The organism is Kitasatospora sp. NPDC101157, from assembly GCF_044768255.1.
Taxonomy (GTDB): Bacteria; Actinomycetota; Actinomycetes; order Streptomycetales; family Streptomycetaceae; genus Kitasatospora.
Genome location: NZ_JBIWPL010000006.1, coordinates 112020 through 166415, shown reverse-complemented (window position 1 = coordinate 166415; position 54396 = coordinate 112020). Strand labels below are relative to the sequence as shown.

60 protein-coding genes and 2 tRNA genes (2 of these 62 running past the window's edge) are annotated in these 54396 nt (G+C 72.8%); 32 read left to right on the top strand and 30 right to left on the bottom strand.

The annotated features are described in order from the left end of the window. The 4 genes from ACIRVF_RS15835 to ACIRVF_RS15820 all read right to left on the bottom strand — a co-directional run. Positions 1 to 55, bottom strand: partial view of a hypothetical protein gene (locus tag ACIRVF_RS15835; RefSeq protein WP_188304848.1) — the start only. 110 nt of this gene lie to the left of the window's left edge; the window shows 55 of its 165 coding nt (coding positions 1-55); its start codon is at positions 53 to 55; the stop codon falls past the left edge of the window. A gap of 449 nt (positions 56 to 504) precedes the next feature. Then, positions 505 to 600 (bottom strand) — tRNA-Ser (locus ACIRVF_RS15830). A 660-nt stretch (positions 601 to 1260) separates the two neighbouring features. Then, a complete protein-coding gene (locus ACIRVF_RS15825; protein WP_402817152.1) occupies positions 1261 to 1983 on the bottom strand; it encodes an HAD family hydrolase in 723 nt (240 codons plus the stop codon). Further along, the gene (locus ACIRVF_RS15820) at positions 1980 to 2828 is read right to left on the bottom strand and encodes a GntR family transcriptional regulator (protein ID WP_402817150.1); all 849 of its coding nucleotides are present in this window, start codon (positions 2826 to 2828) and stop codon (positions 1980 to 1982) included. The genes ACIRVF_RS15825 and ACIRVF_RS15820 overlap by 4 nt, the downstream gene beginning before the upstream one ends. Positions 2829 to 3221: 393 nt before the next feature. Between ACIRVF_RS15820 and ACIRVF_RS15815 the strand changes: the two genes are divergently transcribed. From ACIRVF_RS15815 to ACIRVF_RS15740, 16 genes are all read left to right on the top strand, one after another. Further along, positions 3222 to 3500, top strand: coding sequence for a hypothetical protein (locus ACIRVF_RS15815; protein ID WP_402817148.1), 279 nt, complete (start codon positions 3222 to 3224; stop codon positions 3498 to 3500). After that, entirely contained in the window at positions 3497 to 3715 is a 219-nt protein-coding gene (locus ACIRVF_RS15810) for a hypothetical protein (protein ID WP_402817146.1), read from the top strand. The genes ACIRVF_RS15815 and ACIRVF_RS15810 overlap by 4 nt, the downstream gene beginning before the upstream one ends. Continuing rightward, positions 3712 to 4602 carry a DUF2637 domain-containing protein gene (locus ACIRVF_RS15805; RefSeq protein WP_402817144.1) on the top strand — a complete coding sequence of 297 codons (891 nt, stop codon included), beginning with the start codon at positions 3712 to 3714 and terminating at the stop codon, positions 4600 to 4602. The genes ACIRVF_RS15810 and ACIRVF_RS15805 overlap by 4 nt, the downstream gene beginning before the upstream one ends. 49 nt (positions 4603 to 4651) lie before the next feature. Continuing rightward, a complete protein-coding gene (locus tag ACIRVF_RS15800; protein WP_402817142.1) occupies positions 4652 to 5101 on the top strand; it encodes a hypothetical protein in 450 nt (149 codons plus the stop codon). Between the two features lie 24 nt (positions 5102 to 5125). Next, positions 5126 to 5389 (top strand): hypothetical protein, encoded by a 264-nt coding sequence (locus ACIRVF_RS15795; RefSeq protein ID WP_402817140.1) that lies wholly within the window; start codon positions 5126 to 5128, stop codon positions 5387 to 5389. A gap of 110 nt (positions 5390 to 5499) precedes the next feature. Beyond that, complete coding sequence (locus ACIRVF_RS15790; RefSeq protein WP_402817138.1) at positions 5500 to 7758, top strand: FtsK/SpoIIIE domain-containing protein; 2259 nt, start codon at positions 5500 to 5502, stop codon at positions 7756 to 7758. Positions 7759 to 8008: 250 nt separating this feature from the next. Further along, the gene (locus ACIRVF_RS15785; protein WP_402817136.1) at positions 8009 to 8668 is read left to right on the top strand and encodes a hypothetical protein; all 660 of its coding nucleotides are present in this window, start codon (positions 8009 to 8011) and stop codon (positions 8666 to 8668) included. A 4-nt stretch (positions 8669 to 8672) separates the two neighbouring features. Further along, positions 8673 to 9326, top strand: a complete 654-nt coding sequence (locus tag ACIRVF_RS15780) for a hypothetical protein (protein ID WP_402817134.1) — start codon at positions 8673 to 8675, stop codon at positions 9324 to 9326. 109 nt (positions 9327 to 9435) lie between these two features. Then, entirely contained in the window at positions 9436 to 9714 is a 279-nt protein-coding gene (locus ACIRVF_RS15775) for a hypothetical protein (protein ID WP_402817132.1), read from the top strand. 87 nt (positions 9715 to 9801) lie between these two features. Further along, the gene (locus ACIRVF_RS15770) at positions 9802 to 10776 is read left to right on the top strand and encodes a hypothetical protein (RefSeq protein ID WP_402817130.1); all 975 of its coding nucleotides are present in this window, start codon (positions 9802 to 9804) and stop codon (positions 10774 to 10776) included. Beyond that, positions 10773 to 11123: a hypothetical protein gene (locus ACIRVF_RS15765; RefSeq protein WP_402817128.1), complete on the top strand. Its 351-nt coding sequence runs from the start codon at positions 10773 to 10775 to the stop codon at positions 11121 to 11123. The genes ACIRVF_RS15770 and ACIRVF_RS15765 overlap by 4 nt, the downstream gene beginning before the upstream one ends. Positions 11124 to 11196: 73 nt before the next feature. Then, positions 11197 to 12135, top strand: a complete 939-nt coding sequence (locus ACIRVF_RS15760) for a bifunctional DNA primase/polymerase (RefSeq protein ID WP_402817126.1) — start codon at positions 11197 to 11199, stop codon at positions 12133 to 12135. A 70-nt stretch (positions 12136 to 12205) separates the two neighbouring features. Beyond that, positions 12206 to 13771 carry a YfjI family protein gene (locus ACIRVF_RS15755; RefSeq protein ID WP_402817124.1) on the top strand — a complete coding sequence of 522 codons (1566 nt, stop codon included), beginning with the start codon at positions 12206 to 12208 and terminating at the stop codon, positions 13769 to 13771. A gap of 314 nt (positions 13772 to 14085) precedes the next feature. Further along, positions 14086 to 14322, top strand: a complete 237-nt coding sequence (locus ACIRVF_RS15750; RefSeq protein WP_402817122.1) for a helix-turn-helix domain-containing protein — start codon at positions 14086 to 14088, stop codon at positions 14320 to 14322. Positions 14323 to 14335: 13 nt separating this feature from the next. Further along, positions 14336 to 15559 (top strand): tyrosine-type recombinase/integrase, encoded by a 1224-nt coding sequence (locus ACIRVF_RS15745; protein ID WP_402817120.1) that lies wholly within the window; start codon positions 14336 to 14338, stop codon positions 15557 to 15559. 70 nt (positions 15560 to 15629) lie between these two features. Next, positions 15630 to 16028, top strand: coding sequence for a hypothetical protein (locus ACIRVF_RS15740; protein WP_402817118.1), 399 nt, complete (start codon positions 15630 to 15632; stop codon positions 16026 to 16028). Between the two features lie 96 nt (positions 16029 to 16124). Here ACIRVF_RS15740 and ACIRVF_RS15735 read toward each other — a convergent pair. The 4 genes from ACIRVF_RS15735 to ACIRVF_RS15720 form a co-directional block, all read right to left on the bottom strand. Then, positions 16125 to 16211 (bottom strand) — tRNA-Ser (locus ACIRVF_RS15735). Positions 16212 to 16279: 68 nt separating this feature from the next. Next, the gene (gene tadA, locus ACIRVF_RS15730; RefSeq protein WP_402817116.1) at positions 16280 to 16807 is read right to left on the bottom strand and encodes a tRNA adenosine(34) deaminase TadA; all 528 of its coding nucleotides are present in this window, start codon (positions 16805 to 16807) and stop codon (positions 16280 to 16282) included. A 50-nt stretch (positions 16808 to 16857) separates the two neighbouring features. Continuing rightward, complete coding sequence (locus tag ACIRVF_RS15725) at positions 16858 to 17415, bottom strand: tRNA adenosine deaminase-associated protein (protein ID WP_402817114.1); 558 nt, start codon at positions 17413 to 17415, stop codon at positions 16858 to 16860. A 291-nt stretch (positions 17416 to 17706) separates the two neighbouring features. Beyond that, a complete protein-coding gene (locus ACIRVF_RS15720; protein WP_402817112.1) occupies positions 17707 to 17943 on the bottom strand; it encodes a hypothetical protein in 237 nt (78 codons plus the stop codon). A 162-nt stretch (positions 17944 to 18105) separates the two neighbouring features. Here ACIRVF_RS15720 and upp point away from each other — a divergent pair, with 162 nt between their 5' ends. After that, on the top strand, positions 18106 to 18741 hold the full coding sequence (upp, locus tag ACIRVF_RS15715) for a uracil phosphoribosyltransferase (RefSeq protein ID WP_030278500.1): 636 nt from the start codon (positions 18106 to 18108) through the stop codon (positions 18739 to 18741). A gap of 82 nt (positions 18742 to 18823) precedes the next feature. Here the strand turns inward: upp and ACIRVF_RS15710 are convergent, their stop codons facing one another. Both ACIRVF_RS15710 and ACIRVF_RS15705 read right to left on the bottom strand, forming a co-directional pair. Continuing rightward, entirely contained in the window at positions 18824 to 19504 is a 681-nt protein-coding gene (locus ACIRVF_RS15710; RefSeq protein WP_402817521.1) for a LytR C-terminal domain-containing protein, read from the bottom strand. 252 nt (positions 19505 to 19756) lie between these two features. Further along, positions 19757 to 20053: a type II toxin-antitoxin system VapB family antitoxin gene (locus tag ACIRVF_RS15705; RefSeq protein ID WP_014136828.1), complete on the bottom strand. Its 297-nt coding sequence runs from the start codon at positions 20051 to 20053 to the stop codon at positions 19757 to 19759. A gap of 181 nt (positions 20054 to 20234) precedes the next feature. On the opposite strand from ACIRVF_RS15705, the gene ACIRVF_RS15700 reads away from it, so the two are divergent. Continuing rightward, a complete protein-coding gene (locus ACIRVF_RS15700) occupies positions 20235 to 21821 on the top strand; it encodes a helicase HerA-like domain-containing protein (RefSeq protein WP_402817110.1) in 1587 nt (528 codons plus the stop codon). Between the two features lies 1 nt (position 21822). Here ACIRVF_RS15700 and ACIRVF_RS15695 read toward each other — a convergent pair whose 3' ends face one another. Both ACIRVF_RS15695 and ACIRVF_RS15690 read right to left on the bottom strand, forming a co-directional pair. Then, complete coding sequence (locus tag ACIRVF_RS15695; protein WP_402817108.1) at positions 21823 to 22989, bottom strand: hypothetical protein; 1167 nt, start codon at positions 22987 to 22989, stop codon at positions 21823 to 21825. An 86-nt stretch (positions 22990 to 23075) separates the two neighbouring features. After that, positions 23076 to 23750: a rhomboid family intramembrane serine protease gene (locus ACIRVF_RS15690; protein ID WP_402817106.1), complete on the bottom strand. Its 675-nt coding sequence runs from the start codon at positions 23748 to 23750 to the stop codon at positions 23076 to 23078. Positions 23751 to 23833: 83 nt separating this feature from the next. Between ACIRVF_RS15690 and ACIRVF_RS15685 the strand changes: the two genes are divergently transcribed. After that, on the top strand, positions 23834 to 24352 hold the full coding sequence (locus ACIRVF_RS15685) for a YbhB/YbcL family Raf kinase inhibitor-like protein (protein ID WP_402817104.1): 519 nt from the start codon (positions 23834 to 23836) through the stop codon (positions 24350 to 24352). A 115-nt stretch (positions 24353 to 24467) separates the two neighbouring features. Here ACIRVF_RS15685 and ACIRVF_RS15680 read toward each other — a convergent pair whose 3' ends face one another. Then, the gene (locus ACIRVF_RS15680; RefSeq protein WP_402817102.1) at positions 24468 to 25436 is read right to left on the bottom strand and encodes a helix-turn-helix transcriptional regulator; all 969 of its coding nucleotides are present in this window, start codon (positions 25434 to 25436) and stop codon (positions 24468 to 24470) included. Between the two features lie 43 nt (positions 25437 to 25479). Between ACIRVF_RS15680 and ACIRVF_RS15675 the strand changes: the two genes are divergently transcribed. Together ACIRVF_RS15675 and ACIRVF_RS15670 are read left to right on the top strand one after the other, a co-directional pair. Continuing rightward, complete coding sequence (locus ACIRVF_RS15675; protein ID WP_402817519.1) at positions 25480 to 27012, top strand: MFS transporter; 1533 nt, start codon at positions 25480 to 25482, stop codon at positions 27010 to 27012. A gap of 108 nt (positions 27013 to 27120) precedes the next feature. Then, positions 27121 to 27342 (top strand): KTSC domain-containing protein, encoded by a 222-nt coding sequence (locus ACIRVF_RS15670; RefSeq protein WP_402817100.1) that lies wholly within the window; start codon positions 27121 to 27123, stop codon positions 27340 to 27342. A 25-nt stretch (positions 27343 to 27367) separates the two neighbouring features. Here ACIRVF_RS15670 and ACIRVF_RS15665 read toward each other — a convergent pair whose 3' ends face one another. After that, the gene (locus ACIRVF_RS15665) at positions 27368 to 28003 is read right to left on the bottom strand and encodes an HhH-GPD-type base excision DNA repair protein (protein WP_402817098.1); all 636 of its coding nucleotides are present in this window, start codon (positions 28001 to 28003) and stop codon (positions 27368 to 27370) included. Positions 28004 to 28287: 284 nt separating this feature from the next. Between ACIRVF_RS15665 and ACIRVF_RS15660 the strand changes: the two genes are divergently transcribed. The 4 genes from ACIRVF_RS15660 (at position 28288) to ACIRVF_RS15645 (ending at position 32625) form a co-directional block, all read left to right on the top strand. Then, a complete protein-coding gene (locus tag ACIRVF_RS15660; RefSeq protein ID WP_402817097.1) occupies positions 28288 to 28635 on the top strand; it encodes a DoxX family protein in 348 nt (115 codons plus the stop codon). Positions 28636 to 28793: 158 nt separating this feature from the next. Then, on the top strand, positions 28794 to 31199 hold the full coding sequence (locus tag ACIRVF_RS15655; protein ID WP_402817095.1) for a germacradienol/geosmin synthase: 2406 nt from the start codon (positions 28794 to 28796) through the stop codon (positions 31197 to 31199). Between the two features lie 137 nt (positions 31200 to 31336). Continuing rightward, positions 31337 to 32134 (top strand): VOC family protein, encoded by a 798-nt coding sequence (locus tag ACIRVF_RS15650; protein ID WP_402817093.1) that lies wholly within the window; start codon positions 31337 to 31339, stop codon positions 32132 to 32134. Next, positions 32134 to 32625, top strand: a complete 492-nt coding sequence (locus tag ACIRVF_RS15645) for a DinB family protein (protein ID WP_402817091.1) — start codon at positions 32134 to 32136, stop codon at positions 32623 to 32625. Before ACIRVF_RS15650 ends, ACIRVF_RS15645 begins: the two co-directional genes overlap by 1 nt. Before the next feature lie 22 nt (positions 32626 to 32647). On the opposite strand, the gene ACIRVF_RS15640 is transcribed toward ACIRVF_RS15645, so the two are convergent. Further along, positions 32648 to 33412 (bottom strand): ArsR/SmtB family transcription factor, encoded by a 765-nt coding sequence (locus ACIRVF_RS15640; protein WP_402817089.1) that lies wholly within the window; start codon positions 33410 to 33412, stop codon positions 32648 to 32650. Between the two features lie 82 nt (positions 33413 to 33494). Here ACIRVF_RS15640 and ACIRVF_RS15635 point away from each other — a divergent pair, with 82 nt between their 5' ends. Continuing rightward, complete coding sequence (locus ACIRVF_RS15635; RefSeq protein ID WP_402817087.1) at positions 33495 to 34769, top strand: hypothetical protein; 1275 nt, start codon at positions 33495 to 33497, stop codon at positions 34767 to 34769. Further along, entirely contained in the window at positions 34766 to 35557 is a 792-nt protein-coding gene (locus tag ACIRVF_RS15630) for an isocitrate lyase/phosphoenolpyruvate mutase family protein (protein WP_402817085.1), read from the top strand. Before ACIRVF_RS15635 ends, ACIRVF_RS15630 begins: the two co-directional genes overlap by 4 nt. Before the next feature lie 31 nt (positions 35558 to 35588). Here the strand turns inward: ACIRVF_RS15630 and ACIRVF_RS15625 are convergent, their stop codons facing one another. Further along, positions 35589 to 36365, bottom strand: coding sequence for a TetR/AcrR family transcriptional regulator (locus tag ACIRVF_RS15625; protein WP_402817083.1), 777 nt, complete (start codon positions 36363 to 36365; stop codon positions 35589 to 35591). A 244-nt stretch (positions 36366 to 36609) separates the two neighbouring features. On the opposite strand from ACIRVF_RS15625, the gene ACIRVF_RS15620 reads away from it, so the two are divergent. Both ACIRVF_RS15620 and ACIRVF_RS15615 read left to right on the top strand, forming a co-directional pair. Continuing rightward, complete coding sequence (locus ACIRVF_RS15620; protein WP_402817081.1) at positions 36610 to 38139, top strand: MFS transporter; 1530 nt, start codon at positions 36610 to 36612, stop codon at positions 38137 to 38139. 174 nt (positions 38140 to 38313) lie between these two features. After that, entirely contained in the window at positions 38314 to 39012 is a 699-nt protein-coding gene (locus tag ACIRVF_RS15615; protein ID WP_402817079.1) for a helix-turn-helix domain-containing protein, read from the top strand. Between the two features lie 9 nt (positions 39013 to 39021). Here ACIRVF_RS15615 and ACIRVF_RS15610 read toward each other — a convergent pair whose 3' ends face one another. Then, positions 39022 to 39438 (bottom strand): VOC family protein, encoded by a 417-nt coding sequence (locus tag ACIRVF_RS15610; RefSeq protein ID WP_402817077.1) that lies wholly within the window; start codon positions 39436 to 39438, stop codon positions 39022 to 39024. A 193-nt stretch (positions 39439 to 39631) separates the two neighbouring features. On the opposite strand from ACIRVF_RS15610, the gene ACIRVF_RS15605 reads away from it, so the two are divergent. Beyond that, positions 39632 to 40618, top strand: a complete 987-nt coding sequence (locus ACIRVF_RS15605; protein ID WP_402817075.1) for a molybdopterin-dependent oxidoreductase — start codon at positions 39632 to 39634, stop codon at positions 40616 to 40618. Here ACIRVF_RS15605 and ACIRVF_RS15600 read toward each other — a convergent pair. From ACIRVF_RS15600 to ACIRVF_RS15555, 10 genes are all read right to left on the bottom strand, one after another. Continuing rightward, entirely contained in the window at positions 40572 to 40751 is a 180-nt protein-coding gene (locus ACIRVF_RS15600) for a hypothetical protein (protein ID WP_402817073.1), read from the bottom strand. The genes ACIRVF_RS15605 and ACIRVF_RS15600 overlap by 47 nt on opposite strands. A 58-nt stretch (positions 40752 to 40809) precedes the next feature. Beyond that, positions 40810 to 41703 (bottom strand): TauD/TfdA dioxygenase family protein, encoded by an 894-nt coding sequence (locus tag ACIRVF_RS15595; RefSeq protein ID WP_402817071.1) that lies wholly within the window; start codon positions 41701 to 41703, stop codon positions 40810 to 40812. An 85-nt stretch (positions 41704 to 41788) separates the two neighbouring features. Beyond that, on the bottom strand, positions 41789 to 42952 hold the full coding sequence (locus ACIRVF_RS15590; protein ID WP_402817069.1) for a pyridoxal phosphate-dependent aminotransferase: 1164 nt from the start codon (positions 42950 to 42952) through the stop codon (positions 41789 to 41791). Positions 42953 to 43105: 153 nt separating this feature from the next. Then, on the bottom strand, positions 43106 to 43798 hold the full coding sequence (locus ACIRVF_RS15585; RefSeq protein WP_402817067.1) for a TenA family transcriptional regulator: 693 nt from the start codon (positions 43796 to 43798) through the stop codon (positions 43106 to 43108). 297 nt (positions 43799 to 44095) lie between these two features. Beyond that, positions 44096 to 45376 (bottom strand): MFS transporter, encoded by a 1281-nt coding sequence (locus ACIRVF_RS15580; protein ID WP_402817065.1) that lies wholly within the window; start codon positions 45374 to 45376, stop codon positions 44096 to 44098. Next, on the bottom strand, positions 45373 to 46608 hold the full coding sequence (locus ACIRVF_RS15575; RefSeq protein ID WP_402817063.1) for an acetyl-CoA carboxylase biotin carboxylase subunit family protein: 1236 nt from the start codon (positions 46606 to 46608) through the stop codon (positions 45373 to 45375). Before ACIRVF_RS15575 ends, ACIRVF_RS15580 begins: the two co-directional genes overlap by 4 nt. After that, a complete protein-coding gene (locus ACIRVF_RS15570) occupies positions 46601 to 47176 on the bottom strand; it encodes a nitroreductase (protein WP_402817517.1) in 576 nt (191 codons plus the stop codon). Before ACIRVF_RS15570 ends, ACIRVF_RS15575 begins: the two co-directional genes overlap by 8 nt. Next, entirely contained in the window at positions 47176 to 48297 is a 1122-nt protein-coding gene (locus ACIRVF_RS15565) for an acetyl-CoA carboxylase biotin carboxylase subunit family protein (protein ID WP_402817061.1), read from the bottom strand. The genes ACIRVF_RS15570 and ACIRVF_RS15565 overlap by 1 nt, the downstream gene beginning before the upstream one ends. Then, complete coding sequence (locus tag ACIRVF_RS15560) at positions 48294 to 49520, bottom strand: acetyl-CoA carboxylase biotin carboxylase subunit family protein (protein ID WP_402817059.1); 1227 nt, start codon at positions 49518 to 49520, stop codon at positions 48294 to 48296. The genes ACIRVF_RS15565 and ACIRVF_RS15560 overlap by 4 nt, the downstream gene beginning before the upstream one ends. Beyond that, the gene (locus ACIRVF_RS15555; RefSeq protein ID WP_402817057.1) at positions 49517 to 50173 is read right to left on the bottom strand and encodes a hypothetical protein; all 657 of its coding nucleotides are present in this window, start codon (positions 50171 to 50173) and stop codon (positions 49517 to 49519) included. The genes ACIRVF_RS15560 and ACIRVF_RS15555 overlap by 4 nt, the downstream gene beginning before the upstream one ends. 55 nt (positions 50174 to 50228) lie before the next feature. Between ACIRVF_RS15555 and ACIRVF_RS15550 the strand changes: the two genes are divergently transcribed. After that, on the top strand, positions 50229 to 50831 hold the full coding sequence (locus ACIRVF_RS15550) for an HAD family hydrolase (RefSeq protein ID WP_402817055.1): 603 nt from the start codon (positions 50229 to 50231) through the stop codon (positions 50829 to 50831). Here the strand turns inward: ACIRVF_RS15550 and ACIRVF_RS15545 are convergent. Beyond that, a complete protein-coding gene (locus tag ACIRVF_RS15545; protein ID WP_402817053.1) occupies positions 50817 to 51446 on the bottom strand; it encodes a hypothetical protein in 630 nt (209 codons plus the stop codon). The genes ACIRVF_RS15550 and ACIRVF_RS15545 overlap by 15 nt on opposite strands. Before the next feature lie 127 nt (positions 51447 to 51573). Between ACIRVF_RS15545 and ACIRVF_RS15540 the strand changes: the two genes are divergently transcribed. Next, the gene (locus ACIRVF_RS15540; RefSeq protein WP_402817051.1) at positions 51574 to 52239 is read left to right on the top strand and encodes a gamma-glutamyl-gamma-aminobutyrate hydrolase family protein; all 666 of its coding nucleotides are present in this window, start codon (positions 51574 to 51576) and stop codon (positions 52237 to 52239) included. On the opposite strand, the gene ACIRVF_RS15535 is transcribed toward ACIRVF_RS15540, so the two are convergent. Further along, positions 52204 to 53952 (bottom strand): hypothetical protein, encoded by a 1749-nt coding sequence (locus ACIRVF_RS15535; protein WP_402817049.1) that lies wholly within the window; start codon positions 53950 to 53952, stop codon positions 52204 to 52206. The two genes, ACIRVF_RS15540 and ACIRVF_RS15535, sit on opposite strands and share 36 nt — an antisense overlap. A 36-nt stretch (positions 53953 to 53988) precedes the next feature. Beyond that, positions 53989 to 54396, bottom strand: the 3' end of a protein-coding gene (locus tag ACIRVF_RS15530; RefSeq protein ID WP_402817047.1) for a hypothetical protein. Its footprint extends 639 nt past the window's final position; only the last 408 of its 1047 coding nucleotides appear in the window; its start codon lies beyond the right edge, outside the window; the stop codon is at positions 53989 to 53991.

Below are 54396 nucleotides of genomic sequence, written 5' to 3'. Positions count from 1 at the left end.
AGTAGAGCACGAAGATGAGCAGGAGGGCCATGCCGATCTTCTTCGCCTGCGCCATCGTGACCTTCCTCCCTGCGGTGGGCCGCCGTCATCCGGGTCCCCGAGCAGCCCTGCAGGGTAGCTTATCGACCGGACGGGCTATCAAGTGTGCGGCGCGTTGGCCCGGCGGGACGAAGGTCCCCGTGAGTGGGGCCCTTCTCCGGGTGCCCGGCTGCCGGCCGGGCGGCAGGATGGACGGCGTGCCGAGGGTCCGGCAGGAATCCCCGGCACGTGGATCCGGAGATCCCCGCTGTGGGACCGGTCGTCGCGACTCCCCCGACGCGGCACCGGTGGTGGGACTCCGTCGGGGGAGCGGTCAGTCCCCCGAGCCGCTCCCCCCTCCAGGCTCCGTACGAGCCGGGCCGTGGTGGTCACGGGCCCGGAGTGCGGAGCCCTGTCCGCGTCCGAGGGTGCGCGGAAACGCCGAGGGCCCGTCCGGATCGGACGGGCCCTCGGGCTTTCCAGCGGTAGCGGTGGGATTCGAACCCACGGTGGAGTTGCCCCCACACACGCTTTCGAGGTCTGTGCGGCCGTGTCCGGCGGGGTTCGCCGGGGTTCCGGCCCCTGGTGGGACCGGGGTCGTAGGGGTGCCGTGAACACCAGCGAACGGGGGCGAATGAGACCAGAACTGAGACCACCACCCTTGGGAACACCAGCCCTTAGGCAGCATCCCCTACGCACGTTTCATGTGGTGTTGTTGCTCGTGTCGGTCTACAGTCGTCACAAGACCTTGCCTCACGGCGAGGCAAGGTTCGCGACCTTCACGCACACGTGGGGCTCGGCTCCGGTTGCACCCAGAGCCGAGCCCAGTGCGCGGGGTCAAGAGGCCCGGCCGATCACCTACCGGCCGGGCTTCTTGCTGCCCATGCCGTTGTCGTCCGTGCCTTTGCTCATGCCTATCGGATGAGCCGTCCCGCCAACTCGGCGATCGAGACCACTAGCCCGAGCGCGCTGATAGCGACCTGCCACCAATCCGGGCTGTCGATCCGCTTGCCTCGCCTACGTGACCTACCTGCCATGTCAGAACCCCTCCTGCTCGGCCCCGAGGGGTGCTACCCCCACCGGGGTGCAATACGGGCCTTGGTTGACCCGCGACGAGGGAGCTTCGAGGACCTGACGGTCAGAAGCCTAGCGTCCATGCTCTGCCGCCGGGGCTGGGTAGACCACAAGTACTGGGCACAGCCACTACAAGTAGTGGCTGTGTTCTGATCACGCCCGGTACATCTAGGACTCCGCGGGGAGGGTGATCCCAGAGGCCGTCTTGCGGAGCGCGGTGGCAATCGCCTCCATGGAGTCCACGATCACCACAGCGCCGGCGGCGGCCAGCTTGGCATCCTTCCCCGGCTTGTTGGCGTAGCCGATCGTGGGGATGCCGGCCGCTTCCCCGGCCTCGACATCGCGGGCCGCATCACCGATGAAGACGCAGTGCTCCGGCCTGGTGCCCGCCGCTTCCATGGCTTCCAACAGCAGGCGGGGGTTCGGCTTCATGGACGACGGGTCGCCCGGGACCCGCCCGAAGACCCCGGCCACGTAGCTGCTGAGACCGTGCTCGGTGAGGTATGCCTCGATGGCCGAACCCGCGTTGTTGCTGACCACCGAGACCAGCCGGCCGGAGCGGGCACAAGCACGCAGAACCAATTCGCCGCCTGGGGTCGGCCGCCCGACCCGGACAGCCTCGGCTTCCAGCGCGGCCAGCGCGGCATCCGTGCCCTCTGTGAGGTCGGGCCGGGCATCCGAGACCAGCCGGAGAAGAGCGAGAGGATCGCTCTCGTCTTCGGCCCCGGCCGGGGCCTGCTCGCCAGAGGCGAGCAGGCCCTCGCGGAGTCGCCGCGCAACTTCCGGGGCGGGGAGGCCGGCGAAGACCGAGCACACCGGGCCGTCGAAGTCGAGTAGCACGTGCTTCACTGGGCGAAGCGCGTTGGCGAGCCGCTGAGAGGCGGTGGTCATGGCTGCCGCTCGTAGGCGATCGTGCTCCACACGCTGTCGAACCACATCTGGGCCTGCTGGACGTACTGCGAACCGAGCGACGCGTCATCCGGCCCGGCGGCGTGGTGGAACAGGGTGGTGTCCTTGCCCGTCACGTCGTAGAACGTGCGGTCAGTGCCGTCCACCGCGATGGTCCGCTCACGGAGCGGATAGAAGCCGAAGAAGGCTTCCGAGCGGTTCAGGATGTACAGCTTGAACAGGCTGGATGCCCGGTGCACCTTGACCTGGACGTTCGCCGACTGAACCAGTCCCAGCTCTGCCAATACCTCGACCGAGTGGGCGATGCCGCCGGCGTTGGTCAGGGCGATGTTCCGGGCCCGGTCTCGAAGGGCCACGTCGTCCTTGAGCCCGTCGACCAGCACGGGGACGGCCATGGGTTCCGTGGTGTCCGGCAGCAGCAGGCGCACGGTGATGGACTCGGGGGTCAGCCGACCAGAGCGGACCTTGTCCAGCGGCTCCTGTAGCGCGTTGTGCAGCGTCTCGCTGGAGAACCCGGCGAAGTCCAGAGTGACCTGCGGTTGCTCGAAGGCCGCTTCGAGGTGGGGCCGGAGGCCGACTGGCCGAGAGGTGCGCTCGCGGACGAACGAGCCGCTTCCCTGGCGGGTCACGATCAGGCCTTCGGTCCGGAGCAGGTCCAGCGCCTTATCGACGGTGCCGCGCGCCACGCCGAAGTGCTTCGCCAGCTCGGGTCCGGAAGGAAGTTTGTCGCCGGTCTCGAAGCCCGGCTTCTTGGTGAGGATCGAGGCCCGCAGAGAGCTGCTGACCTGCTGATACGGGGGGCGCGAGTCATCCGGGTCTAGGGCCATGCGCCAATGCTAAGGCAGATGCCCAACAGACGCGAGAAACCCAACCCTCTTGACCTGCCTAAGCAGGTTCTCTATGTTGTGAGTGTCGCAACCGAGAGAAACGGCAGCGACACGGAGAGCCTTCTTTGGGCTGCTCTGACCTGGACAAACGTGCCCGGAGGGGTGGGGTGACAGCCCCCCGAAGGAAGCGATCGTTCCTTGAAAACTCAACAGTGTGCTGATCGAGAACGAGTGTCTTTGGTCCCCGATCCGTGCCGCCTACGGCGGGTCGGGGGTCATGGCTACTCGTGACGTGACGAGTGGTCTGGGCCCATGAGTCGGGGCCGCCGCGCCTTCCTTGGCCGGAGCGCGGCAGCCCCTGGGGCCCACCTCCCTACAGGAAGAGGTAGACCCGTGAAGTCGATTGTTGCAGGCCAGTACGCCGTGGGCTCCGAGGAGTTCGCGGAGCTGGCGTTGGGCGTGGACGAGGAGCTGTTCGCCGGCGTGGCCGGTGAGTCGGCGCTCCAGCGTCAGGCCCGGTTGGACGTGGCGTACGAGGTGCTGGCGGACCTGCGCCGGGAGGACCCGGCCCTGGCCGCCTACGCCGAGAAGCTGCTCAAGCGGGCGCCGGTGCCGCTGCACGCCGCGCGGCGCCCGGTCGGCCCGGTGGGCGGGCTGGGGGTGGCGGCGTGAAGCGGGCGGACGTGCTCCTGGTGCTGGTGGCCCGGATGCGGGTGGCGCTGGCGGCGGCCGGGCTGGCCTGGCTGCTCGGGTGGCAGCCCGGTGTCGGCGGCCGGGTGGTGGCGGCGGTGTTCGTGGTCACCGTGCTGGTGATGGACGCCGCCGGCAGCGGGCCGGAGAAGCGGCTGCTGGGCGGCGCGCGCCGCAGGTCGGCGGGTGCGCGATGAAGAAGAGCACGAAGGAGAACGCCCCGAAGGTCCTGCTGGTCGTCGCGCTGGTCGCGGTGGTCGGCATGGGCTTCCGGGTGAGCTGGAACGCTCTGCGCGACATCGCCACCGCGATCGGCGCCGACCACTGGGCCGCGCTGCTCTACCCCTTCGTCGTGGACGGCCTGATGGCCCTGGCCCTTGTCGCCACGCTGGTGCTGACCGACCGGGACCGCAGGTTCGCCCTGTGGGTGCTGGGCGGCTACACCGCCGCCTCTCTGGCGCTCAACTACGTGCACGGCCTGGTGCCGACTCTGCACGGTGGCGGTCGGACCCGACTGGCCGAGTGGGCGCCCGCGCACTGGGCCCTGGTCCTGCTCGCGTCGTCGCTGCCGGTCGGCTCGATCTACTTCGGGTCGGACCTGGTGGCGAAGGTGCTGCACGCCAAGCCCAAAGCAGCAGAAAACGCCCAGAAGACCGCAAATCGGTCGATGGCTGACCAGGGCGAAGGCTCCGAGGAGCGGCCGCTTGAGTCGGTGTACGAGTCGGCCGACCGGACGCCCGAGCAGGCCCCGTCCGAGCCGCCCGCCGAGACCGCGCCGGTCGAGCCGCCCGTCGAGTCGGCCCCGGTCATCAAGTCGGTTGCGGCGGAGGGGAGTCGGCCGCGCCGGGCGACCGGCCGGGTGCCGCAGTCGGCCCGCGCCGCGCGGCCGGTCCGCTCCTTCGAGGAGCTTCTGACCGAAGCGCGTGACAAGACGGCCGACTGGTCGGAGGCCGAGCTGACCGGTGAGGCGATCCGCCTCGCGGTCCGCACCTCCGCCGCCAAGGCCCGCGAGCTGCGGGACGCGCTCAAGGCCGAGCGGAACACCGCGCCGGACGACGGCGAGCCCGAAGCGCTCGCCTCCTGACGCCACCTGAACCCAACTGACCGCCCTTCGGGGCTGTTTGGAGACTTCCGTGAACTCCGTCCGTGCCGCCCGCTTCGCCGCCGCCTACGCCCTGTTCCGCGCCGCCGCCGACGTGGCGGACCACTGGATCCAGACCGACCACCAGGCCTCCACCAAGGGCCAGCACGACCACAACGACGGGCAGTCCAGCAAGGCGGGCCGCAAGGCGTGCGCCGCCCACGTCGCCGCCTACACCGCCACCCAGGCCGGAGTCCTCATCGCCGGGACCCGCCTGCTCGGCATCCGCCTGCGGCCCGCCCCGGTCGCCGCCGCCCTCGCGGTCAGCGCGATCACGCACTACATCGCCGACCGGCGCGAACCGCTGCGCAAGCTCGCCGACGCCACCGGCAAGGGCAACTTCGTGCGCCTGGCCGACCACGGCATGAACGGCGCCTACGCCCTCGACCAGGCCTGGCACCACGCCGCCGAGACCTGCGCCGCCCTCATCGCCTCCGCCTGAACCGACACCCGGGAGACACCCGCCATGTCCGAGCAGATCCTCCACAAGAACCCCGCCACCGGCCTGCCGGTCGGCACCGTCGCCGCGTTCCTCAACCTCAGCTCCGCCCTGGTCGCCCTCTACACCGACGGCACCGACCAGTACGGCGACCCCAAGGCCGCCTGGTTCTGCCTGGGCTGCGGCACGCGCAGCCACATCGCCCGGCAGCTCGCCACCAGCCGCATCGAGGCCAACAACCACTCCGCCGAGTGCCGCGCCATCCCGTGGCCGCAGGCCTCCCTGGTCTGACCCGCTCGACCCGCACCACTGGCACTACCCCGGGACGGCCGCACAGCTTGCCGGCCAGGACGGCCGTCCCGGGCCCCTCTCACCAACTGCGCTGTGAGGAAGGACTCCCAGTGAACCAGCCGCAGAACCTGAACGACCACACGCCCGGCGCGCGAGTGGTGGACCTGAGCAAGGCCCGCGCCGCCCGCTCCGGCGCCACCGCCCCGGAGGCGGACTCGGTGTACGCGACGGAGGCGACCACGGTCACCATCGACCGCGAGGAGCTGGCCCGCCTGATGGAAGCCGCGGCTTCCACCACCGTGCCCGGCGCCCGTGGCACCACGACCGGCACGCTCAAGGAGCCGGCCGCCGGGCCGGAGCTGTGGGAGAAGACCGAGCCGGTCATCCCCGCGTGGGTGCGCGACCGCGCCACCCTGCTGGGCTGGGCCAGGGCCCACCGCCAGCGGATCATCCACACCATCGGCGTGCACACCGTGCGCCGGGGACCCGAGCACGCGGCCCGCGCCGCCGGTCGCGTCGCTCGGGGCTCGAAGAAGGGCCTGGCCGCCCTCTACGGGTACCTGATGGCGACCGAGTACGCGCACCTGTCGAAGCAGGCCCGCGAGGCCGGGCAGTACGACTTGGTTGCCGCGCTGCGGGCCAAGCGCCGCACGGAGATCCCGCTGCGGTTCAAGTCCAAGCGGACCACCGCCAGCGCCGGGGCGGTGCTGGTGCTGCTGTCGGTGGCGGCCTGGTACGGGCTGATGACCGTGACCGTGGTGGGGATGGCGATGGTCGGGATGGCCGCCGCGTTCGCCGCCGGCCGCTCCGACGAGCAGGCGCCGGAGCGGGCGGAGTTCGGGGAGGAGCGGCAGGGCCCGCCGTCCGAGGACCGTCTGAACCGGGCGTTCCGGGACGCCGGGGTGCTGGCCAAGCCCGGCAAGGACGGCACCGGCGGGGAGGTCGTGCGCCTGGTCTCCCCGGTGATCGCGGACGGCAAGAAGGCGTGGGAGGTCGTTCTCGACCTGCCCGCCGGAAAGAAGGCGTCGGCGGCGATCGGCAAGCGCGAGGACATCGCCTCCGCGCTCGGCGTGGACGAGGTCCAGGTCCACATGGAGCGCGTGCGCACGGAGAGCGGGCACGCGGGGCGGCTGTCGCTGTGGGTGGCGAAGGAGAACCCGTTCGGCGGCTCGCCGGTGCGCTCCCCGCTGGTCGGGCGCAAGGCGCTTGATGTGTGGACGGACAAGGTCCCGGTCGGTGTGGACGCCCGGGGCAGGCAGGTCGCTTTGTCGCTGATCTGGGCCGCGCTGCTGGTCGGCGCGATCCCGCGCCAGGGCAAGACGTTCTTCATGCGCACCATGGCGCTGGGCATGGCGCTGGACCCGCACGTGCGGCACATCGTGGCCAACGGCAAGGGCGACCGGTCGTGGAAGCCGTTCGCGAGGATCGCCCACCGCTACATCAACGGTGCCGAGCCCGCCAAGGCCAAGGAGCTGGTCGACGCGCTGCGGGAGGTGCAGGCGGACATGAACCGCCGCAACGCCTTCCTGGACTCGCTGGACGACGAGCAGGTACCGGAGGACAAGCTCACCCGCGAGCTGTCCCACCGTCACAACATGCCGATCACCTGCATCGAGATCGACGAACTCCAGCGCTACCTGGACGACCCCAAGTGGGGCCCGGTCATCCTGGAGCTGCTGATCGACATCGCCAAGGTCGGCCCGTCCACCGGCTACATCCTGCTGCTGGCCACCCAGCGCCCGGACGCCAACACCGTGCCCCCGGCGCTGCGGGACGTGATCGCCTACCGGGCCGCGCTCAAGGTCATGGACTGGCGCTCGTCGGAGGTCATCCTCGGAGCGGGCACCTACGGCAAGGGCTACGACGCCAGCGCCGAGGAGCTGGGGGCGCGCAAGGGCATGGCCCTGCTGGTGCGCGAGGACGGCATCGGAAACCTGATCCGGGGCTACCTGATCGACGCCACCGACGCCAACCGGATCTGCGAGCGCGGCCGCGAGCTGCGCGAGATGGCCGGCACCCTCACCGGCGACGCCGCCGGGCAGAAGACCGGCCTGCTCACCGCCGACCCCACCCGTGAGCCGATCGCCCTGCCGATCTGGCTCCAGGCCGCCATCGACACCATGGACGAGGTCGGGCAGGAGGCCATGACCCCGACCGCCCTGGTCGAGGCGATCCTCACCGCCCACCCCGAGTGGGCGACCGGCGACAAGCCGCTCACCGGCCGCACCTTCGGCATGGCGATGACCCGCTGGGGCTGCGGCCGGGCCAAGAAGGCGGGTGCCTCCGCGCCGATGTACTGGGCCGAGGACATGGCCGCCGTCGCTGACCGGATCACCGCCGGCGGACCCGTCGAGGTCAACGCGCAGTAACCAGCCACGGGGGTGCGAGCCCCTGTTCCCGCTCCGTCTGGCGTCCGTTCCCGGGACGCTTCCATCCGTCCTTGGGACGGATGCCGGAACGGATGCGAAACCGCCCCTGGACTGCGACGACGAACCCCCAGAACGCGAGGACGGATGACCCGCAGGTCACTGCCCGCCGGGCCCAATCCCCGGCGCCCCGCCGCAGCGGCAGTGACCCGCCCCGTCATCCGTCCTGACCCCGGAGAGGTCACACACCGTCATGAACCCCATGCCCCAGTACGCCCCCGTGCCTGGCCAGATGCCCGCCCCGCGCACCGCCGGCACGTGGCTGCGCGACAACGGCCCGCGCCTCGCCCCCGGGCTGACGACCACGACCGTGCTCATCCTCGCCCGCGTCTGGAACGCCAACGGCGCCGAGCACTCCATCGGCAACGCCATCCTCATGGGCGCCCTCTCGCTCGGCAGCGCGGCGGCCGGATACGTCTCCGCCACCAGCGAGCACGGCCACGAGATCATCACCGCCACCGCGTTCACCGGCACGGGCGCCTTCGCCCTCGCCGGGGTCGCCGCCTACAGCGACGAACTCCCGCTCCCGCTGCTGCTGTGGGTCCTGGCCACCGCCGCCGTCTACGCCCTCGCCGCCCGCTACTGGCGCGAGGACAAGCGCGAGACGACCGCGTTCGAGCGCACCTACGCCCTGCGGTCGCTGGAGCGCGGCACCGACCTCCAGATCGCCGCCGTGGACGCCCAGGCCCGCATCGAGGTCGCCCGCGAGGCCACCGCCTACGCCGCCCAGCTCACCGCCGCCATCCTGGAGCGCCACAACCTGGGCCCCGCCACCATCGACACCGGCAAGATCCTCGCCAGCGCCGCCGTCCCGCGGATCGCCCCCGCCCACGACACACCCCGGGCCGCGTGACCCCGTGATCCTGCCGAAGACCGAACTGCGCTTCTCCGGCCCGCTCCTCCTCGACGGCCTCCCGCTCACCTGCCCCACCTGCGCCGCCGACACGAACCTCACCCTGGCCACCGGCCGGCTGCCCTTCCCCGCCCTGGAAGCGTGGGCCAACTGCCCCACCGGCCATGGATGGGACGAGGAGAAGGTCAGCAACCGCTTCCTGTGGGCGATGTACCAGGCCCGCACCACCCGTATGAAGGCCGACGACATCGCCACCACCTCCGGCGTCTTCGACGGCGTCGTCTACTTCGGCGAGCTGGTGCCCGAGTGGTGTCCCGACGACATCCGCGTCGCCGCCGACCAGGCCTGGCGAAAGCTCGTCAAACCCGCCGCCAAGCGCAGGCTCCGCCTCGGCCGCCGCGCCGCCAAGGTTGCCACCCGCGTCGCCGGAGAAGCCGTATGGGACGGCGTGAAGAAGGCCACCGGCCCGGTCACCGCCGCCGCGTTCGTCGCGGACTGGCAGGCCCGCACCGGCACCGCCGACCCCACCCCCATCACCACGGTCCGCAAGTGCCCGAGCTGCAAGGGCAAGGGCCAGCTCACCCTCAAGAGCAACATTCACGGCCTCACCGTGCCGTGCTCCCTGTGCTCCGGCACCGGCGAGCGCGACCGCACCTGACGCCCGGTCCGTCCGCCGCACGTTCGCCCGGAGCGGCCGGCACTCCCGGCCAAGGACAGCCCAGCCGCCCCGGTTCCCCGGCTCATTCGAGATGAGGAGAACCACCAGCATGACCGACTCCACCCCCGGCTCGCAGCCCCGCTGTGAGGCTGCCCACCTCGGCGACGCCAGTCCCTGCGAGGGCCCGCGCGATGCCGTGACCATCCTCGACCGCCACGGCGACTCCGCCCAGGCCTGCGTGCACCACGGCACGCGCCTGTACGCCAGCCTCATCAACCCGCGCGTCCACCCCGGCAGCGTCGCGGGCGCGGCCATCGAGGTCTACTACCGCGCTCAGACCACCTCGGCGTTCGCCTGGCTCGACCACCACGAGCTTCCCGAGGCCTGATCTTCCCGGAGCGGCCGGCACTCCCGGCCAAGGACAGCCCGGCCGCTCCGGTTCCCCTGCTCATTCGAGATGAGGAGAACCACCAGCATGACCGACCCCGTCACCTCGCACCAGCCGCCCGTTCTGCGCGTGCTCTCGCTCGGCGCGGGGGTGCAGTCCACCGCGCTGCTCCTGCTGGCGGCCGAGGGCCGCATCCCCCGCTTCGACGCCGCCGTGTTCGCGGACACCGGATGGGAGCCCGCCACCGTCTACACCCACCTCGACCGCCTGGAACGGGAAGTGGCCAAGCCCGCCGGCATCCCGATCCTGCGGGTGAGGGCGGAGGCCAGTGAGGGCAGCAGCCGCGTCACGGGCAACCTGCGTGAGGACTCCATCGCCCCGGGCTCGTTCGTGCGGATGCCGGTCTTCGTCCCGGACCGCACCGGCGCCAAGGCCGCCGTGGTGCGACGCCAGTGCACGGACGAATACAAGGTCAAGCCCGTCAAGGCCGCCATCCGCAACCTGCTCGGCTACCCGCACCCCAGGCCCGTCCCCGCGGGCGTCGTGGTCGACCAGGCCATCGGCATCAGCCGGGACGAGTTCTGGCGGGCCAAGGACGCCATGGTCCGATACCTGCGCAACAGCTTCCCCCTGCTCGACCTGCCCGCTCCGAGCGGCGCCGGAACCGGCTGGACCCGCACCGACTGCCTGCGCTACCTCCGCAACCGCGGCTGGGAGACCACCCCCAAGAGCGCTTGCATCGGCTGCCCGTTCCACGGCAACGCCGCCTGGCGGGACCTGCGCGACAACCACCCCGCCGAGTGGGCCGACGCCGTCGACTTCGATCGCCAGCTGAGGGAGGCCACCCTGCGCGGCATCAAGGGCGCCCCCTACCTCCACCGCAGCCTCCTGCCCCTCGACCAGGCCCCCATCGACCGCGTGAGCCGCAGCGAGTGGAACGACCGGCAGGGCGACCTCTTCGACGCCCTCAGCGACCAGAACACCGAGGACGACGAGCAGGAACACCCCGGGTGCTCCCCCTGGTCCTGCCGCACCGACGACGAGGGCGAGGCAGCCGCATGAACCCCCGCCCGCCCCTCGCCGGTGCCAAGACCTGGCAGCACGTCATCGACACCGCCGGCGCCCGCTGCCAGTGCACCGGCACCTGCGGCAAGAACCACGCCAAGACCGACGGCAGGTGCGAGCGCGTCCACGGCGGCTACCAGCACCAGCACGGCGGCGGACAAGTCCGCCTCATCGCGGCCCCCGCCGACCCGGCCAACCTGCTGCTGCCCGCGCACCGCATCACCGCCCTGCCCATGCAGGCGCTGGCCGCCTGGTGCCCCGCCTGCCACGACGCCACCCGCACCAAGGCCCGCAAGGCGGAGCAGGACAGCGCTCCGGCCGCCGAGCCGGACGCCCTCTTCTAACCCTCCACTGAGCTGCCCGGGATCGGACGACCTGCCGTCCGGTCCCGGGCCCCGTACGAAGGGATGTGCCGCATTGACCGGTAACCCCCTCCTGGCCGCCGCTCTGACGGCCACCGGACGCAGCTGGCGGGTCTTCCCGCTCACCCCCGGCTCGAAGTACCCCGCGCTGCACGGGGAAAAGGACTGCCCCCGCACCGGCGCCTGCACCGGCGGGCACCTCGGGTGGGAGCGCCGCGCCACCACCGACCCCGACGTGATTCGCCGGGCGTGGCAGGTGGCCCCGTACAACATCGGCCTGGCCTGCGGGCCCTCCGGCCTGGTGGTGGTCGACCTGGACGTGCCCAAGCACCGCCGGGACCTGCCGCCCGCCCGTTGGGCCGGGCAGGGCGTCACGGACGGGCGGGACGTGCTGGCCGCGCTGTGCGAGCAGCACGGCGAGCCGTGGCCGCAGACCTTCGAGGTCCGCACCGGCCGGGGCGGTGCCCACCTGTACTTCGCCGCCCCAGCTGGCGTGGTTCTGCGGAACACCTGCGGGGAGAAGGGGCAGGGTCTCGGCTGGAAGGTCGACACCCGGGCCCACGGCGGCTACGTCGTCGCCCCCGGCAGCGCCGTCAACCACCGCCCCTACACCGTCGTCAACGACACCGCCCCGGTCCCGCTGCCCGCGTGGCTGCTCGGCCTGCTCGCTCCCAAGCGCGTCCCGGCCGCCGTGGTGGTGGACGCGTCGGCGGTGCGGGCCCGGATCGGGCGCCTGGGAGCGTATGTGGATGCGGCTGTGTCCCGGGAGACGGCAAAGGTCCGGGAAACCGGGGAGGGCGGGCGCAACGACCGGCTGTTCGCCTCCGCCGCTGCCCTCGGCCGCCTGGTCGCCTCCGGCGCGCTGCCCGAGGCGGACGCCATCGACGCCCTCCTGGCCGCCGGCCTGCGGGCGGGCCTTGGCGAGGCGGAGTGCAGGCGCACCATCGCCAACGGCCTCGCCCGGGGCGCCGGAGCCATGGGGCGGGCCGCATGAGCAACCGTCACCCGTCCCGTGCCAAGGAGAAGCGCTTCTCCTCGGGGGATCGCCCGAGGCGGTGGGCCGAGTGAACGCCCCCGTCCCGCCGTCCGAGCCGCTGTTCACCGAGGGCTGGGAGGACACCGCCCCGGCCGGGCTCGCCGCCGAGCCGCCCGCGTGGGAGGAGCCGATCCCGCTCGGCCAGGCCCGCGCCCTGCCACCGTTTCCCACGGACGCACTGCCCAAGTGGCTGGGTGCCATGGTCGACGCCGTGGCGGAGGAGACCCAGACCCCCGCCGACCTGGCCGGCGGCATGGCGCTGGCCGCGCTGTCCACAGCCTGTGGAGGAAGGGCGGTCGTCTCCGTGCGCGGGCGCTGGCGCGAGCCGGTGAACCTGTACCTGGTCACCGCCCTGCCGCCCGGCAACCGCAAGTCCGCCGTCGTCGCCCTCATGAGCGCCCCTGTCCTCGCGGTCGAGAAGACCTTGGTGGAGCGGGCGAACGCCCAGATCGCCGAGGCGGAGGTCACGGCCAAGCTCGCCCGCTCCGCCGCCGAGAAGGCCGCCCAGAAGGCCGCCAACGCCGACCCGGACCACCAGGACAAGCTGACCGCCGACGCGATCAGCCTCGCCCAGGCCGCCGAACAGGCCGTCGTCCCGGTCCGCCCGCAGCTCATCGCCCAGGACGTCACCGCCGAGAACGCCGCCACCCTGCTCGCCGAGCAGGGCGGGCGCCTGGCCCTGATGTCCGCCGAGGGCGGCGGCATCTTCGACATCATCGCGGGCCGCTACAGCGGCAAGCCCAACATGGACGTCTTCCTCCAGGGCCACGCCGGCGACATGCTCCGCGTCAACCGGCAGGGCCGCGAAGCCCAGTTCATCGAAGCCCCCGCCCTCACCATGGGCCTGGCCATCCAGCCGTCCGTCCTGGAGGACATCGCCAAGGTGAACGGGTTCGACGGCCGCGGCCTGCTCGCCCGCTTCCTCTACGCCGTCCCCGAATCCCTGGTCGGCTACCGCAACCTCGAACCCGACACCGTCCCGGACGAGGTCGCCGACGCCTACGCGGAGAAGATCCGCACGCTCACCCTGGCCATGGCCGAGTGGACCGACCCCGCCGTCCTCACCCTCAGCCCCGAGGCTGCCGCCGTCATGCTGCAGCACCGCACCCAGGTCGAGCACAAGCTCCGCAAGGGCGGGCCCCTGCGGCCCATCGCCGAATGGGCCAGCAAGCTCGACGGCGCCGTCGCCCGCATCGCCGGCCTGCTCCACCTGGCCGACCACCCCCACGACGGCTACGCCACCCCCATCAGCGCCGACACCCTCACCGCCGCCGCCCGCATCGGCGCCTACTACACCGCCCACGCCCTGACCGTCTTCGACGCCATGGGCGCCGACCCCGCCCTCGCCAAGGCCCGCACCGTCCTGGCCTGGCTCCAGGCCAACCCCGCCGACAGCCACACCAAACGCGAGATCTTCCGCGCCATGCCCAGCGGCGCCTTTCCGGCCGTCACGGACCTCGACCCGGCCCTCGCCCTCCTCGAAGACCACGGCTGGATTCGGCAGGAACCGCAGCCCCTGCGTACCTCCCGGGGTGGACGTCCGCCGTCCCCCCGCTACCAGACCCACCCCCAGCTCACCCGACTCACCACCTGACCCGCCGACACAACCGACAGAACCGACACAACCCCACCCCACCCGCTCCTACCTGCGAGAACACCCGATCCGCCCCGGGTGACGGAACCGGACACAAACCCCGACACAACCCACTTGCCCGACCAGGCAGGGGTTTCTGTCGGAGTTTCCGACCGGTTCCGTCACCCACCCCGCCAACCACAAAGCCCCAGCTCAAAGCCCCAGAGAAGAGGTTCTGTCAGTTCTGGCGGTTCTGTCAGCCCTCAAAGGGCACCCACCAGTGCCCCGCGTGCCCGCAATGTGCCGCTCACCCCCTCCGCCAAGGAGTAGCCGTAGTGACCGTCACCGCCCTCGGGGACCACCCCGACTACGACCCCACGCTCGTTGCCCTCACCGTCGAAGAGGCCGCCCGCCGACTCATGATCGGCCGCACCACGATGTACGCCCTGATCCGCGACGGCGAGATCGAGACGATCCCCATCGGCCGGGCCCGGCGTGTGCCGGCCGAGGCCGTTGTCGAGTTCACCCGCAGCCGCATGCGGAAGCACACCACCAACCCCATCGCAGCCTGAGGAGGCAGCACCCTTGGCGACCCGTCAGCCCAACGGCGGTTCCAGCATCTACCAGGACAAGGACGGCAAGTGGCACGGCCGCGTGACCGTTGGCGTCAAGGACGACGGCACGCCGGACCGGCGCCACGTTCGTGGGAAGACCCGGGCGGAGGTGACCAAGAAGGTCCGGGAACTGGAGAGGAAGCGGGACGACGGCAACGTCCCGAAGGCCGGGAAGAAGTGGACCGTGGCGGAGTGGCTCACTCACTGGGTGGAGAACATCGCCGCGCTGCACGTCCGGCCGAACACCCTCGCCGGGTACCGGGTGGCGGTGAACGTTCACCTGATTCCCGGGGTCGGCGCCCATCGGCTGGAGAAGCTGGAGCCGGAGCATCTGGAACGGCTCTACAAGAAGATGCAGGCCAACGGCAGTAAGCCCGCCACCGCGCACCAGGCGCACCGGACCATCCGGACGGCGCTCAACCAGGCGATCCGGCGCGGGCACCTCACCCGCAACGTCGCCTCGCTGGCCGTCGCCCCCAAGGTCGAGGAAGAGGAGGTTGAGCCGTACGAGGTGGAGGAGGTGCAGGCGCTCCTCCTGGAAGCCGGGAAGAACCGGAACAGCGGCCGGTGGGCCATCGCGCTGGCACTCGGCCTGCGGCAGGGGGAAGCGCTCGGGCTCCAGTGGCGGGACGTCGACCTGGAGGCGGGCACTCTGCGCGTCCGGCAGGCCCGGCAGCGACCGAAGTACGAGCACGGGTGCTCGGAGCCGTGCGGGCGGAAGCACGCCGGCCGGTGCCCGGAGCGGGTCCGGATGAACGCGGATGCGGCGCTCACAAAGTCTCGGGCAGGTAAGCGGCTGATCGGCCTTCCGGATCAGCTCGTGAAGCTGTTGAAGCTCCACAAGGAGGAGCAGGACCGGGAGCGGCTGGCCGCCCGTCAGGAGTGGGTGGAGGGCGGATGGGTCTTCGCCTCGGAGACCGGCCACCCGCTCATCCCGCGCACCGACTGGGACCGATGGAAGCAGCTGCTCGCCGCCGCCGGCATCCGGGACGGGCGCCTGCATGACGCTCGTCACACCGCCGGGACCATCCTGCTCCTGCTCGGCGTCCCCGAGCGGATCGTGATGCAGATCATGGGGTGGTCCAGCACCGCCATGACCCACCGGTACCAGCACGTGACGGCCCGAATCCGGCGCGACGTGGCGAAGCAGATCGGCGGCCTCATCTGGGAGGTGGCCAAGGACTCGACCGATTGAGTGAATCGCTCCCGCCAGGCCGACAGGCTCCGCGAGACTGTGCCGACCAACAACAGGCACAGGGGCGGGCATGACGAAGTACATCATCCGAGGGACCTTCGACCGCGTGGCCGCTTGCGATGAGTGTCAGACGCAGGTTGAGCGGCCAGTGGTCCTGGAAACGGTGGGTTGGGACGGCAAGCCGCTTGGGCACCGCTCACTCGTCGGTTTGGACTGCGCAGCCACGCTTACCCGAAAGGATCGCGGCGTGGTCGAGCGGGAGGCTGGTTGGGCGGACGACAAGCGGCGGGAAGAAGAGCGCCGTACCGCCGCGCGGGAGGCGGAGCGCCAGCGGCGTGAACCGCTTGAGCGGCAGTGGCTGCTGGAGCGGTACGGCGTGGATGACGTCTTTGAGGCCGCCGAGAAGAGCGGGATCGAGGTCTCCGTCCTCTGGGAGGAGCAAGATGCCTGGGTGGACAGTCAGCTGTAGCCGACCAAAACCAGGCAAGTGAGACCGAAACTGAGACCGGCATGACGAAGGGCCCCGACTGTCACCAGTCGGGGCCCTTCGTTTTCCTGCTCAAAGCGGTAGCGGTGGGATTCGAACCCACGGTGGAGTTGCCCCCACACACGCTTTCGAGGCGTGCTCCTTTGGCCGCTCGGACACGCTACCGAGGGGAACTCTACCGGACGGGTGGCGCGGTCACGAAATCCGTGTCCGCGGGCGGACCCGGGGCGGGGTCAGCGGTGGGTGTCGAAGAAGGCGCGCAGCTGCTCGCCGCACTCCTCGGCGAGCACGCCCCAGATCACCTCGGGCCGGTGGTTGAGCCGGCGGTCGCGCATCACGTCGAAGAGCGAGCCGGCCGCGCCGGCCTTCTCGTCGAGGGCGCCGTAGACCACTCGGTCGATCCGGGACAGCACGATGGCGCCGGCGCACATCGTGCAGGGCTCCAGGGTCACCACCAGGGTGCAGCCGCTGAGCCGCCACTCCCCGGTCCTGCCGGCGGCCTGCCGGATCGCGACCACCTCGGCGTGCGCGGTCGGGTCGCCGACCGCCTCGCGCTCGTTGTGGCCGCGTCCGAGCACCTCGCCGTCCGGGCCCAGGACGAGCGCCCCGACCGGGACGTCCCCGGTGGCCGGCGCCAGGGCGGCCTCGGCGATGGCGAGGCGCATCGGCGCCGCCCAGCGGTCGCGGACCGGGTCGGGGCGGACGGGAGCCGGCAGCGGGGGGACGTGCGGGACGGTCGGCGGAGCGGAGGCGGGCTGCATGGCATCCAGTGTCGGGCATCCGGTGGTGGACACCGGCCTGACCGGTGCCGCTACCGGACCGCCTCCAGTACCTCGCCGCAGCCCAGGGCCTCGGCGATCTCCTCCAGGGCGTCGCCCGGCACCGCGCCCTCGCCGCTGAGGGCGAGCAGCTCGTCGGCGGCCAGGCCGAACTCGGTGAGCAGGTGGGCGTCGCCCAGCGGGCCGACCGGGACGCCGCCGCGGCCGTCCGCGTCCTCGTCGTCCTGCTCCTCGGCCTCGGCCTCCTCGTCCAGCAGGTGGTCCAGGTCGCCGAACTCGCTCTCGCCGGCCTGGTCGACCAGCTCGTCGGTGAGGACGGAGCCGTAGGAGCTGCGGGCGGCGGCGGCGCCGTCCGACACGAAGATCCGCGGGTCCTCCTCACCGTCCACCCGGACGATGGCGAACCAGGCGTCCTCCTGTTCGATGAAGATCAGGACGCTGTCGTCGTCCTGCGCGGAGTCGCGGGCCAGATCGGTCAGATCGGCCAGGGTTTCGACGTCGTCGAGCTCCGTCTCGCTCACATCCCACCCGTCCTCGGTGCGAGCAAGCACTGCAGCGAAGTACGCCACCAGGGACACTCCCAAGATCATCGGTCTCGGCTGTCGGCGCGCTCGGGCGACGCGAAAATCTGGCCGCCCCCGCGCCAGAGGCGGCCCGCTTGTTCGGACCGTCCCATCGGAATCGTGACAGAAAGCCCGCCCTTGCGGGGGGTGTTCGGCAGCGCGTCTTTGCAGGTCGTGTCGGAAGGGCCGGGCGGTGGACGGCGGAGCCGGGCCGGCGCCCGCCGAAGCCGGTCGAAATTTGGCCCGAACGCCTGTCGGACCGCCGGGAGGCGGAGCCGGGGCCGGGTCGCGGGGGTGGTGAACCGGGCCGGGCCCGGGTCAGATGCGGAAGGTTCGCATCCGCATCGCCTCGCGCATCCGGCGTTCCTTGGTCCGCCGGGGCTGGACCCGCTCCCTCAGCTCGCGGGCCTCGGTGAGCTCACGCAGGAAGACGGCCCGCCGCCTGCGGCGCTCCGACTCGGTCTCCGGGGGGTCCTGCGGCGGCCCGGCGCGAAGGGCCGCTCCGCCGACGGGCTCGTCCGCCGAGCCGTCCCCGGCTTTCGGGTTGCTCGTCATAAGACGTGACATTCCCAGAACGGCCGGGTTGATACCACAGGAACCGGTCCGGTCCGGACATTCGCCCTCCGTCACGGCGTGTCACGGACCGGTGACCGCGGCCGGTGGGCGGCCTGGCACGGCGTGTCGTACAGGCGTCCAGGACCGGGCTAACCTCGGTACATGCGTCTCCACGTCGTCGACCACCCCCTGGTCGCCCACAAGCTCTCCACCCTGCGCGACGAGCGCACCGACTCGCCGACCTTCCGTCGCCTGACCGACGAGCTGGTGACCCTCCTCGCCTACGAGGCCACCCGGGACGTCCGCACCGACGAGGTGGAGATCACCACCCCCGTGGCGGTCACGCTCGGCACCCGGCTCAGCTACCCGCGCCCGCTGGTCGTGCCGATCCTGCGGGCCGGTCTCGGCATGCTGGACGGGATGACCCGCCTGCTGCCGACCGCCGAGGTCGGCTTCCTCGGCATGGTGCGCAACGAGGAGACCCTGGAGGCCTCCACGTACGCCACCCGGATGCCGGACGACCTCTCCGGCCGCCAGGTCTACGTGCTCGACCCGATGCTGGCCACCGGCGGCACCCTGGTCGCGGCGATCAGGATGCTGATCGAGCGCGGCGCCACCGACGTCACCGCCGTGGTCCTGCTGGCCGCGCCGGAGGGCGTCGAGGTGATGAAGCGCGAACTGGCCGACCTGCCGGTCACCGTGGTCACCGCCGCGCTGGACGAGCGGCTGAACGAGAACGGCTACATCGTCCCCGGCCTGGGCGACGCGGGCGACCGGCTGTACGGCACGGCCGGCTGATCCCCCTTCCGAACGTCCGAGAGCCCCCGGCGCTGCGTCTGCCGGGGGCTCCGTTCTTGCCGTCCTTCTCGCTGTCGTGCGGTCAGCAGCTGCCGCCGGCGCTCGGGGTGGGGGAGGGCTTGGTGGCCAGGGCGAGGGCGGCGGCCGCCTGGGTCTCGTCCAGCAGGGCGTTGTAGCTGTCGCCGATCACGAAGTCCACGCTGGCGTCGGTGCGGGCGTCGGCGGTGACGGTGGCCCCGGCGATCTGGGAGCTCACCAGGGTGCCGGCGGCGGCGCCGGTCGGGCCGGCGATCACCTGGGCGGTGCCGGGCACCTTCTTGTCCAGCTCGGCGGGCGCGTTGCCGACCTTGCCGATGACGAAGCCGCGCTTCTTGAGCTCCTCGGCGGTCCGCCCGGCCAGGCCGGCCTTGGTGGTGGCGTTGTAGACGTTCACCGTGACGGCCGTGGGCGCGGGGACGGCGTGCGGGTCCACCGGGGCGGCCGGGGTGCCGGAGGCCGCGGGGGCGCCGGGGGTGGCGCCCGGGGTCGGGGCGGCCAGCGGCTTGCCGGACGGGTTGGCGCAGGCCTGCGCGGAGGAGTTCCCGGCCCTGCCTCGGAAGATGTCGTACAGCTGCACGCCGCCGAGGCCGATCAGGGCCAGGGCGAGCAGGGCCGCGAGCGCGGCGATCACCTTGCGACTCTTCTTCGGGGGCCGGCCCAGCCGTGGGTAGGCGTTGCCGGTGACGCGGTACTGCTTCCCCTTGAGGCCTTGGGGAGTCAACATGCTCACGGTTTGTCTCCCCCTCGTGCCGGGGTGGGGTCGGGATGACGGGTGGACCGGGCAGAGGCGTCCTCCCGGTGCGGGCGGATCCCCTGGTCGCGGCCGTAGTCAGCAGCGTAGTGCCGGAGGGCTGTGAAGGTACTAAACGATCATCATCTGGAGTACCCCGGTACCCGAAAGGAGGTACCCGGGTACGCGCGGACCGCCCTCCGCCGGGTGGCGAGGGGGCGGTCGGGTGGAGTCGACGTGCGGCCGTCAGTCCATTTCGAGGACGCGGGCGTGCAGCACCTGGCGCTGCTGCAGCGCGGCCCGTACGGCCCGGTGCAGCCCGTCCTCCAGGTAGAGGTCGCCGCGCCACTTCACCACGTGGGCGAAGAGGTCCCCGTAGAAGGTCGAGTCCTCGGCCAGCAGGGTTTCCAGGTCGAGTTGGCCCTTGGTGGTCACCAGCTGGTCGAGCCGCACCGGACGTGGGGCGACGTCAGCCCACTGGCGGGTGCTCGTCCGGCCGTGATCCGGGTACGGCCGCCCATTGCCGATGCGCTTGAAGATCACACGGAAAGCCTACCGTTCGGACGGCGGATGGCCCAGCAGCTGCGGTGGCGCCACGCGCACGGTTGTGAGCTGCGGGTGGGCGATTGTGGCTGTTTGATGGGAAATGTCGTGAACATCGCCCGGTCGCGGCCGGGTTCAGGCCGCGCTTCCGGCCTCCGATCCCGTCCAGGAGCGTGCACCGATGTCCTCCGCCCCCACCCCGCAGACCGTCCGGGAGATCGCCGACGGGTACGCCTTCACCGGCCCCGCCCTCGACCTCGGGGCGGTGCTGCTGGACGGCACCGCCTACCCCGACGCGCAGGTGCGGGTCCCGCTCGGGGTGCTCAACCGGCACGGGCTGGTCGCCGGGGCCACCGGCACCGGGAAGACCAAGACCCTCCAGCTGATCGCCGAACAGCTCTCCGCCCAGGGCGTGCCGGTGTTCCTCGCCGACATCAAGGGGGACGTCTCCGGCATCGCCGCGCCCGGCGCACCGAGCGAGCGCACCGCCGGCCGGGCCGCCGAGGTCGGGCAGCAGTGGACGCCGCAGGGCTGCCCGGTGGAGTTCTACTCGCTCGGCGGGCAGGGCGCGGGCATTCCGATCCGGGCCACCGTCACCAGCTTCGGCCCGCTGCTGCTGGCCAAGGTGCTGGAACTGAACGAAACCCAGGAGGCCTCGCTCAGCCTGGTCTTCCACTACGCCGACCGCAAGGGACTGGAGCTCTACGACCTCAAGGACCTCACCGCCGTGATCGGCTTCCTCACCTCGCCCGAGGGCAAGGAGGAGCTGCGCACCATCGGCGGCCTCTCCGCGGCCACCGCCGGGGTGATCCTGCGGACGCTGACCCTGCTGGAGAACGAGGGCGCCGGGGCGTTCTTCGGCGAGCCCGAGTTCGACACCGCCGAGCTGCTGCGGACCACGCCGGACGGCCGGGGCGTGGTCTCGGTGCTGGAACTGCCCGCCCTCCAGGACCGGCCGCGGCTGTTCTCCACCTTCCTGATGTGGCTGCTCGCCGACCTGTACCAGGAGCTGCCGGAGGTGGGGGACCCGGACCGGCCCAAGCTGGTGTTCTTCTTCGACGAGGCGCACCTGCTGTTCAAGGGCGCCTCCAAGGCCTTCCTGGAGGCGATCACCCAGACCGTGCGGCTGATCCGCTCCAAGGCGGTGGGCATCTTCTTCGTCACCCAGACCCCGCGGGACGTCCCGGGCGACGTGCTCGCCCAGCTGGGCAACCGGGTGCAGCACGCGCTGCGCGCCTTCACCCCGGACGACGCCAAGGCGCTCAAGGCCACCGTCTCGACCTTCCCGCGGTCCCCGTACGACCTCGGCACGGTGCTCACCTCGCTGGGGACCGGCGAGGCCGTGGTGACGGTGCTCTCCGAGAAGGGCGCGCCGACGCCGGTCGCGGCGACCAGGCTGCGGGCGCCGCAGTCACTGATGGGACCGATCGAGGCCGGGGCGCTGCAGGCGGCCGTGGACGCCTCGCCGTTGACGGCGCGCTACCGGGAAGCGATCGACCGGGAGTCGGCGTACGAGAAGCTGGCGGCGCGGGCGCCGCGGCCGGAGGCGACGCCGGCGGAGCCGCCGGCCCCGGCCCGGCCGCCCGAGCCTTCCGAGCCGCCCGCGCCGTCCGGACGGCCCCGGCGGGAGGAGGCCGCGGGGGCGGGCGGGCTGCTGGGGTCGCTGCTCAGCAACCCGGCGGTGAAGTCCTTCGCCCGCTCGGCCGGGAGGCAGCTCGGGCAGGAGATCTCGCGCAGCCTGTTCGGGACGTCCAAGCGGCGGCGCTGAGTCAGCTCCCGAGGGCGGCGCCGATCCGGTCGAGCGAGGACAGCCGCATCAGGCCGTAGTGGTAGAACTCGACCTCGGGGACGCCGAGTCCGCGCAGGACGGCGATCTTGGCGGCGAGGTTCTCCGGGCCGTCGCAGTCCGCGGCCATCGGGCGCAGGATCACCGCCATCCGCTCCGGGCGGACGCCGTGCAGGGCGAAGGCGGCGAGCTTCTCCCGGACGGCCTCCGCGGTCCCGGCGTAGCCGAGCGTCTCGATCTGGTCGGTGGCCGCGGCGAGGGCGGGCAGGTCGATGCCGGACAGCCAGCCCCTGCCGGGGCCGCCGCCGTCCATGAAGCTCAGCCGCATGCCGTGCCGGCGGGCCCGTTCGGTGAGTTCGGCGGCGAGCGAGGTGACGGTGGTGGTGGAGGCGTCCACGTAGGCGGCGAAGGCGCCGTCGGCGAGGGCGCTCAGGTCGGCGGGCTCGGCGGCGGCCTCCTGGTCGGCCAGGCGGCGGCGCAGTTCGGTCCGGACGGCCTCGGCGACCGGCTCGGCGGGGACGCCCGCGCGGGTGGCGGCGGCGCGGCAGTGCGGGCAGAAGCAGACGCCGAGCAGTGCCTCGGCGGTCGGGCCCAGTTCCTCGAAGTAGCGCTCGTGGTGGTAGCCGTGGCGCAGGCCGTGGAAGTGCAGGGACTCGGCGCGGATCGCGTCCACGCCGTACCGGGCGAGCTCGTCGACCAGGGTCAGGGCGTACTCGCGGACCTCGGGGTGGGCCGGGCAGAGCTCGGTGAGGTGGCGGTCGCCGAAGGCGTTGGCCGGCGCGCAGTCGGGGTGGGCGAAGCCGAGCCGGTCGTTGTGGCAGAAGACCGTCCAGGCGTGCAGCTTGAGGCCGCGGCGGCCGGCCTCGGCGGCAGCCTCGGCGAAGGGGTCGCGCTCGCCGATCGCGCCGGACGGGGCGGGGGAGAGGCGGCGGCCCGCCCAGCGAGCCGGGTCGGGGCGGAAGTAGGCGGCGCCGGGCTCCAGGTAGCGGATCACCCGGCGGGGGTTGTGCGGGAAGACGTCGCGGGCCTCGTGGTAGACGGCGGCCAGGGTGACGCCGCCGACGCCGGCCCGGTCGGTGAGGTTGCCGAAGAAGGTGTCGGCGCCCTCGTCGAGCAGATCGGTGGCGAAGGCGAGGACGGACGACTCCACGGTGCGGCTCCGGAGCTGGGGGCGGGTGCGGCGTTCACGCTAGCCGGAGTGGCGGGAATGGTCTATACCTGACGCCCCCGGTCGGGTCACAGGCCCAGGTCGTCCAGTTCTTTGAGCAGGGCGGCGTTGGGGCCGGTGGGGGCGGGTGCCGTGGGGACCGGCTCCGGTCGCTCCCGGTCGCGGAGCTGCGCCGGGTTGCGGAGCAGGTAGGCGGCGGCCAGTCCGCCGATCAGTCCACCGAGGTGGCCCAGCCAGCTGACCCCGTGGGAGACCGGCAGCAGGCCGATCAGGCTCGTCCAGTAGACCGCGGCGACGCCGAGGCCCACCACCGCGTCCAGCACGTTCCGGTCGAGGACGCCGCGCAGCACGACGTAGCCCAGGTAGCCGTAGACCATGCCGCTCGCCCCGGCCGTCACGGTGTTCGAGCTCTCCAGCAGCCAGATGGTGAGGCCGCCGGACACCGTGATCACCAGGCTGGCCAGCAGGAACTTCCGCATGCCGCGGTAGGCGGCCAGGAAGCCGAGCACGAACAGCGGCCAGGAGTTGGAGATGATGTGGTCCCAACTGAAGTGCAGGAACGGCATGGTGAACATCTCCGGCAGGTCGTCCACCCGCTCCGGGCGCAGGCCGTACTCCTTGGACAGGTCGTAGTCGTCCAGCCAGTTGACCACCTGGAGGGACCAGATGACGGCCTGGAGGCCGAGCACGGTCAACAGAGCGCGGCGGGAATCCGAGAGCAACCGGGCGAGTTTCGAGGCCATGACGCCGACTGTAGGGGCGGCCGGATCGGTCGTGCACCCCATTACAGTGATCAGTGTCATTCCGACCGTGAGAGGTGCACCCCATGAGTGTTCGTCCGCCGTTGCCGTACGAGTTCCTGCCGCAGGTGCCGTCCTTCGAGCTGAGCAGCCGGGACATCACCGAAGGCGGCACGCTGGGCCAGGAGTTCATCCACGGCGGCGGCAACCTCTCGCCGCACCTGGCCTGGTCGGGCCTGCCGGAGGGCACCCGGAGCATCGCCGTCACCTGCTACGACCCGGACGCGCCGACCGGCTCCGGATGGTGGCACTGGCTGGCCCTCAACCTGCCCGCCGACACCGCCGAGCTGCCGCGCGGCGCCGGCTCCTCGGACGAGGCCCTGCCGGGCGCGGCCTCCTTCCACGGGCGCAACGACTTCCCGGACAACAAGTACGACGGCGCCGCCCCGCCGCCCGGGGCCCCGCACCGGTACGTGTTCGCGGTGCACGCGCTGGACGTGGAGAAGCTGGACGTCACCGCCGACACCCCGGCCGCCCAGATCGGCTTCAACCTCACCTTCCACACCCTCGGGCGGGCGCTGCTGACGGCCGAGTACGGGGTCTGAGTCCGCTCTTCACGTCGGGGTCCGTCGTCCACGGCGGGCCCCGAATCGACCTTCCGGGCGCCACCCTCCCGGTGCGGTTCTCCCGGCTCTGCTCTCCAGGCTCGGTTCTCCCGGCTCAGTTCTCCCGGTCGGCCGCGCGGTCGGCCCTGGTCGCGATGGTGCGCAGCTGCTCGCGCAGCTCCGGGGGTTCGTGCACCTCGAAGTCGCAGTCCAGCATCAGCAGTCCGGCCGCCAGCCACTTGAGGGAGTCGGCCCGGGAGCGCAGGCGGCAGCTGTGGTCGTCGATCGGTTCGATCTCGTGGTCGCCGGTCCAGGGCATCCGGCCGTCGACCTCGGCGGCGGGGCGGTGGACGGTGGCCAGCATGGTGTGGGTCGGTGATCGGCGGCGCAGCCGGCTCGCCACGAACACGGCGGCGTCCTCGGCCGGGAGCGGTCGCGGGGTGAAGCGGGCGCCGGTGGCGAACGGTTCGGTGATCCGGTCGACCCGGAAGAGCCGCCAGTCCTCCCGGTCCAGGTCGTAGCCGATCAGGTACCAGCGGCGGCCGGTCGAGACGAGCCGCTCGGGCTCGACGTTGCGCCTGGTCTCGGCGCCGTCGCGGGCCCGGTACGCGAAGCGCAGCCGTTCGTGGTTGGTGACGGCGCCGGCGAGCAGGGTCAGGGCCTCCGGGTCGACGGTCGGGCCGTCCCCGGTGAGCAGCGGCACGGTGGCCGTGTTCAGGGTGCCGACCCGGTGCCGCAGCCGGGCCGGCAGCACCTGGAGCAGCTTGCCGAGCGCCCGTACCGAGGCCTCCTCGATGCCGACCACGGCGTGCCCGGCGGCCGCCCGCAGGCCGACCGCGATGGCCACCGCCTCCTCGTCGTCCAGCAGCAGCGGCGGCATCGCGGTGCCCGCGACCAGCCGGTAGCCGCCGACCGCGCCCATGGTGGCCTGCACCGGGTAGCCGAGGTCGCGCAGCCGGTCGATGTCCCGGCGGATGGTGCGCGGACTGACGCCGAGCCGCTCGGCGAGTTCGCTGCCGGGCCACTCGCGCGGGGTCTGCAGCAGGGACAGCAGGTTCAGCAGCCGGGCCGGCGTGTCGCTCATGCCCTCCAGCATGCCGGACCAAGTGGGACAGGACCTGACCTACATGGCCCGTACCGTTCCGGACGTGCAGCAGCGGACGAGTGAGGAGAACGGCATGAGTACGGCGGGAGCCGACCGGCGGAGGTGGATCGCGCTGGCGATCGTGATGGTCGCCTCCTTCATGGACCTGGTGGACGTCACCATCGTCAACATCGCCATCCCGAGCATCCAGCAGGACACCGGCGCCTCCTTCAGCGCCATCCAGTGGGTCACCGGCGGCTACGCGCTGGCCTTCGCGATCGGTCTGATCACCGGCGGGCGGCTCGGTGACATCCACGGCCGCAAGCGGCTGTTCCTGCTCGGCATCGGCGGCTTCACGCTGGCCTCGGCGCTGTGCGGACTGGCCTCCGGCCCGGAGATGCTGGTCGCGATGCGGATCCTGCAGGGCGGGACGGCGGCCCTGATGGTGCCGCAGGTGCTGTCCATCATCCACGCGACCTTCCCGGCGGAGGAGCGCGGCAAGGTCTTCGGGATGTTCGGCGCGGTGGTCGGGCTGGGCGCGGTGTCCGGCCCGATGATCGGCGCGCTGCTGACCGAGTGGGACCTGCTGGGCCTCGAATGGCGGCCGATCTTCCTGATCAACCTGCCGGTCGGGATCGCCGGGCTGCTGCTCGGGCGCCGCTTCATCGACGAGTCCAGGGCCGAGCACGCGCTCAAGCTGGACCTGGTCGGCGTGGCGCTGGCCAGCCTCGGCCTGCTGATGCTGATCTACCCGCTGACCCACGGCCGGGAGGCCGGCTGGCCGCTCTGGGGCTACCTGTCGATGGCCGGGAGCCTGCCGGTGTTCGTGCTCTTCGTGGTGTACGAGAAGGTCAAGACGCGGCGGGACGGCTCGCCGCTGGTCGAACTGTCGCTGTTCCGGGTGAAGAGCTTCGCGGCCGGGATCTGCGTCCAGCTGGCCTTCGGCGTCGCGCTCGGCATCTTCTTCCTGGTCTGGACGCTCTACATGCAGGTCGGCCTCGGCTGGAGCCCGCTCAAGGCGGGTGCCACCGGCATCCCGTTCTCGCTCGCGGTCTCCACGGCGGCCGGGATCTCGGTGCAGAAGCTGGTGCCGCGGTTCGGGCGCAAGGTGCTCCAGGCGGGCGCCCTGATCATGGCGGTGGGCGTGCTCACCTACATCGGGGAGGCGCACCGGTACGGGACGGGCATCGAGGCCTGGCAGATGGCCCTGCCGCTGGTGGTGATGGGCCTCGGGATGGGGCTGATCGTCGCGCCGATCACCGACGCGATCCTGTCCGAGGTGCCGCGCCGCCACGCCGGGTCGGCCTCGGGCCTGATCAACACCGTGCAGCAGGTGGGCAACGCGCTCGGGCTCGGGCTGGTGTCGGTGGCCTTCTTCGGGGCGATGGACGACGTGGTCGCGCCGGACGCGCTGGGGGCGGCCTTCGGCGGGGCCTTCGTGCACGCGATGTGGTGGGTCGCGGGGGTGCTGCTGGCGGTGTTCCTGCTGATGTTCGCGCTGCCGCGCAAGCGCGGGGTGGCGGCCGAGGCCGGTGACCCGGACGGCGCGGAGCAGCGGGAGCCCGTCCTGGTGTGACGGGTCCGGCTCCGGGTTCCCCGGGACCGGCTCGGGGGTCGGTGGTTCCGGGGTGAGGGCCTCGGTCGCGCTGCGCGGCCGGGGCCCCCATCGCACACTGGGAGGGTCATGGACCGTACGGCGGTGGACTCCTCGGTGCTGCGCTCGGTCGGGTACGACCCGCGGGCGCGGGTGCTGGAGCTGGAGTTCACCGGCGGGCCGGTGTACCGGTACGCGGGCGTGCCGGCACGGGTGCACCGGGAACTGCTCGCGGCGGAGAGCCACGGACGGTACTTCGTCCGGTCGATCCGCGGGCGGTACGCCTACGCCCTGGTGTCCGGGCGCGGCTAGCCGCTGCTGTCCCGGGGCCGTGGCCTCAACGGGCGGCGGCGGCGGTGGCGGTCCGGGTGGTGGTGCGGGGCTTGGCGGCGGCCTTCGCCTCCTTCGCCGCCCGCTTCGCCTCCTGCTTGAACTCCCGTACCAGGGCGAGGGATTCGGGGCCGGTGATGTCGGCGACCGAGCGGTGCGCGCCCTCCTCGCCGTACACGCCCGCCGCCTCGCGCCAGCCCTCGGGCCGTACCCCGTACTGCTTGCCGAGCAGGGCCAGGAAGATCTGCGACTTCTGCTTGCCGAAGCCGGGAAGGGCATTGAGGCGGCTGAGCAGTTCCTTGCCGGTGCGGGTGTCCTTCCACAGCGCAGCAGCGTCGCCGTCGTACTGCGCGACGAGGAACTGGCACAGCTGCTGCACCCGTTTGGCCATCGCGGCCGGGTAGCGGTGGACGGCCGGTTTCGCCGAGAGCAGCGCGACGAACTCCTCCGGACTGTAGGTGGCGATCTCGTGGGCGTCGAGGTCGTTGCGGCCGAGCCGCTGGGCGATGGTCCACGGGCCGGTGAACGCCCATTCCATCGGCACCTGTTGGTCCAGCAGCATGCCGACGAGCGCGGCGAGCGCACTCCGTCCGAGCAGTTCGTCGGCCTCGGGCTGCTGGGCGAGCCGGACGGTGACGTTCATGAGGTTCGGCCTCCTCGGAGTTGACGTCGGTCGGCGCCCAGTCTGGATGACGCGGCGTGGACGGACGCGGTCAACACGCCCGTACCTGGGGAAGTCTTGGTGTTTACCGCCCTTGTCAGTCCTGCTTTGTTCGTTGGCGGAGCGGTTGTTGAAAGTTCCCCCGAGTCGACGCGGAAACATTTTTGTCCGCGGCTGTCACATCCGCCGGGTGCTCCGGGTCAGTGCTGTGTCCGACCGGATCCGACCGAATCGGATCGACCAGCCACCGAACGGGGAGCACTCCAATGTCCGTCGCCCACACCGTCGTCACCCTCCTCGGCGCCCTCATGGTCGGCTTCTCGGCGTACTCCGTCTTCGCCGGCGCCGAGTACGTCGTGGGGCCGCTGGCCGAGTACGGCGTCCCGCGCGCCTGGTGGACCTGGCTCGGCGTGGCCAAGGCCGCCGGAGCCCTCGGGCTGCTGGTCGGCCTCGCCGTCCCGGCCATCGGCTACGCGGCCGCCGTCGGCATCGTCCTCTACTTCCTCGGCGCCGTGATCACCGTCGCCCGCGCCCGTGCCTACGCCCACGTCCCCTTCCCCCTGATCTACCTGGCCCCGGCCGCGGCCTCCCTCGTCCTGGGCCTCGCGGCCTGACCGCCCGCCCGCCGCAGGGGCGGTCCACCATCCGGTGGGCCGCCCCTGTTCGGGTCAATGAGGTCATTTCATATGACTGTTGCTGTTGTTGCGGTGAACAGTGGTGACGGGACGCCATTCTTGGTTCCAATCGACGCGTCCAGAAAGGCTCGCCCGCCGTGACCCAGCCGTTCGAACTGCCGTCCTTCTACGTGCCGCACCCGGCGCGGCTCAATCCCCACCTGGACCGGGCACGGGCCCACTCGTCGGAATGGGCCCGGGAGATGGGCATGTTGGAGGGATCCGGGATCTGGGAGCAGGCCGACCTGGACGCCCACGACTACGGGTTGCTCTGCGCGTACACCCATCCCGACGCCTCCGCCGAGGCGCTGTCGCTCGTCACCGACTGGTACGTCTGGGTGTTCTTCTTCGACGACCACTTCCTCGACATGTACAAGCGCACCAACGACCGGCGGGCTGGCAAGGCGCACCTCGACCGGCTGCCGCTGTTCATGCCGGCCGATCCCGAGGCGCCGGTGCCGGAGCCGGAGAACCCGGTCGAGGCGGGTCTGGCCGATCTCTGGCGGCGGACCGTGCCGGTGATGGGGGAGGACTGGCGGATCCGGTTCGCCGAGAGCACCCGCAACCTGCTCAACGAGTCGCTGTGGGAGCTGGCCAACATCGACGCGGGCCGGATCGCCAACCCGGTCGAGTACATCGAGATGCGCCGCAAGGTCGGCGGGGCGCCGTGGTCGGCGCAGCTGGTCGAGTTCGCGGCCGGGGCCGAGGTGCCGAAGGAGGTGTCCGGTTCGCGCGCGCTGCGGGTGCTGATGGACGCCTTCTCCGACGGCGTGCACCTGCGCAACGACATCTTCTCGTACCAGCGCGAGGTCGAGGACGAGGGCGAACTGAGCAACGGCGTCCTGGTGCTGGAACGGTTCCTGGAGTGCTCCACCCAGGAGGCCGCCGAGGCGGTCAACGACCTGCTCACCTCGCGCTTGCAGCAGTTCGAGAACACCGTGTTCACCGAACTGCCGGTGCTGTTCGAGGAGACCGGGCTCGACCCGGCGGGCCGGGCCCGGGTGATGGCGTACGTCAAGGGGCTGCAGGACTGGCAGTCGGGCGGGCACGAGTGGCACATGCGGTCCAGCCGGTACATGAACGGCGGTGGAGCGGCGGCGGGTTCGGCCGGTGAGGTGGCACCGGGCACGGGCGGGGAGCTGCCGGGGCTGCCCGGGGCCGGCAACTGGTGGGACCAGTACGCGATCGGCGGGATCGGGACCTCGGCGCTGGACGTCCTGCGCAAGGGCGTCGGGACGCCGCAGGCCCCGGCGGCTCCGGCCGTACGGCGGGCGCGCTCGCACGGACACGTGCCGTTCCGGCCGGTCGGGCCGTCCCGGCTGCCGGAGTTCGAGCTGCCGTTCGCGCTGTCGCTCAGCCCCCACCTGGACGGCGCGCGGGAGCGGGTGGTCGAGTGGGCCGAGCGGGTGGGCCTGCTGGCCGAGCACCCCGGACTCCCCGGATCGGGCATCTGGGACGCCGAGTCGATGCGCGACTACGACCTGCCGCTGTGCGCGGCCGGCATCCACCCCGACGCCACCGCCGACCAACTCGACATCGCCTCGGCCTGGTTGGCCTGGGGCACCTGGGCCGACGACTACTACCCGAGGATCTTCGGCCGCACCCGCGACCTGGCGGGCGCCAAGGCCGCCAACGCGCGGCTGCCGCTGTTCATGCCGGTGGACGGCGAGCCCGTGCCGGAGCCGGTCAACGCGCTGGAGCGCTCCCTCGCCGACCTCTGGGAGCGGACCGCGGGCCCGTTGCCCGTCGAGGCCCGGGGCGCGCTGCGCGAGTCGGTCGAGGTGATGACGGCCAGCTGGATCTGGGAGTTGAGCAACCAGATCCAGAACCGGGTGCCGGATCCGGTCGACTACCTGGAGATGCGCCGCTCCACCTTCGGCTCCGAACTCACCTCGATGCTCGCCCGGCTCGGCCACGGGAGGACCGTCCCCGCGGAGGTGTACCGGCACGGCTCGATGCGCGCGCTGGAGAACTCCGCGATGGACTACGCGTGCATGATGAACGACGTCTTCTCGTACCAGAAGGAGGTCGAGTACGAGGGCGAGCTGCACAACGCGGTGCTGGTGGTGCAGAACTTCTTCAACTGCGACTACCCGTCTGCGGTGCGGATCGTCGACGACCTGATGCGCTCCCGGCTGGACCAGTTCCAGCACGTCGCGCAGCGGGAACTCCCGGTGATGTACGAGGACTTCGAGCTCGGCGCGGAGGCCAGGGAGCTGCTCGACGGGTACGTGAAGGAGCTGGAGAACTGGCTCGCGGGCATCCTGAGCTGGCACCGGGGCTGCCGCCGGTACCGCACCGAGGACCTGGAGCGGCACTTCGGCGTCGAGCGGGACCTCGCGGGCGCGGTCCGGGCCCGGGCCGCGGCAGCGGTCGAGGCCGGGTCCGGGTCCGGGGCCGGGTCCGGAGCAGGGGCGGTGACGGGCACGGTGCCGCTCGGCCCGACCGGCCTGGGCACCACCTCGCTGCGCCCGCCGGTGCGCGGGGCCGTACCGGCGGGCTGAGACGGGCACCGCGCCGCGGGAGCGAACCCGCGCGGGCCGTCCCGCGCGGGTTCGCCGGACGCGCCCTAGGCTGGCCAGTCGGGGGCCGTGTGCGCCTTCCGGCGTACGTCCGCACCGTCATGGACAAGGGCTGAGAGATGGCTGCGCTACCTGAGGGCACACCCTGTTGGGCCGACGCGATGTTCAGCGACGTGGAGGGCGCCAAGGCCTTCTACGGCGACGTCCTGGGCTGGACCTTCGGCGAGAGCTCGTCGGAGTTCGGCAACTACACCCAGGCGTACTCGGACGGCAAGGCGGTCGCCGCGATCGTGCCGCCGATGCCGGGCAGCCAGGCGCAGCCCGCCTGGTGCCTGTACCTGGCCTCGCCGGACGCCGCCGCCACCGCCGAGCGGATCCGGACCCACGGCGGCGAAGTGGTGATGGGGCCGATGCAGGTCGGCGACTTCGGCACCATGGTGATCGCCAGGGACCCGGGCGGAGTGGTGTTCGGCGTCTGGCAGGCCGGGATCCACCACGGCTTCGAGAAGCAGGCCGAGCCCGGGGCGTACAGCTGGGCCGAGATCGTCACCCGCGAACCGGCGAAGGCCGACTCCTTCTTCCCGGCGGTCTTCCCGTACGGCACGCAGAAGATGGACTCCGAGCAGATCGACTACCGGATGTTCCTGGTCGGCGGCCGGCCGGTGCTGGGCCGGATGGGGGCGGAGGGCGACTTCCTGCCGCCCGGGGCGCCCTCGTACGTGAGCGTCTACTTCGCCGTGGACGACACCGACGCGGCGATCGAGCGGCTGAGGAAGCAGGGCGGCAAGGTGTACGCCGGGCCGATGGACAGCCCGTTCGGGCGGTTCGCGGCGGTCGGCGACCAGCAGGGCGCGGCCTTCGGGCTGATCGACCTCGGCCGCACGGTGGGCGAGCGGCCGCCGGCCGTGGACGTCTGATGGGGGAGCGCGAGGACCTCGTCGAGACCCTGGACAGGCACCGGAACCTGCTGCGCCGCACCCTGCGGGACCTCACCGACGAGCAGGCCGCCCGGCGCACCACGGTCAGCGCGCTGTGCCTGGGCGGCCTGGTCAAGCACGTCGCGGCGGTCGAGGCGCGCTGGGCGCGGTTCGTCACCGGCGGCGCGGAGGCGATGCGCGGCGGTGACGGCGAGGGGGACTGGGCGGAGCAGTTCCGGATGACGGAGGGCGACACACTGGCCGGGCTGCTCGCCGGCTACGAGGCGGTGGCGCGCGGCACGGACGAACTGGTGCGGAGCCTGCCCGACCTCGACGCCGCCCACCCGCTGCCGTCGGCGCCCTGGTTCGAGCCGGGGGCGAGCTGGTCGGCCCGGCGGGTGCTGCTGCACCTGATCGCGGAGACCGCGCAGCACGCCGGGCACGCGGACATCATCCGGGAGGCGCTGGACGGGGCGAAGTCGATGGGCTGAGCAGCCGCTGTCGCGAGTGGTCTCAGGACACCTCGACGCCGAGCAGCTCGCGCAGCGCCCGGCAGCCGTCCGGGGTGACCTTCAGGGCCCGGCCGGAGCCGATCGGCTCGACCCAGGCGCGGTCCAGCGCGGTGCGGCACAGGGCCGCGCCCAGCGCGCCGCCGAGGTGGCTGCGGCGCTCCGTCCAGTCCAGGCAGCTGCGCACCACCGGGCGCCCGCCCGGTCGGCCGGTGTGCGGCGGCAGTGCGATCGCCTGGGCGGCCAGCCAGCTGTGGCCGCGCTCGGTGACGGCGAGTCCGGCGCGGTCGGCGACCAGGCCGCGGTCGAGCAGGGCGTCGGCGACGGCCACGCCCAGGCGGCCGGCCAGGTGGTCGTAGCAGGTGCGGGCGCGGGCCTCGGCGCTCTGCCGGGTGGCCTGGCGGAGGTTCCGGGGCTCCGGCCGGCCGGAGCGGACGGGGGCGCCCGGGGGAGCGGTGCGGCCGGGCGCGGCGGCCTCGGCCGTGGCCTGGGCGAAGACGGCGAGGTCCTCGATCATCGTCGCGACGGCGCTGGAGGCCAGCCGGACGTACCGGTGCCGCCCCTGCCGCGCCTCGGCCAGCAGGCCGCCCGCGATCAGCCGGGACAGGTGCTCGCTGGCCGTCGACGGCGCGACGCCCGCCGACCGGGCCAGCTCGCCCGCCGTCCAGGCGCGGCCGTCCAGCAGCGCGCAGCAGAAGGCGGCGCGGGTGGGGTCGGCGAGCAGCGCGGCGAAGGCGGTGAGCGCCGAGCCCCGTGGGTCCACTGTCATGCGTCCATGATCGGCCATGCCTCCAGGGTCCACCCAGCACTGTTCGGCCGGGACCGAAACGACCCGGGGCCAGGATGACGGCATGAGCGATCCGAGGACCCAAGATCCGACGTGCCCCGCACTGACCCTCTCCCGCCACGAGGACGTGACCGCCGCCCTGGCCGACCCGGCACTGGTCCCGCCGCCCGCGACGCCCGGCCCGTACGGCACGGTGGCCTGGCTGCGGTCCACCGTCGCCCGGTTCAGCGCGGGCGAGCCGCACGCCCGGCGCCGGGCGCTGGTGGTGGCCGACCTGGAACGGCTGGACTCGGTCGAGCTGCGGGTCCTGGCCGCGGGCGGCTTCGAGCCGGACCTCCGGCTGCGGGTGGTGCGGACGCTCGCGCGGGCGCTCGGCCTGGCGGACCCGGAGGCCGTCGCCCGGGACGTGAAGGCGGTCGCCCGGGCGTACTTCGAGCCGGCGCCGGACGATCCGGCGGCGGACGCGGCGGTGGCCCGGCTGCTGCCCGCGATGGGCGACGACGACCCGGAGACGGCCGCCAACCGGATCGGGCTGCTCGTCCAGGCCTGCGAGGCCACCGCCTCCCTGGTCGAGCACGCCCGGCGCAGCGGTGGCGGACCGGCCGCCGCCCTGCGGGACGATCCGCCGGTCCGGGCGATGCGCCGCTTCGCCGCCCGGGCGACCGAGGTCGGCGGGGTCGCGGTCCCCGCCGGGGCGCACGTGCTGCTCGACCTCGACGCCGCCCGGGAGCCGGGCCGCGAGCCACTGGCCTTCGGTGCCCCGCCCCGGCTCTGCCCGGGCCGCGCGCAGGCGATGGTGATCGCCGAGGGCATCCTCTACGGCTCCTCCGATCCGGCGGACACCTCCCGGCCGGCCGCCGAGGAACCCCTCGCCCAGGACGAACTCGCCGCCCTGATCCCGGAGATGATCGACCACGTGCTCGCCCTGGCGGACACCTGGACGGCCTGGGACGGCCGCCCGTTCCGCGCCGACGGCCGGACCTACACCCCGCACAAGGCGATCCGCCGGGTCACCGACCACCTCCTCGACCACTGGGCCGAGCTGGAGGCCCGGCTGGCCGGCGAGCCAGCCCCCGCCGACCACTGGCACGCCTCCAACGTCACCACCCCGGCCGACCTGGTGCCGTTCACCACCGCCGACCTGGACGAGGCCCGCAGCCGCCTCACCCGGCTCGGCCGGATCTGGTCCCTGCGGGTCGCCGCACTGCCGGAACCGCAGTTGGACGACTCGCCGGGGACGGGCTGGAGCTTCCGGCACATCGTGTGCCATCTCGCCAGGGCCGGCCTCTACTACGCGGACTCGGTGGGCCCGATCGAGCGGCCGGAGGCGGCCCGATGACGCCATCCGTCCCGACGGCCGCCTTCGCCGCCCTGCATCACCGCCCCGGCCGTCCGCTGCTGCTCCCGAACGCCTGGGACCACGCCTCGGCCGCCGCCCTCGCCGCGGCCGGTCACCCCGCGATCGGCACCACCAGCCTGGGGGTGGCGGCCGCCGCCGGACTGCCCGACGGCGCGGCCGCCACCCGCGGGGAGACCGTACGGCTGGCCCGGCGGCTGGGCCGCGACGGCTTCCTGCTGAGCGTCGACGTGGAGTCCGGCTTCAGCGACGACCCGACCGAAGTGGCGGCTCTGGCGCTGGAGTTGGCGGAGGCCGGCGCGGTCGGCATCAACCTGGAGGACGGCCGGCCGGACGGCGCGTTGGCGCCGTCCGCCGTCCACGCGGCGAAGGTCGCGGCGGTGAAGGCCGCCGTGCCGGAGCTCTTCGTGAACGCCCGCACCGACACCTACTGGTGCGGCACCGAGGACGCCGAGCGGGAGACCGTGCGGCGGCTGGACGCCTACCGACGGGCGGGCGCGGACGGGGTGTTCGTGCCCGGGCTGGCCGATCCGGCGGTGATCGCCCGGCTGGTCGACCGGCTGTCCGTCCCGCTCAACATCCTCTGGACGCCGGCCGGTCCGGGCCTCGCCGAGCTGGCCGGGCTCGGGGTGGCCCGGGTCAGCCTGGGCTCGCTGCTGTACCGCTCGGCGCTGGCGGCGGCGGTGGCGACGGCCGCCGCCGTGGCCTCGGGGGGACCGGTCGCTCCGGTGCCGGGTTACTCGGAGGTGCAGGCGCTGAGCGGGAGTTGACGGCGCGTGGTCGGGGGAGGGCGGTCCGGGCTCAGCGCCCGGCCCGCCTCGCCTCGATCCCGTCCAGGATCACGTTGAGGCCGCGCAGGAAGCCGCTGTCCCGGCCGGCCTCGATCTCGTCCGGCACCTGGGTGGTGTACAGGCGGTGCAGTCGCGGGTGCGTCCTGGTGGCCTCGACGACGGCGGGCAGCAGCTGTTCCATGAACTCCTGTTCGCCCTGGCCGCTCCTGGTCAGCGCGCTCAGCCAGGCGGCCTCCACGCTGGCGGTGCCGATGGTGTAGCCCATGACGACGCCCATCACGTCGTTGGCCTCGCCGATCTCGAAGCCGGCCGTCTCCATCAGGGCCAGCAGGGCCTCGGAGAGCCGCATCCAGTTGGGACCGAGGTAGACCATCCCGACGTCGCCCATCACGGCGACCATCCAGGGGTGGCGCACGACGGCGGCGCGCATGGCCTGGGTGCACTCGACGATGGCCGTGCGCCAGACCTGCGGGTCCTCGGCGCCCTCGGCCCGGGCCAGCGGGAGTTCGCCGAAGACGTGGTCGACGACCAGGGCGAGCAGTTCCTCCTTGTTGGCGACGTGGGTGTAGAGCGAGGTCGCGCCGGCGTTGAGGCGGGCGCCGAGCTTGCGCATGCTCAGCGCGTCGATGCCCTCGGAGTCCAGCAGCGCGAAGGCCTCGGCGACGATCTGCTCGCGGCTGAGGGCGGGCTGGGTCCGCCGTTTCTGCGGACGGTTCCACGGCGACGGGATGCCCGGCTGCGTACCGGTGCGTCGCTCCGGCGGGGTGTCCTCCGACTTGGCCGTCATCAGGCCCTCCATTCCACGTGCCCCCTGGTCGGGGCGGTGCGTCCAGCATAGGCCCCGGCTCCGCACAGCGTACGGCCTTGCGAACAGTGTTCGGCGTCCGTACAGTGTTCGGCGTGGCGCACACCGTTCGGTCGGGGACGGGTGGACGGTGTGCGCCACGAAGGGACTTCCGCGCGGCTCGTCGCCGACGCGAGGACGTGCGCGGGGCCGCGGCCGACGCGCCGAAACACAAGGGGGGATCGCGGTGGACCGTCACCCGCGTCGCTGGCTCATCCTGGTCGTGCTCTGCCTCAGCAGCCTGGTGCTGGTGATCGACAACATGGTGCTCACGGTGTCCATCCCGCCGATCGCGGAGGACCTCAAGGCCGGGGCGCAGGACATCCAGTGGATCATCGACTCGTACATCCTGGTCTTCGCCGGTCTGCTGCTGACCTCGGGGAGCCTCTCCGACCGGTTCGGCCGACGAAAAGTGATGGTCGTCGGGCTGGCGCTGTTCGGCGCCGCCTCACTGGTCGCGGCGGTCGCCGCGAGCCCCGGTGAGCTGATCGCCGGCCGGGTGCTGATGGGCGTGGGCGGCGCCCTGGTCATGCCGAGCACCCTCTCCATCCTGATCACCGTCTTCGACGACGAGGAGCGGCCCAAGGCGATCGCCGCCTGGAGCGCGGTGGCCATGATCGGCCTGGTCGGCGGTCCGGTGCTGGGCGGCGCGCTGATCGCGCACTTCTGGTGGGGCGCGGTGTTCCTGCTCAACGTGCCGGTCGCGGTGGTGGCCATCGTCGCGGCGGTCGTGCTGATGCCCGAGTCCAAGGGCCCGTGGCGCAAGCCCGACCTGCCCGGCATGCTGCTCTCGATGGTCGGGATGACCGCTCTGGTCTGGTCGATCATCGTCCTCCCGAGGGACGGCTTCGCCCACGTCGGCACCCTCGGCTCGATGGCCGTCGCGGTCGCCGCGCTCACCGGCTTCGGCATCCGCCAGGTCCGTACCGATTCGCCGATGGTCCCGCTCAAGCTGTTCCGCAACCGGGTCTTCACCGGCGCGAGCTTCTCCCTCGTCCTGCTCACCTTCGCCACCGGCGGCCTGATGCTGGTGCTCACCCAGTACCTGCAGTTCGTCCTGGAGTTCACGCCCACCGACACCGGCCTGGCCTTCATCCCGCTGGCCGTCGCCTCGCTCGCCTTCAATGTGATCGGCGCCGCGCTCGGCAAGAAGCTCCCGGCCCGGGTGCTGACCGCCGTCGGCATGGTGATCATCGCGGCCGGCTTCGGCCTGCTGGCCACGCTCTCGGTCGGCGACGGCTTCGCCAAGGTCGCCCTGGCCATGCTGGTGCTCGGCATCGGCTCCGGACTGGGCATGCCGGCCGCCGCCAACGCCCTGATGGGGGCGATCCCCGGCGAGCACGCCGGGGTCGGCTCCGCGCTCAACGACACCATCCAGCAGTCCGGTGCCGCGCTCGGCGTGGCCATCCTCGGCACCGTGCTCTCCAGCACCTACACCGGCTCGATGCCCACCGACGCCCCCGCCCCGGCCCGGCACGCCGTCACCGACGCCCTCGTCCTCTCGGCCGGCAGCGGGGACACCGCCCTGGCCCGGGCCGCCCGGGAGGCCTTCAACACCGCCACCTCCACCACCTTCACGGTCGGCGGCATCGCCGTTCTGGCGGCGGCGGTGCTCACCCTGGTGCTGATGCGGGGCACGGCGGCCGGGAAGGCCCCGGTCGAGCCCGCCGGGGCCGCCGAGCCCACCGTCGAACCCGCCGTCGAGGCGGTGGTCTGAGCCCCTTCGAAGCGGCCGGTACCCCGCCGGCCGTAACCCCCCGCCGGCCCCGGCTGCCCCGCGCAGCCGGGGCCGGCGGGCTTCCCGGGACGCGGGCTTCCCGGGACGCAGGCTTCCCGGGGGCCGTGGGTTCTCAGGGCGCACGGCCCGTCCGGCCCGCGTAGCCTTCGGAACATGTCCACCCGCTACGCGGAGCGCCCGTCCCGTCTGCCCGGGGCGGTGCTGTGGACGAAGGGGCGCGCGGAGACCGACGGTGCAGCGGACGGGCTGGTGCTGCCGGACGGGTGCATGGACCTGCTGTGGACGGAGGGCCGGCTGCTGGTCGCCGGGCCGGACACCCGGGCGTTCCGGCCCGGGCCGGGGCTGCGCGGGCCGTGGGCGGGCGTCCGCTTCCTCCCGGGGGCGGCGCCCGCGCTGCTCGGCGTGCCGGCGTACGAACTGCGGGACCGCCGGGTCGAGTTGGCGGAGCTGTGGCCCGGCGGCGAGGTACGGCGGATGACCGGGCGGATCGACGCGGCACCCGACCCCGCCGCCGCACTGGAGGAACTGGCGCTGCGCCTGGCGGCCGCGGCGCCGCCCGCGGACCCGCTGGTACGGGCGGTGGCCGCCGCGCTCGCGGCCGGGCAGGGCGTCGCGGCGACGGCCGAGGCGGTCGGGCTCGGCGCCCGGCAGCTGCACCGCCGCTCCCTGGCCGCCTTCGGCTACGGCCCCAAGACCCTCGCCCGGATCCTGCGGCTGCAGCGCGCCCTGGGGCTGGCCCGTTCCGGCGTCCCGCTCGCCGAGACGGCGGCCCGGACGGGCTACGCGGACCAGGCGCACCTGGCCCGCGACGTACGGGAGTTGGCCGGGACGCGGGTGACGGCGCTGCTGTGACGCGGGGCTCTACAGCGGCGCGAGCAGGTCGATCCCGTTGCCGTCCGGATCGCGCAGCGAGGCGTACCGCTGACCCCAGAAGGCGTCCCACGGCTTCAGCTCCCCGTGGTACCCGGCGTCCGTCAACTCCCGGTACACCGCGTCCACGTGCGCCGGGCTCTGGCAGCGGAAGGCCAGCGCCGCCCGGGCACCGCCGGTCGGCGGCTGCCGGTCGGGGTGGAAGGAGCGGATGGTCGCCTCGGTGTCGAGGACCAGGAGCAGCCCGCCGGGCAGCTCGGTCTCGACGTGCGGCTCCTGCTCCGAGCCCTCGGGGAAGACGAGCCCCAGCCGCCGGTAGAAGGCGACCGAGGCGGCCATGTCGGCGACGGCGAGGCCGACGAAGGCGAACTGCGGTGCGGGTGCGCTGTCTGCGGGTGTGCTGTCCATGCCCGCCACGGTAGGCGGGGCACGGGCGGGCGGTCTTGAACGAATCGGACGTCCCCGGGCGGTACCCGCCCGGGGCGCCGAACAGCGCCCCCGACCTCGACGGACAGCGGTGCGGGGGCCGGGAGGCCCGTTGTCAGTCGCTCCTTGTACCGTCGATCACGGCAGCAGTGGTCATCGCACGGGGGTGTGACGCATGTTCAGGACCGACCCGGAGACGCCGGACGTCTTCCGTACGCCGGTCGACGAGGTCTTCGTCCGCAGTCACCTCGGCCGGTACCCGCGGCTCGACCCGGCCACCTGGACGCTCACCGTCGAGGGCCTGGTGGAGCGGCCGCTGCGGTTGGACTTCCGGGATCTCGAACGCCTGCCGCAGACCGCCTTCACCGCCGTCCACGAGTGCTTCGGCAATCCGCTGCACCCCACCGTGCCGACCCGCGCCGTCACCAACCTGGAGTGGGCCGGCGTCCCGCTCGCCGAGGTGCTGGCGCCGGCCGGTCCGCGCCCGGAGGCCCGGCACGTCTGGCTGGAGGGCGCCGACCGCGGCGACTTCGCGGGGGAGGGCGACGTCAGCTACCTCAAGGACCTGCCCCTGGAGGAGGCGCTCGCCGAGGTCGTCCTCGCGCACACCATGAACGGCGAGCCGCTGCGCCCCGACCACGGCCACCCGGTGCGGGCGGTGGCGCCGCGGATGTTCGGCACCAACTCGGTCAAGTGGCTGACCCGTGTCGTGCTGGCCGCGGAGCGGCCCGAGCACCTCTTCACCACCCGCCTGTACACCCGCGTCCTGCCGGGGGAGAGCGAGTCGCGGCCGGTCCGGGAGAAGGACGTCAGCAGCAAGCTGCTCAGCCCGGGGGACGGGCGGTCCGTCCCGGCCGGGAGCTGCGAACTGGCGGGCTACGCCTGGAGTTCCACCGAGGTGACCGCCGTCGAGGTCGCCGTGGACGACGCCGACTGGCAGCCCGCCGAGCTGGACCGGCGCGGCCCCGGCCTCGGCTGGCAGCGGTTCCGGCTGCGGTACGACCTCGCCCCGGGCCCGCACCGCATCCGCTGCCGGGCCACCGACTCCGCCGGGCGGGTCCAGCCGCTCACCGGGGACCGCAACGCCGTCCACGAGATACGGGTCACCGCGGAGGTCAGCGGGCAGCCGGCTGCGCGGTGGCGGCCGGGCGGACGCGGGTGAGCATCAGGTGGAGGAACTGGTCGGGGTGACGGAAGCTCGCGAAGTGGCCGGCGCCGCGGATCAGCGCGGCGGTGCCGTCCTCGATCCTGGCGAAGACGAACACCTCGTCGAGCGAGCCGAACGGGAAACGCACCGCAGGCCCGGGCCGCAGAGGATCGGCCCGGGCCTGCGACGCGTGCCGCCGGCGAGGACTACGGGACCGGTGTCCCGCTGTAGTCGACGTTGATCCGGTAGAGCAGGCGGCTGAGCTCGAAGTCCGAGGTGGCGCTGACCTCGGCCCCGCGGTGCAGGGTGCTGGTGTTGTCCCAGATCACCAGGTCGCCCGGCTCGTAGCGGTGGGTGTACCGGGGCAGCTCGGCCAGGACGAACTCCTGCAGCCGGTCCAGCGCCAGGTCGGAGCGTTCCGCGTCGAGCCCGGCGAGTGCCATGGCGGTTCCCAGCGGGGCGAACAGGCCGGGGGTGCCCGTGACGGGGTGGCGCTCGACCAGGTGGTGCCGGGCGCCGGTCATCCGGTCCTGCTGGTCGGCGGTGAGCTCCTGGCGGGCCGCGGTGTCGTCCTTCAGCGCGTCCCGGTTGCCGAAGCGGTGCACCACCTCCTGACCGAGGAGTTCGTCGACACCGGCGCGGCCGAGCGCCTCCAGGACGTCCCCGCGCGTGGCGAGGAGGGCCAGGGCGGGGGCCAGGTCGATGAACTCGGTGCGCCCGGAACGGTCGGCCGCCCGGATCGCGTAGAGCGAGGTGGCGATGCCGAGCCGCGGGAGGTAGGACATGTCGGCGTGCCAGTAGGCGCCTCCGTCGAGCACACCGAACCGGGTGCCGTCCGGCGACACGTAGTCGGAGATCTTCAGGATCGCCGGGAAGCCGCTGACCGTCAGGTCCTGGAGGACGTGCGGGACGGGCGACCCGACGAAGCGCATGAACTCCTGGTAGCACTCGGGTGTCAGCCGCTGGCCGCGCAGCACCAGGACGCGGTGCCGGAAGAGCAGGTCCCTCAGCTGTCCGATCTCATCCGGGGACGCCGCCGCGGCGTCCAGGTCGGTGACCTCTGCGACGAAGTCCTGGTCACCCAGTGGTCTGGCTTTCATGCGCTCCGCTTTCGACGAGGGTTCGGCCGCTGCCGACTCGGCCCCTTGGGTGGACATGTGCGCTGACGCCGGGCCCGTGGCGGTGTCACGCGGGCGGGGGCGGCGCAGGGTGCCAGTGACCCAGCCTGCGCGCCGCCGTCGCCACCTGGTCCTCGGCCACCGCGAAGGACAGCCGCAGCCAGGACGGCTCCGGCCGGGCGAAGAACGAGTCCAGTGGCAGGGCCGCCACGCCGGCGGCGCGGGCCAGCTCGACGGCGGGGTCGGAGCCCCGCAGGGTTCCCCGGGGCGGGCGCGCCATCACGAAGTGACCGCCGTCCGGCGCGATCGTCGTGAAGCCGCTCCCGTTGAGGGCCGCCAGCAGGTGGTCCCGCTTCCGCCGGTACGACTCGGTCGTCCGCGTCAGGCGCGCGCCGTCGACCTGCCGGAGGACCCGCGCCGCCGCGCGCTGGAGCAGGTCGGGTGCGCAGTTCGACAGGTGCATGTGGGCGGTCTCGGCCCGCCGGGCGAGACCGTCCGAGGTGATGAACCACCCCAGGCGGACCCCGCTGGCGGCGTAGGACTTGGAGACCGCGCCCGCGACGGCGGCCCGGCCGGTGGCGAGCAGCTCCCGGTACGGGACGGCCGGCCCGCGGTAGCGGAAGTCCCGGTAGACGTCGTCGACGACCACCTGGCAGCCGTACCGGCCGGTCAGCTCGATCACCTCGGACCACGCCTCCCGGTCGAGGACCAGCCCGGACGGGTTGTGCGGGGAGTTGAGCAGCAGGACGCCCCGACGGCCCAGCGGGGCGAGCGCCTCCACGAGTCGTCCGGTGTCCAGCCGCGGTGAGGGGCCGGAGAGGTCGATCGGAACGCTCCGCGACCGCAGGCCTGCCGTCCGGGCCAGGCCCGGGTAGTACGAGTAGCCCGGGTCCAGCCACACCACCGTCTCGCTGCCCGAGCCGGCCAGGGCCAGCAGGACCGAGGCCAGCGACTCGGTGCAGCCGGACGTGACCACCGGATCCGACGTCCCGTCACCGCGGTCCGGGTAGAGGGCCGCGACGGCCTCGCGCAGCACCGGCTGGCCGGCCGTCGGGGTGTACTGGAAGTGCGCCCGGGGCAGCTCTGCGGCGACGGCGTCGCGCCATTCCGGGTCGTACACCGGCTCCGGTATGCCCTGGGAGAGGTTGACCGCCCCCGACCCGGCGGCCAGCGCGGTCATCCGCTGGTAGACGTTGACGGTGTCGGCGCCGTGCTCGATGGACGGGTTCACCGTCGCTCCTCCGTTCTGTGGGCCACCGCCGCGGGGGGGGGGGGGGGGCCCCGCCCCCCCCCCCCCCCCCCGGGCGCGGGGGGGGGGGGGGGGGGGGGGGCGCGCCCCCGCCGGGGGGGGGGGGGCCCCCGGCCCGGGCCGCGGAGCCGCGGGTCAGGCGGTGGCGATGCGGTTCAGGCCGGCCCAGAACTGGTTGAGGGCGTCGAGCACCTGGCCGGCGCCCTTGAGGAGCTCCTCGCAGGAGGCCTCGTCCTTGGCGGCGGACAGCAGCGCGTCGTGGACCCAGTCGACGTGGTTGGCCTCGATGAGGATGTGCAGGTAGAAGTAGTTGAAGTCCTCGTGGTCCCAGCCGTCGTAGAGCCGGAAGCCCTCGTAGAGGTTCACGATCATCGGGAAGCCGAACTCCTCGATGACGTAGTGGGCGCCGATCGAGTAGTTGGGGGACTCCTCCAGGAACAGCCGGCGCAGGTTGGCCACGAGGTTCTCGGCCTCGGGGGCGTGCTGCACGGTGCGGTAGTCGTCCAGCTCGACGCCGATGCCCTTGAGCGCCTTCTCGAACATGACGTAGTGCGCGTCGCCGCGCCCGTCACCGAGCTCGGAGACGACGGTGCGGGCGCTCTTGAGGCGGATGACCTCGTCGTCCACGCGGGCGGCCAGGCCGGCCAGGATCTGCGGGAAGGTGCGGATGTAGTAGAAGTACTGCTGGAAGACCTCCTTGAGGACCTCGCGCGGCAGCGGCTCCTTGCGCAGCGTCTGGTAGAACGAGTTCTGGTTGATGCCGGACTCCTCGATCATCTGCTTGATGCGGGAGATGACCTCGATGCCGGCCTCGACCTCGTTACCCATGGGTTCTTGTTCCTCTCGTGACGGATGCGTCGCACGCGAAGCCGGGCGACGAGGGTGGTCCGTGAAGATCGGAGCCGATAGCGACGTCGGCACGAAGCCCTGTCGTCGGCGTCCGCTGACCGGTGGGGTGCCCAGCACCCGCCGTCCCGGTCGGACGACTTCAACCCTGCCGTGCATCGCCCCGCCGGACCAGCGCCGACGGCCCTCGGAAGTGGAACTGGCAGAAGGATGACGGGGGTTCATAACGGACAGTTCCTGCAATTCAAGTGAACGCACGGCGAGCTGTCGGCGAACGTTTCACTCGACCACCGGTGGGAGGGAACCGGCGGCCACCGGCTCCCGGGCCCCGGCCGTGCGCAGCGCCCAGCGGGCGACGGACGGTGTCACCAGGCCGGCGCCGAGCATGAGCGAGCCCAGGACCAGCCAGCCCCACCCGCCGACCCCGAGGCACAGGAAGGTCACCACCGACGGCGAGACCACCCGCCCCAGCCCCCCGCCCAGGTTGTAGACCCCGAGGTACTGGCCCTGCGCGGCGGCGGGCGCCAGCTCGAAGCTCAGCTCGTAGCTGGCGGTCGCGAAGAGGATCTCGCCCAGGGTGTAGACGACGACCACCACCGCCAGGACGGCGGTGCCGACGCGGCCCGGCAGGGCGCCCAGCCCCGCGATCAGCAGGAAGCTGACGGTCAGCGCGAGACCGGCCCTGGGCATGAGCCGCGCGGCGGCGAGCGGGCCGTCGATCCCCCTGCTCATCCGCACCTGGAGGGCGGCGACCATGATGGTGTTCACCGGGATGACCGCGGCGATCGCCCAGTGCGGCACGTCGGTGTGCCCGAGGATCCACAGCGGCAGGATCAGCGGGAGGACCGGGTACTGGAACATCATCACCAGGTTCACCGCGGTCAGGCCGAGGTACGGCCGGTCGGCCAGTGCGCGGCGGCGCCCGGGGCGCTCCGCGGCACCGACCGGCCGCACCCGTGGCAGCCGCCGCACCAGCAGGGCGCAGAGCGCGAACGAGGCGGCGTTGCCGAGGATGAGCAGCGGATAGCCGGACCGGGTGTTCGCGGCGATGGCCCACCCGGCGGCGGCCCCGCCCAGCGTGATGCCGATGTTGGTGACGGACCGCAGGTGCGCCCGGAGACGGGTCGGGTCGTCCGCGGCGACAGCGCGGATCAGCGGCCCGCGCGCCGCGTTGCTGGAGGCGGCGGCCAGCCCGGTCAACGTCGTCACCGCCGTGAACTCCCAGAAGGAGCGCACCGCGAGCAGCAGGCACATGGCCGCGGCCTCCAGCGCGAGGGTCGTCAGGTAGACGTCGCGCGGTCCCCGGCGGTCGGCCAGCCGGCCGATCGGCACGCCGGCGGTGAGCCCGACCAGGCCGCCGATCGTGAGGCCGAGCCCCACCTGGTCGGTCGGCATGCCGACGTACCGGACGAAGAAGACGGCGCTGCTGGTGACGTACATGCCGGTGCCGGTCATGTTCACCAAGGTGGCCCAGTACAGGGTCCGCGCCGGACCCGGCGGCGGCAGCGCCCGCGCCGCCCGGCGCCGCCCGGGCTCCCGGGGCAGCGGCGTGCCGGTCACCGCTCCGCCCCCGTTCCCTGGACGGCCACCGCGGACCGGAACCAGGCGACGAGCTCGCCGATCCGCGCCTCCACCTGCTCCTCGTCCTCGCCGACCACCATCACGCGCCCGGCCTTGACGTTCGAACCGACGGTGACGTCGGGCATCTCGCGCCCCTCCCGGGCGTCGACCCGGGCCGTGACGCAGCCCGGCCGGTCGAGGATGTCCGCCGTCGTCGGCAGGTGCGCCACCCGGCCGGGCGGCGCGGGCAGGTGGACGAAGCCGGTGGTGCCGCCGCGCACCGTGCCCGACGGCCGGTACGGCTCGCCCAGCGCGGCCCGCGCCCAGGCCTCGACCAGGCTCACCCCGAACTGGTGGGCCACCACGTCGCGGATCAGACCGCCGCCGATCCGGCCGGCGCACTCGCTGAACACCAGGCCGTGGTCCTGGACGAACGCCTCCAGGTGGAAGATCCCGTCCCGGTGGCCCAGCGCGGCCAGTGCCGCCCGGGTGAGCTCGCCCGCCCGGGCGTACAGGCCGTCGGCGGGATCCACGACGACCGAGCCGACGACCCCGCCGGACTTGATGGCGATGACGTTCTGCAGGTAGCGGGAGACGCTGAGGAAGGTCACCTCGCCCCCGGAGACGATCCCGTCCACGTGGATCTCCGGGCCCTCGACGAAGTCCTCCACGAGCCAGGGGCCCTTCTCCGCGGCCCCCTGACCGGCGTCGACCGCCGACCGGAGCGCCTCCGGCGAGCCGATCACGCAGGTGTCCCGCGCCGCCCCGCCGGCCAGGGGCTTCACCACGACGGGGCCGCGCCAGTCCTGTTGCGCCAGCTCCCCGAGCGAACTGACGGTCCGGCAGTCGGCAACCGGTATTCCGGCGGCCCGGACCATCCGCTTCTGCAGGTACTTGTCCCGAAGGGCCAGGGCGGTCCGTAGTCCCAGCCCGGGGCGACCGGCCAGTCCGGACAGCGCGCTCGCGGTCACCAGGGAGAACTCGCGCATGCTGCAGATCGCGGCGAAGTCCTCCGGGGCGAGTTCGGCGCGGGCCAGTCCGGCGAGCACGTCCTCCACCGATGAGGTGTCGGGCACGACCACGAACTCCGCGCCGCTGTCGACCTGTTGCGCCGCGGCCAGGTCCGTCGGTGTCACGGCGCAGACCACCCGGCGGCCGAGCGTCTCGAACGCCTCCACCGCCTTGGCGTACCAGCCGATGAGCAGGACGGGGGCACCAGTTGCCTCATGCATGGGTTTCCTTCGTCGGTGCGTCTTCCGTCCGGAGGTGGCGGAAGGGTCGGACCCGCGGGCCGGGGGCGGCGTTCGGGCGCGGTGGCACGGTGCCCGCGGGGGTCCCCACGTACAGCCAGCCGAGCAGCCGTTCACCGTCCTCGACGCCCAGGAGGCGGCGCACCGCCCGGTCCTCGGTGAGGTGGCCGGTGCGCCAGATCGCGCCCCAGCCGTTTCCGTGCAACAGCAGCAGCAGGGTGTGGACGGCCGCCGCCGCGGAGGCGAGTTGCTCCCACTCGGGGACCTTGGCGTGGTCCTTCGGGCAGAACACCACGGTCACCAGGAGCGGTGCCCGCAGCGGCTTGCCGGCCGCGCGGTCCCGGGCCGCCCGGTCCCCTCCGGTGGACGCCGCGAACCGGGCGCCGAGCGCCTCACGGTCCTCGCCGCGCAGGGTGACCAGCCGCCAGGGGGCCAGGCGGGCGTGGTCCGGGGCCGTCAGCGCGGCACCGACCAGGTCGAGCAACTCGGCGTCGTCCGGCGCCGGTTCGGTCAGTCGGGGACGGCTGCGCCGGCCGAGCACCGCTTCCATCAACTCCACGGTGCGACGCCTTCCCGCTCCTGGACACCGGCCGTCGCGGCGTCCCGCTGCAGCCGTGCGTACCGCTCGCGCACGCCGTCCGCCGTGGCGGCGGAGAAGCAGATCACCTCGAAGCCCTGGGCGCCGTCGGCGACGGGCACCCGGGCCCAGGCGTGGACGCGCTCCGGGACCGCGGGCTCGGCGCCCCGCTCCTCGTCGAGTTCACCGGCCAGGACCTCGTCCCACAGGTCCACCCCGTAGGCCTCGTGGAGCGTCCGGGGGATTCCCCCGCCACCCGGGCGCGCCGCGATCTCGCCCACGTGGAGCCCGTCCGGCGTCTCCAGGCATTCGAGGTGGACCACCCCGCGGCCGGGGCGCAGCGCGGCCACCACGCGGTGCAGCAGTGCGGTGAGCTCCGGGTGGGACGGCGAGCCGTCGGGCAGCAGGAACGAGCCCCGCCGTTCGCGCGGCAGCGAGAGCACCGGGGCGAAGTACCGGGAGACCGCGTGGAAGACGACCTGGTCGTTCCGGATCACCGCGTCCACGTGGTACTCGGCCAGCACCTCCAGGTGTTCCTCCACCAGCAGCGGTATCCCGGTCACCGCCGGGTCGGCCGGGCCGAGGTCCGTCGAGCCCGACGGACCGTCCAGGCGCACCACGTGCCGGGCCGAGGCGCCGGTGACGGGCTTGACCACCACGGGCCATCCCAGCTCGGCGCCCAGCCTCGGCACGTCCTCCAGCCGGTAGGCGGTGGCGCACCTCGCCACCCGGATCCCGCGCTCGCCCAGCCGGCGCTTCATCACGTCCTTGTGGGAGAAGGCCAGCGACCGGTCGTACCCGGGGCCGGGCAGTTGCAGGGCGGAGCGCACCAGGCCGGCGGCCGGGACGCTCTTCTCGGTCGCGGCCGCCACCCCGCGGACCGGCCGCTGCGCGGCGATGTGCAACGCGGCCGCGCGCACGGCGGTGAGGTCGTGCCAGTCGCGGACGTAGCTGACGTCCGGGCCCGCACCGTAGTGGTCCCGGTACCGCTCCGTCGTGATCAGGTGGACCGGCAGCCCGGAGCGGCGGCTCAGCCGCTCGGGAAGCTCGCGGCGGTCGCTGTTGAGCAGGATCAGGGCCCCCGTCGCGCTCACCGGCTCACCCGGAATCCCTCGGCGAACCAGTCGACGAACTCGTCGAGGCGCTCGCGCACCTGGCCGCCGTCCGCCCCGGTCACGACGCACGAGCCGATCTCGTCCACGCTCGAAACGGCACCCGAGAAGCTCCCGCCGACCGCCGCCTTGAGCTTGGCGGTCGCCCACGGCCGGTCGAAGGGCTGCGGCGGCAGCGCCGCCACCGTGCCGATCGGCGTGGGCAGGATGACGTAGCCCGCGTACGGCGCGGGGACGGCGTTCGCCAGGTCCCCGGCCGGTGCCAGCGTGTCGGGCCGCAGCTCCGCCCGTACCAGGCGCTCCTTGAGCGCGCAGCCGAACCCGCTCGCGACCGCCTTCTGGATCGGTCCGCCGCCGATCCGTCCGGCGATCTCGTTCACCAGGAGCGTGCCGTCCCGCCGCTGCCAGAGCTCCGCGTGGAACGCCATGACGTCGGGGTGCGGCAGCGCGGCGAGGGTGTCCCGGGTGAGCCGCCGCAACGGTTCGGTCCGCGGGTCTCCCGCGTCGAGCTGGTGGCTCACGATCGCCGCGCCCTGGTGGAAGCCCAGGCACGAGGTGGTCTCGGAGGGCCAGCAGATCTCGGCCTCGCCCTGCCGCAGCAGGCCGTCGACATGGAACATCGCGCCGTCGACGAACTCCTCGACCATCCAACTGCCCGGCTGCGGCAGCCCGGTGAAGTCGCCGGCCAGCCAGGTGCGCAGTTCCTCCTCGTCCGCCAGCACCCGCACGCCGCGGGAACCGGAGGCGGAACGCGGTTTGACGACCACCGGGAAGCCGTGCCGCTCGGTGAACTCCAGCAGGTCCGTCGCGAAGTCGAGGATCCCGAACGCGGCCACCGGCACCCGGTGTTCGGCCAGGCGCTGCTTCATCACCAGCTTGTCCCGGAAGGCGAGGGCGCTCTCCACCGTCTGGCCCGGCAGTCCCAGGTGCTCCCGCAGGCGGGCGGCGCGCATCAGGTCGTACTCCGAGAAGGCCAGGATCCGGTCGAACCGGTACCGCTCGTGCATGCGGATCGCCTCGGCCTCGGCGAGGCCGCTCGTGTCGTAGTCGGCCACGAGCACGACCTCGTCGCAGGCCGACTCCGCCGGGTCCACGTCCGCGGTCGCCGCGTTCTGCAGCAGGCAGATGACGGCCTCCTCGCCGAGCCATTCGCGGTAACGGGCCCGGCTCAGCGCCGACCTGTTGAGGATGAGTACGCGGGTCATGAGTCACCAGCCGTCATGAAGGTCACGGTTTCGTCGTCGTCGTCGTAGAGCGTCCAGTGCGCCGCGTCCTGGAACGCCGCACCGCAGTTCACGAGCCAGGGGCCGCCCTGACCCAGGACGTGCGGTGAGCCGGTGGCGGGCTCGGTCAGGCGCCGGAAGGTGCTGCCGTCGGTGCCGCCGGTCTCCACCAGGATCCGGCGGTGGCTGTGGCCGAAGAAGTACCGGGAGTGCGGTGCGCCCGGTTCCCGGAGCACCGGGCACCACGGCCCCTGTTCGGTCCGGTACCAGTCGAAGCCGTGGCCGTGGACGTACACGGCGTCCTTGTCGCGGTACTCCGGCGGAGCCGCCAGGATGCCGGCCAGCGCGGGTGGCAGGGGCTGCCCCGCCAGGAGGTGGGCGATCCGTTCCTCCTGGTTGCCCCGGACCAGGACGCAGTCGGAGAGCAGTGACTCCCACAGCGGTGGATCCGGGTCGACGACCTCCTCAAGCGACCAGTGCCCGCCGGCGGCGGCGAGTTTCTTGGAGACCTTGGCCTCCAGGTAATCCCCGACCACGACGATCCGGTCCGCCCGGGCCGCCGCCGCCGCATCGATAATCCTGCGGAGATTCTGGTACCGCCCGTGGAGATCAGCGACCAGCGCCGTCCTCGTCATTTCGGAGCCTCTCTGCTTCTTCCCATCGCTTTTTCTGATCTGTTATGGTCCCGGCATGCAGCCAAGGATTTTCATGTTCGACCTCGGCGGCGTTGTCTGCCGATTCCACCGCGAGCGCAGAATCGATGTTCTGAGTACGGCCTGCGGCATTTCGCCGGAACGGGTGGACAAGGAGCTGTACGGCTCCGGGATGATCTCCGCCTGGGACCGCGGACGGCAGTCCGCCGAGGAGATGCTGGCGGAGATCCGCGCGCGGCTCGGCTTCCCCGGCACGCCGGAGGAGCTGCGCCGGATCTGGTGCCGGGCGTTCGAGCCCGACCCGGAGGTGCTGGCCGCGGTCGACCTGGTCCGTCCGCACCGGACGGCCCTGTTCACCGACAACGACCCGCTCCTGCTCGCGGCCCTGCCCGACTGCCTCCCCGAGGTCCACGAGCGCTTCGACGACCTGCTGTTCTCCTGCCTGCTCGGTGTGACCAAGCCGTCGGCGGAGGCCTTCGGCCGGGCCCTGGCCCGGCTCGGCGCCGCGGCCGAGGAGGTGTTCTTCGTCGACGACCGCGAGCAGAACGTGCTGGCGGCGCGGGCGCTGGGCATCCGGGCCGTGCTGTTCGAGTCGGGGACGGGGCTGCACCGGGAGATCGCGGGTCTACTGGCCGACTGACGCGGCGCCCGCTGCTCCCAGGGCCTCCAGGGCCCGGGCCAGCACCTCGTCCGCACTCGCGGCGCCGTCGAGCTCGACGGCGCCGCGGTCGCGCATCGCCTCCTCGTAGCGGGCGCAGAGCCGTTCGACCTTGGCGCGCAGCCGGTCCGGGGAGTAGACGTCGACCCAGCGGTCGTGCCGGGCGACGAGTCGCCGGTAAGCCAGCTCCGGATCCACCCGGACCCAGAACAGCGTGTCCGGCTCCGGCAGCCCGGCGGTGATGCGGTCGAGCCACGAACGGTGTTCGACGATCTCCGCGCAGTAGACCTCCCAGGTCTGCCGCCACCGGTCGAACAGCACCAGGTCCGCGGCCTCGTACCGGGGCTGCTCGTAGCGGAACTGCACCGCCGCCTCCAGCACGTACGCGGTGTGCCGGAAGTCGTCGGGGAGCACGTCCTGGTAGAGCACCCCCGGCCGGCCGGTCTCGACGATCCGCCGGAACGCGTGCACCATGGCCCGGGACGGCCGTGAGCGGATGACTTTCCGGTCGGCTGAGAGCGCCTTTTCGAGGCCGTTCAGCAGCGTGGATTTCCCACTTCCGTCCACGCCCTCGACGGCCACTATGCGGTAAGTCACTCCTGGGCTCCTAGTGAATTGTGCTGACGCGCCCGGTGAGGCCGTGTTAGCGTTCCTCGCCGTGAATGATGTGATTGTTGGCGTATCACTCCGCCCCTGGCGCCGGCCCGGAAAAACCGATCGCTGGATGCAGAGCATTTCCTATTTCTCGGCGGTGGCGGAAACCGGTGCCGTGCCCGTGGGCATAGCACCGGTCGACGAATCCGCCCTCCGCGCCGCGTACGAGCTCTGCCATGCCCTGGTGCTCCCCGGCGGCATGGACATCGCGCCGGAGCTCTACGGCGAGACCCGGTGGAGCACCACCGAGATCCAGCCGGAACTGGACGCGATGGAACTGACCCTGCTGCGGTGGGCCGAGGCCGACGGCAAGCCGGTCCTCGGCATCTGCCGCGGGGCCCAGCTCCTCAACGCCGCCGCGGGCGGCGGGCTGTGGCAGGACCTGCCGACCCAGCTCGGGGTGAGCGGGCACGGTGACGGCGGTTCGGAGACCGACTTCCACGAGATCGTCCTGGATCCGGCCAGCCGGCTCCGTGCCGTGGTCGGCTCCGAGCGGGCCGTGGTGAACAGCCGTCACCACCAGGCGGTCGCGGCGCTCGGGACCGGCCTGACCGCCGTCGCCCACGCGCCGGACGGCGTGGTCGAGGCGGTCGAGAGCCGCGGTCCGTGGTTCGCGCTCGGCGTCCAGTGGCACCCGGAGGAGCTGCCGGCCGAGTCGCCGGTCGGTGGCGGGCTCTTCCGCGCCCTGACCGGGGCCGCGTCACTCCGCCGCGTCCAGCACCAGGGCCTGTCCTAGCTCGTCCGCCACCAGACCCTCGGCGCGCAGCCCGCGCACCAGGTCCTCCACGGCGGCGACCGCGTCCGCCGTGGAGGACCCGGAGACGCCCACCATGCCCCAACGGCCGGGCACGCTGGCCACCACCTGGACCGCCCGACCGTCCGCCGCCAGCCGCTCGACGGACCACGCCGTGGTCGCCAGGCCCGCCTCCGGGGAGGGCCGGTAGACCCGGGTCGCCACGTGGACCGGCCGCCCCGGCGCGGACAACGCGTCCTGGAACCGCCGCATGTAGACGGCACCGTGGGAGGACAGGTTGAAGTCGATGGTGCCGCTGACGATCCGGTCCTCGAACCGGCCGCCGATCCGGCCCACCGCGAAGTCGATCCCGCCGGTGACCAGGCTGTCCGCGCAGCCCAGCGCCTCGGCGGCCGGGCCGCGGAAGGCGTCCAGGACCGCCTCGACGGCCGACGTCATGGCCAGGTAGTGCTCCCCGGGGACGCCCAGCGCGGCGCAGTCCTCGGCGAGCAGGGTCGCGTTCCCCTCCCAGGAGCAGCCGTTCATCAGCTGCAGGGTCAGTCCCTCGGCCACCCGGCCGCCGGTGATGTGGCCGGACGGGGTGATGATGAACCGCCGCCCGGCGACCTCGCAGTCGAGGAACTCCACGTGCGCCTCCAGGAGGTAGGCGTCGCCGTGCCGGTGCGCCTCGCGGGCGCAGCGGGCCAGGGCCACCTCGTCATGGAGGTCCAGGCCCGCCACGATGCGGGCGCCGTCCCCGGCCTCGCACGGCTTCAGACAGCCGCGTTCCAGCCCGTAGCGCGCCGAGAGCAGTCGGGCGGCGGCGAGCACGGCGTCCACGAAGGCCTCCGCGTCGCGGTCGCGGGGAACCAGGTAGCCGGGCAGGACCGGTACGACCAGACCGAGCCGGCGGTACGCGTCGGACTGCCGCTGCTCGCGCGCCAGCAGTCCGTCCGGGTCCAGGCCGGTGGGATCCACCCGCAGGGCGTCGGCGACCGACGGGTGGATGTGGTCCTTGCGGTTCCAGTCGGCCGACACCACCGGCCCGTTGGCATCGACCCGGAGCAAGGTCAGGCCGGCCCGCTCCTTGAGCCAGAGCAGGAAGACCTGCGTCTCCAGGTCGAGGGCGTACAGCCGGACCACGGCGTCGGGGCGGGCCCCGACCCAGTCGATCAGCGGCCGCAGCGCGTCGTCCGCCTCGGCGGCCGCCGTCAGCAGCGCGTCGGAGAGGTAGTAGTGCTCACGCCGACCGAGGTCCACGGCCGCGACGCCGTAGTGCTCCACCGCCTCGCGCCACGGCCCGAGGCGGCCGACGGCCAGGTCGCCCTCCCGGGCCAGCGACACCGCCCGGCTCTCCAGGTACCCGGGCACGTCGTACGGGTTGCGCCCGGCGACGACGTCGGCGAGGTCGCCCTCGAACCCCCGGGTCGTCCTGGTGGCGGAGTGAAGGATCACCGCCGGTGCGGGCCGGGCGTCGGAGCGGCCCTCCACGGAGGGCAGCAGCTCGGCCGCGGCGCGCTCGGCCACCCGGTCGGTCCCGTGGCCGAGCAACAGGCGGCAGTGCGCCTCGACCTCCGCGGCGGAGAGCACCCGCGGACCGGAGCTGAAGCCCAGCCACGGGAACACCGAACCGTCCTGGGTGACCACTTCGGTGCTGACCGGTGCCAGTGCGTCGGACCGCACCCGGTCGGGCCCGGTCACCTTGCCTGTTTGCATGAGCGATCCACTCGTCTTCTCTTCGGGTTCCGGGTACTACCTGTCGGCGGTGTCGGCGGCCGGCACCAGGCCGTGGAGGATGCGGCGCCAGAAGTCCTCACCCGTCCCGGTCGCCGGGAAGGCCTGGGCGTCGAGCACGTAGGCGCGGTCGAACTCGTCGGTGACCATGTCGAAGACCGCGTAGCGCAGCCCGAGGGCCCTCGCGGCGTGCAGCGCCGTCCGGCCCGCGGTGGCGCTGCTCCCGGAGACCGGGCCGTCCTCCACCCGGCGGCCCTGCTCGACCGAGCGGGTGGTGACCGAACCCGCAGGAGCGTGCCGTTCCTCCACGTCGACGACCCGGTCGTTGGCCACGGTCACCCGGAGCTCGGCCTTGTGGCCGGAGACGCTCGCGCCGACCTCGTGCTCGAAGACGAAGCCCGCCGTCCCGCAGAGCGCCGCGAGGAA

Coding starts and splice junctions, on each gene's coding strand:
- ACIRVF_RS15825 (WP_402817152.1), bottom strand. CDS start 1,983: ATGACCACCGCCTCTCAGCGGCTCGCCAACGCGCTTCGCCCAGTGAAG.
- ACIRVF_RS15820 (WP_402817150.1), bottom strand. CDS start 2,828: ATGGCCCTAGACCCGGATGACTCGCGCCCCCCGTATCAGCAGGTCAGC.
- ACIRVF_RS15805 (WP_402817144.1), top strand. CDS start 3,712: ATGAAGAAGAGCACGAAGGAGAACGCCCCGAAGGTCCTGCTGGTCGTC.
- ACIRVF_RS15795 (WP_402817140.1), top strand. CDS start 5,126: ATGTCCGAGCAGATCCTCCACAAGAACCCCGCCACCGGCCTGCCGGTC.
- ACIRVF_RS15785 (WP_402817136.1), top strand. CDS start 8,009: ATGAACCCCATGCCCCAGTACGCCCCCGTGCCTGGCCAGATGCCCGCC.
- ACIRVF_RS15775 (WP_402817132.1), top strand. CDS start 9,436: ATGACCGACTCCACCCCCGGCTCGCAGCCCCGCTGTGAGGCTGCCCAC.
- ACIRVF_RS15770 (WP_402817130.1), top strand. CDS start 9,802: ATGACCGACCCCGTCACCTCGCACCAGCCGCCCGTTCTGCGCGTGCTC.
- ACIRVF_RS15765 (WP_402817128.1), top strand. CDS start 10,773: ATGAACCCCCGCCCGCCCCTCGCCGGTGCCAAGACCTGGCAGCACGTC.
- ACIRVF_RS15740 (WP_402817118.1), top strand. CDS start 15,630: ATGACGAAGTACATCATCCGAGGGACCTTCGACCGCGTGGCCGCTTGC.
- tadA (WP_402817116.1), bottom strand. CDS start 16,807: ATGCAGCCCGCCTCCGCTCCGCCGACCGTCCCGCACGTCCCCCCGCTG.
- ACIRVF_RS15725 (WP_402817114.1), bottom strand. CDS start 17,415: ATGATCTTGGGAGTGTCCCTGGTGGCGTACTTCGCTGCAGTGCTTGCT.
- ACIRVF_RS15720 (WP_402817112.1), bottom strand. CDS start 17,943: ATGACGAGCAACCCGAAAGCCGGGGACGGCTCGGCGGACGAGCCCGTC.
- upp (WP_030278500.1), top strand. CDS start 18,106: ATGCGTCTCCACGTCGTCGACCACCCCCTGGTCGCCCACAAGCTCTCC.
- ACIRVF_RS15710 (WP_402817521.1), bottom strand. CDS start 19,504: ATGTTGACTCCCCAAGGCCTCAAGGGGAAGCAGTACCGCGTCACCGGC.
- ACIRVF_RS15700 (WP_402817110.1), top strand. CDS start 20,235: ATGTCCTCCGCCCCCACCCCGCAGACCGTCCGGGAGATCGCCGACGGG.
- ACIRVF_RS15690 (WP_402817106.1), bottom strand. CDS start 23,750: ATGGCCTCGAAACTCGCCCGGTTGCTCTCGGATTCCCGCCGCGCTCTG.
- ACIRVF_RS15685 (WP_402817104.1), top strand. CDS start 23,834: ATGAGTGTTCGTCCGCCGTTGCCGTACGAGTTCCTGCCGCAGGTGCCG.
- ACIRVF_RS15680 (WP_402817102.1), bottom strand. CDS start 25,436: ATGAGCGACACGCCGGCCCGGCTGCTGAACCTGCTGTCCCTGCTGCAG.
- ACIRVF_RS15675 (WP_402817519.1), top strand. CDS start 25,480: ATGGCCCGTACCGTTCCGGACGTGCAGCAGCGGACGAGTGAGGAGAAC.
- ACIRVF_RS15670 (WP_402817100.1), top strand. CDS start 27,121: ATGGACCGTACGGCGGTGGACTCCTCGGTGCTGCGCTCGGTCGGGTAC.
- ACIRVF_RS15665 (WP_402817098.1), bottom strand. CDS start 28,003: ATGAACGTCACCGTCCGGCTCGCCCAGCAGCCCGAGGCCGACGAACTG.
- ACIRVF_RS15660 (WP_402817097.1), top strand. CDS start 28,288: ATGTCCGTCGCCCACACCGTCGTCACCCTCCTCGGCGCCCTCATGGTC.
- ACIRVF_RS15650 (WP_402817093.1), top strand. CDS start 31,337: ATGGCTGCGCTACCTGAGGGCACACCCTGTTGGGCCGACGCGATGTTC.
- ACIRVF_RS15645 (WP_402817091.1), top strand. CDS start 32,134: ATGGGGGAGCGCGAGGACCTCGTCGAGACCCTGGACAGGCACCGGAAC.
- ACIRVF_RS15640 (WP_402817089.1), bottom strand. CDS start 33,412: ATGACAGTGGACCCACGGGGCTCGGCGCTCACCGCCTTCGCCGCGCTG.
- ACIRVF_RS15635 (WP_402817087.1), top strand. CDS start 33,495: ATGAGCGATCCGAGGACCCAAGATCCGACGTGCCCCGCACTGACCCTC.
- ACIRVF_RS15630 (WP_402817085.1), top strand. CDS start 34,766: ATGACGCCATCCGTCCCGACGGCCGCCTTCGCCGCCCTGCATCACCGC.
- ACIRVF_RS15625 (WP_402817083.1), bottom strand. CDS start 36,365: ATGACGGCCAAGTCGGAGGACACCCCGCCGGAGCGACGCACCGGTACG.
- ACIRVF_RS15615 (WP_402817079.1), top strand. CDS start 38,314: ATGTCCACCCGCTACGCGGAGCGCCCGTCCCGTCTGCCCGGGGCGGTG.
- ACIRVF_RS15610 (WP_402817077.1), bottom strand. CDS start 39,438: ATGGACAGCACACCCGCAGACAGCGCACCCGCACCGCAGTTCGCCTTC.
- ACIRVF_RS15605 (WP_402817075.1), top strand. CDS start 39,632: ATGTTCAGGACCGACCCGGAGACGCCGGACGTCTTCCGTACGCCGGTC.
- ACIRVF_RS15595 (WP_402817071.1), bottom strand. CDS start 41,703: ATGAAAGCCAGACCACTGGGTGACCAGGACTTCGTCGCAGAGGTCACC.
- ACIRVF_RS15585 (WP_402817067.1), bottom strand. CDS start 43,798: ATGGGTAACGAGGTCGAGGCCGGCATCGAGGTCATCTCCCGCATCAAG.
- ACIRVF_RS15575 (WP_402817063.1), bottom strand. CDS start 46,608: ATGCATGAGGCAACTGGTGCCCCCGTCCTGCTCATCGGCTGGTACGCC.
- ACIRVF_RS15570 (WP_402817517.1), bottom strand. CDS start 47,176: ATGGAAGCGGTGCTCGGCCGGCGCAGCCGTCCCCGACTGACCGAACCG.
- ACIRVF_RS15560 (WP_402817059.1), bottom strand. CDS start 49,520: ATGACCCGCGTACTCATCCTCAACAGGTCGGCGCTGAGCCGGGCCCGT.
- ACIRVF_RS15555 (WP_402817057.1), bottom strand. CDS start 50,173: ATGACGAGGACGGCGCTGGTCGCTGATCTCCACGGGCGGTACCAGAAT.
- ACIRVF_RS15550 (WP_402817055.1), top strand. CDS start 50,229: ATGCAGCCAAGGATTTTCATGTTCGACCTCGGCGGCGTTGTCTGCCGA.
- ACIRVF_RS15540 (WP_402817051.1), top strand. CDS start 51,574: ATGCAGAGCATTTCCTATTTCTCGGCGGTGGCGGAAACCGGTGCCGTG.
- ACIRVF_RS15535 (WP_402817049.1), bottom strand. CDS start 53,952: ATGCAAACAGGCAAGGTGACCGGGCCCGACCGGGTGCGGTCCGACGCA.